Raw genomic sequence first — 57671 nt, 5'->3', positions numbered from 1 at the left:
CCAGCTCGCCGATCGCGCCATGCAGCTCTCGCATCTGTTGATCGCCCGCGGTCTGCGCGCTGACGACGTAGTCGCCATTGGCATTCCGCGTTCGGTGGATTCACTGGTGGCCATCTTTGGTGTGCTGGCGAGCGGCGCGGCCTATATGCCGCTCGATCTCGATTACCCGCGCGAACGTTTAACCCTAATGTGCGATGACGCACAGCCTAAACTGCTGCTGACACACACCAACACGCTGGCGCAGATGCCGGTACTGCCGCATCTGTGCATTGATGATGTAGCGCTAAACGATCAACTTAACGCCCAAGCCAATTGTCCGCCGGTCACCCAGCTGTGCGGCGACGATCTGGCTTACATGATCTACACCTCGGGATCGACAGGACGTCCCAAAGGCGTGATGAGCACCCATCAGGGCTTGCTCAATCTGTTCCTGTCGCACCGCGAACACCTGTTCGGCCCGGCGATTGCGCGCTTTAGCGCCAATAGCCCGCGCCGCATGCGCGCCGGTCACACCGCGTCATTCTCCTTCGACTCCTCGTGGGAACCGCTGTTCTGCATGCTGATGGGCTGCGAGCTGAATATCTTTGACGAAGATCTGCGCCGCGATGCCTGGGGATTGATTCAGCAGATGAATGCGGTGCCGGTCGATTTGCTGGATATCACGCCGTCGTTCTTCTCGCAGATGATCGACAGCGGCCTGCTGGAAGCCGACAACCATCGCCCATCGTTTGTGATGATTGGCGGGGAAGCGGCGACGCCGACACTGTGGAAGCTGATGCAGCAACAGCAGCAGATGGAGATCCACAACTATTATGGCCCGTCGGAATACACCATCGATACGCTCGGCGCCAATGTCATGGCCTCGCCGCAGCCGGTGATTGGTCGTCCGGTGGGAAACAGCGAAGTCTATCTGCTGGATAACCAATTGCGTCAGGTGCCCATCGGGTGTGCTGGCGAACTGTATATCGCCGGAACCGGCATCGCGCGCGGCTATCTGCGTCGTCCCGATCTCACCAGCGCACGCTTTGTTGCCAACCCGTTCCGCGCGGGCGACGTGATGTATCGCAGCGGCGACCTGATGCGCTGGCGTCAGGATGGCCAGCTGGCCTTTATTGGCCGTACCGATCACCAGATTAAAGTGCGCGGCTTCCGCGTCGAACTCGGTGAAGTGGAGAACGCGCTGGTGGCGCTGCCGGAAGTCAGTACCGCCGTGGTGATCGCCGAAGTGATCGGCGCGACGCATCGCCTGATTGGCTACTGCTCGGTGCAGGATGACGCGCTGCGTGCGGATAGCGCGCTCAACGCGCGTTTACTGGCGCAGCTCGCCACTCAGCTGCCGGATTACATGGTGCCGGCGGTGTTGATGGTGATGGCGGAGTTGCCGCTTAACGTGAATGGCAAGATTGACCGCCAGGCGTTGCCGAAGCCGCAACAGGCGCAGCAGAGCCAAGGCCGCGCCGCCAGCACGCCGCAGGAGCAGCTGATTTGCTCGGCGATCGCGGGCCTGCTCGGGTTGGAAAGCGTAGGTGCCGAAGATGACTTCTTTGCGCTCGGCGGTGACAGCATTTCGGCGATGGGACTTAGCACCGCCGCGCGCCGCGCCGGTTATCTGCTGCGTCCGCGCGAAATCTTCGCTGAACGTACCGCTGCACGCATGGCGCGTGATTTACAGCCGCTGGCGCAGCACACCAGCGGCGAGCGCGTGGTGCAGCAGGGCGCGCTGGGCGGATTGCCGATCCTGCACTGGTTCAATGCGCAAGCGGGCATCAACGCACGCTTCGCGCATGGCGTGCTGCTGTCGGTGCCGCCGCAGTTACAGCTCGCGCAGGTAGAACAGCTGATCGATCAACTGGCGCAGGCGCATCCGGCACTCAATGCCTTCACGCGCGGCGATCGGCTGGTGGTTGGTGAAACGCTGGCGTCACGCCCTGCCCGCGTACGCGCCTTGGCCGTGGAGGATCGCGATAGCGCGGCGGAGCAGGCGTTTAGCGAGGATGCTAATGCGCTGGATCCGGCGGCCGGTGCGCTACTCAAAGCCACGCTGCTGCAACAACATGGCGCCAGCTGCGCACTGGTGCTGACGCTGCATCATCTGATCGTTGATGGCGTTTCCTGGCGTGTGTTGCTGGATGAACTGCAACTGGCCGGTGAAGCGCTGCTGCATAACACGCCGCTGACCCTTCCCGCCGAGGAAACCTCGCTGCATGATTGGTCGGCAGCCTTGCTGGCGAACCTCGCAGCGCGCGCTAACGAAATGCCCTTCTGGCAACAGATGCTGGCTGAACCGCTGCCGCCCATTGGACAGCGCGCCATGCAGCTCAGCGATCGCCAACAGCATCAACGCACCCTGCTGGACGCAGCCACCACGCATGCGCTGCTCAACACGCTGCCGCACTATTATCGCGCCACCAGCGAAGAGTTACTGTTGACGCTGCTGACCCTTGCGCTGCGCCAGCATAACGGCAGCGCCTTGCAACGCGTCACGCTGGAGTCGCACGGTCGCGCTGAACTGCATGCCCAGCAGGATCTGGCGCGCACCGTCGGCTGGCTGACGGCGGAGTTCCCGCTTCTGCTGCCGTTGCCAGACAATCCACACGCGCCGCTCAATGACAGCGTGCGCGCGGTGAAAGCGGTGCTGCGCGCGGTGCCGGATCGCGGTATCGGTTACGGTCAGCTGCGCTGGCTCGATGCGCATCGTAGTGTGGCGCTGGCCCAGCTGGCGGCACAACATGCGCCGCAGGTGCTGTTTAACTACCTCGGCCGCTTCACGCAGCGCAGCGGTTACTGGTCGCCACAGCGCACTGCGCAGCAGTTCCGCGACACCTTTGCGGTGCTGCAGGATGAGGCGCTGCCGCTGCAGCACGCGCTGGAACTCAACGTCTTCGTCGAGGAGCAATCTCACGCGACGCAGCTGGCGCTTAACTGGAGCTGGGCCGCTGGCGCGCTGAACGCCGAAGCGATTGAAAGTCTGCATCAGGCCATGGCCAGCGGCGCACAGGCGTTAATGGCGCTGGCTCACCAGCAGCCGCAACAGGCCGCCAACACGCTGGTCGCCGCCGACGTCGCGCTTGCAGGCATCGACGATGCGGTGCTGCAACAGCTGCATGCGCGTCACGGCGCTTTTAGCCATGCGTTGCCGCTGCTGCCGTTACAAAAAGGCCTGCTGTTCCACGCACAAACCAGCGCGCAGCAAGGCAGCTATAACTCGTTAACGCGCCTGACGCTGAGCGGCGCTATCGATGTGACCTCGGTACAGCAGGCGCTGAACGCGGTGCTGCGCCGTCATCCACAGCTGGCGGCACGCTTCGACGCCGAACTCAGCCTGCAGCCGCTGCAGCTGTTACCAGCAGGGGAACTGCACTGGCCGCTGGCGGTGCATCAGTTGACTGATGAAGACGAAGATCAGGCGCTGCTGGCGCTGGAGCATCAGGCGCTGGCGCAGGATCTGTTCAACCAGCCGATGATGCTGCAGGCCACATTGATCGCCCATCGCGACGGCCTGCACTGGACGCTGCTGCTCAACGCGCATCATCTGGTGGTGGATGGCTGGTCAACGCCGGTGATCCTCCACGATCTGCTTTGTGCGCTGCGCCAGCAAACCTTGCCCGCGCACAGCAGCAGTTACGCCGATATTGTGCGTCAGCTCAGCCAGCGCGACAGCGATGAAGCGCGTCAGCAGTGGCAGGCGTGTCTGCACGAGGTGCGGCCGACGCTGCTCTATCCGCAGGCCGCCGACAGCGCGGTTCATGAGCAGCGCCTTACGCTGGATGCCACGCTGGAGCGCGACCTCTATGCGCTATGCCGCGCACGTGGATTAACCCTGAACAGCGTGATGCAGGGCTTATGGGGCCTGATGCTGTCCGTTGCGAGCGGTCAGCAAGATGTGGTGTTTGGTGCCCCAGTGTCCGGTCGTTTTGGTCATATCGATGGCATCGATGAGCACGTTGGCCTGTTCAGCAACACGCTGCCGGTACGCATGCGGTTCGATCATCAGCGGCCACTGCTGGAGCAGCTGGCCGATCACCAGGCGCAGCAAATTCAACTGATTGAGCAAGATTGTCTCGGTCTGGCCGAGATTCAGCAGCTGGTCGGCGCGGGTACGCTGTTTGATACCCTGCTGGTGGTGGAGAACTATCCGGACAACCAAACGCTGCTGGATGCCCATGCTGCCGTGCGCTGCGAAGCGATTCACAACCGTGGTTACACGCACTATCCGCTGACGCTGCTGGTGCTGCCGGGCGAACAGCTGACGCTGTTAATGGAGTACCGCGACTGCGTCACTGAGCCGCAACGCCTCGCCGAGCGGCTGTTACTGCTGCTGCAGCAGCTGGTCTCCACGCCGGATCTGCCGCTGACGCAGTGGCGACTGCAAACGCTGGCTGAGCAATCGCTGCTTGCCTGGGTCAACAACACTGGCGTGCAGCTGGAAACCGAAACCCTGCAGCAGGCGATTGCCCAGCAGGCGGCGCGTACCCCGGACGCGTTGGCGCTGCTGGACGTTGAACATCAGCTGAGCTACGGCGAAATGCAGCGTCAGGCAAGATTACTGGCGGATCGTCTGATTGAAGCGGGCGTGATGCCGGGCGATATCGTCGCCGTGGCGCTACCGCGCTCGGTTCGCCTTAGTATCGCGCTCACCGCCATTCTGCAAGCGGGCGCGGCGTATCTGCCGCTGGATATCGGTTATCCCGATGAGCGTCTGGCTTATATGGTGGACGATGCGCGGCCATGGGTGGTGATCACCGAATCCGCGCTGGAGAGCCGCTTTGCCAGCTTTGGTACGTTGATGCTGTTTGATGCCTTAGCCGCCAGCCAGGCGCAGGCCCGCCATAGCCTGCCGCCAGCGGATGCCCAGCGCCCGGCATACGTCCTTTATACCTCGGGTTCCACCGGCAAACCGAAAGGTGTGGTAGTGAATCAACACGCCATCGTCAACCGCCTGCGCTGGATGCAGGCCAGCTATCCACTGCGCGCCGACGATGTGGTGTTGCAGAAAACGCCGTGCAGCTTTGATGTGTCGGTATGGGAGTTCTTCTGGCCGCTGATGACCGGCGCGCAGTTGCTGATGGCGCCGCCGGAGGCCCATCGCGATCCGCAGGCGCTGTGGCAGCTGATCGACGACTATCACGTCACCACCCTGCACTTTGTGCCCTCGATGCTGGCCGCGTTTGTCGGCCATCTGGCGGCGCAAACTGACCAGGCTTGCCCGAGCCTGCGTCGCGTATTCTGCAGCGGTGAAGCGCTGGCGTGCGATTTGGCGCGCAGCTATCAGGCGCTGATTACCGCGCCGCTGCACAATCTGTATGGCCCGACAGAAGCCGCCGTCGATGTCACCTGGCAACCGGCCAGCGGCAGCGCGCTGGAGGGGCTGAACGGGCCGGGCGTGCCGATTGGTCGTCCGGTGTGGAACACGCAGCTGCATATTCTGGATAGCCTGCTGCGTCCAGTGCCGGTTGGCGTGCCAGGCGATCTCTATCTCAGCGGCGTGCAGCTGGCCGATGGCTATTTGCATCGTGCCGATCTTACCGCGCAGCGCTTTGTCGCCGCGCCGTTTGCCGAAGGGGAACGCATGTATCGCACCGGCGATATCGCCAGCTGGCGCGCCGACGGTGCTGTGGAGTATCTGGGGCGCAGCGACGATCAGCTGAAGATGCGCGGACAGCGCATTGAGCCGGGCGAAATCGAACAGGCGTTAGTCGCGCTGCCAGGCGTGGCGCAGGCCGTCGTTGCGGCGCGCAGCCTTACGCAGCAGTCGACTCCGGGCGTCGATAATCGTCAGCTGCTGGGCTGGCTGGTAGCAGATGCGGGCGCCACGCTGGACATCGAGCGCGTGAAGCAGCAACTGGCAGAACGTTTGCCTGCGCATATGCAACCGGTCAGCTATCTGCTGCTCGACGATCTGCCGCTGAGCGCTAACGGCAAGCTGGATCGCAAAGCGCTGCCGATGCCGCAGCTCAGCACGCGCAGCGGTAGAGTGCCGGACAGCGCCAACGAACATCTTCTGGCCGATCTGTTCCAACAGCTACTGGGCTGCGACAGCGTGTTCGCCGATGACGATTTCTTCGCGCTCGGCGGCCATTCGCTGCTGGCAATGCGCCTGGCGGCAGAACTGCGTCGTCGTGATGTGCCGCCGCTGAGTATTGGGCAGATCATCGCTGCACGCAGCGTGGAGAAGCTGGCGGCGCTGCTCGACGGCGGCGCCAGCAGCGAAACCGGCGGCAACGGTGAACTGCTGCCATTGCGCGCAGGCAGCGGCCCCACGCTGTTCTGTATCCATCCGGCATCCGGTTTCGCCTGGCAGTACAGCGCCCTGCTGCACTATCTGGACGGCGACTTCCCAATTGTCGGCCTGCAATCGCCGCGCCCTGGCGGGGTGATTGCGGCGTGTCACAGCGTGGAGGCGATGTGCGACCAGCATCTGGCGACGATTCGCCAGCAGCAGCCGCGCGGGCCTTACTTCCTGCTCGGCTATTCACTCGGCGGCACGCTGGCGCAAGGTATCGCCGCACGTTTGCAGGCGTTAGGTGAAGAGGTGGCCTTCCTCGGCCTGCTGGATACCTATCCGGCGGAAGGTCAGGACTGGCGCACGCCGGATGCCGATGAGGCGGAGCGCGAAGTGGCACGCGAGCAGGCCGAGTTTATGGCCGCGACCGAAGACGAACGCGATCCACAGCTGCGGGCGGAGAAAGCGGCGATGTTTAGCACCATCGTGGCCAACTACAAAGACGCCGTAGCGCGCCTGGCGGAAGCGCGCACCCCGCGTTATGCCGGCAGCGCCACGCTGTTTATGGCGCAAAAAACCGTGCCGCCGGATATGGATGTCCGCGCCAGCTGGGCGCCGTTTGTGGATGAGCTCACCCTGTTCCCACTGGATTGCGAACACGCCGATATTCTCTCAGCGGATTCGCTGAAAGTGTTGGGGCCGTTGATAAATCAGCTGTTAGCTGGGCGTTAAACAAGGCACACACCGTAGCGGCGCGATTTATCGCGCTCTTTTTAAAGACGCGCAATGAATTGCGCCGCTACGGGTGATGCAAATGGGATTTATTGTTGGAGATATATGGCTAAGCCCTCGATATTTTTAGATTTTAGTTTGTTGAAAAACAACGCATCGTTCCGCGCGATTTTCTGCGCTCGCATGCTATCGGTGTTTGCGCTCGGCATGCTGGCAGTGGGCGTACCGGTGCAGATTCAGGCGATGACCGGCTCCACGCTGCAGGTGGGCGTGGCGGTGATGCTCGATGGCATCGGCATGTTTATCGGCCTGCTGCTCGGCGGCGTGCTGGCCGATCGCTACGATCGCCGCAAGCTGATTCTGTTCGCACGCGGCACCTGCGGCATCGGCTTTGTGCTGCTCAGTCTGAATGCCTTCAGCCCGGCGCCTTCGCTGCTGGCGCTCTATTTCCTCGCCTTTTGGGATGGCTTCTTTGGCGCCCTGGGCATGACCGCGCTGATGGCGGTCATCCCGCTGATTGTCGGTCGCGAACATCTGGCGGAAGCCGGCGCGCTCAGCATGCTGACGGTGCGCCTCGGCGCGATTCTGTCACCCGCGCTCGGCGGCATGATCATCGTCGCAGCAGGCGTCGGCTGGGCCTTTGCCGTCGCCGCTATCGGCACGCTCGCCACGCTAATTCCGCTGGTGCGTTTACCGACGATGCAGCCTGAACAGCAGGAGCCAGAGCATCCGCTGCGCGCGCTGGCGAGCGGCATGCAGTTTGTCTGCCAGCATAAAGTGGTCGGCGCAGTGGTGCTGGTTGGATTGCTGCTGAGCATGGTCGGTGCGGTGCGTATCCTGTTCCCGGCGCTGGCGCTGGCGTTTCACGCCGATGCCTCGGCATTAGGTTTGATGTACTCGGCGGTGCCGCTGGGTGCGATGATTGGCGCGTTTACCAGCGGCTGGGTGCGACAGTTAACGCGTCCGGGGCTGGTGCTGATTGGCTGCGCGCTGCTGGCGTTTGCCTGCATCGCCTCGCTCGGTCTCTACAGCCATTTACTGCCCGCGCTGCTGGCGCTGGTGTGTTACGGCTACAGTAACGCCATCGCCTCGCTGCTGCAGTTTATGCTGACGCAGCATCATACGCCGGATGCGCTGCTGGGCCGCGTGAACAGTCTGGGAACGGCACAGGATGTCACCGGCGATTCGGTGGGTGCGCTGGGTTTAGGCGCGCTGGCACGGGTGCTGGCGCCGCTGAGCAGCGTGCTGTGGTTTGGCGGCCTGGCCGCGGGCCTGTTGGTCCTGCTGTCGCTGGCGGCGCGCGGCCTGCGCACCGCGCGTCTTAGCCACCAGCCGGAGACACCGCAGCCGGCCACCGCCGATGCTTAATGTGAGAACTGCCGCTCAATGCTGCTGAGCATATTGCTGGCGCTGTAGTAATCGAGGCGGAATGTGTCGTTACCCATGGCAAAAATGTCGTGCTGCTGCACCGCTGGCAAATGGGCGAGGAACGGATTCTTCGCCACCTGCGGCACGGTTTTTTCATCGGCGGCAAACAGCAATAGGGTGTTGCCGGTGATGCCATCGGCCATGTTTTCCCCGCTCATCTGGATAATGTCATTGCGCTTGCCCATGCTGGTGCTGCCCTGGAAACTGGCGGGCGGCGCGGCTAAGGTAAAACCCAAATCCTTTAACAACGCGCCCTGCGCCGACGCCGGTGTCCACAGGTTTAAACCCCGCCCATCTTCGTAATAGACCAGCGCAGAGGTCGGCTGCGGCGGCAGCGTAATCTGGTTGCGCACCGCGGCAACGCGCTGATCGAACGCCGTAATGACCTGTTGCGCATCCGCGTCGTGACCGGTGATCTCGCCCAGTTGCAAGGCAAGCGCCTGCCAACTCTTATCGCCGTAGTCGATCACTAAAACCGGTGCAATGGTGCGTAGCTGATCGTAAAGACGCAGCGCCGAATCCCCGCCGGTAGCGGCCATCACAATCAAATCCGGGGCTTCGGCAGCAATCGCTTCGGCATTCGGCTGCGACACATACAGCGGTTTTACCTGACGCGCTTTCGCCACTTCACTCCACTGAGTAAAGAAGCCCTGCGCATCCGCGACGCTGCTGTTGCGGCTGGTGGCACCAGAGCCGATCAGCGGCGCGTTAATTGCCAGCAAGGTGCCGCTCAGGGTGACGCTGGTCGAAACAATACGTTGCGGCGGCTGTTGCAACGTAAATGGACCTTGCGGTGTTTCGATGGTGCGCGGCCAGCTGGCGTTGGCCTGGACGTTAGTGCAGATGACAAATAGGCTGAGCAGCAGAGAAAGAGCGGGGAAACGCATCAGGTTGTCCATGACTTGATAGTTGAGAATAAATATCATTATCAAAAATACAGCGGTGTGCAAGGGAAATTGGAGAGCGGATGCCCTCACCCTAGCCCTCTCCCACAAGCGGGAGAGGGGATGTTTAGGTAGAGAATAATGTTTAGGTGGAGTGGAATGTTTAGGTGAAGTGGAATGTTTAGGTGGAGTGGCGATATTTATGGTGAGCACCATCGGCCCCCTCTCCCGCGCGCGGGAGAGGGCTGGGGTGAGGGACCCAGCGCACCTTACCGCGCCACTCCTTATCGCACTACAATGAATACCGATTCATCGGCGCCACATCCTTAATCACCCCATTCGCTCTCATATATTCGCCAAATGCCTGATAGCGCGCCCGATCAAACTCTGCGCTGTGCGCAGCGAAGTACGGCAGCGTCGCCTGCCACGCTTGATGATTCAGTTTGGTGTTCAGCTCCGGATATTGCTTGATAAACGCCTGCCACGCCTCTTGCGGATGCGCGCGCAGCCACGCCACGCCGGCATCCAGACCGCGCAGGAACGCCGGAATACGTTTATCCTGCGCCGCTGTTTTCTGGTTCGCCAAAATGATCAGCTCGTCGTACGCTGGCACACCATGATCTTCCGGCTTGAACACCGTCGGATGGGCGCCTTTGTCCTGCAGATCCAACAGCTCATAGTTGCGGAAAATAGTCATCGCACCATCAATCTTGTGCGTCAATAGCGCCGATTCACCGTCCATATTCAGGTTAATCAGCTTCACTTTATCGGCATCAACGCCCTGCGATTTCAGCATATTGCGGATCGCTACATCCTCGGTGCCCGGCACGGCGTAGCCCAGGGTTTTCCCGGCAAAGTCCTTGAGCGAGTGGATATCACTCGACAGCGTCGTCAGCGTGTTCAACGGCTGGTTGACCATAGTGCCAACGCGGATCACCGGCACCTGTTTCTCCACCAGCGTATACAGCTGCGGCTGGTAGCTGATAGCGAGATCGACTTTCCCCGCCGCCAGCAGCAGCGGCACGGATGCCGAATCGGCCGGTGCGATCATCTCCACCTCCAGCCCCTCTTTTTTAAAGGCGCCGCTGTGCTGGGCAGCAAAAATCGCCGCGTGGTTCGGGTTGATAAACCAGTCGATCAGCAGACGAACTTTCTCTGCAGCGTGCGCGCTGCTGGTCGTCAGCAGCAGCAAAGCGGTGATGGCGATACGTAGGGTGTTCAAGGTGCATCCTTATAGAGTTTGCCAGAGGGTTTTCTTACGAATAAGCGCTACGCTGCCGGAAAGCAGCAGCGCCAGAATCAGTAACAGCAGCAGCGCAGCAAAGCTGGTGGCGGTTTCAAGGCGAGCGTTCGATTGCATCATCAGATAGCCCAGCCCTTCACTCGCCCCAACCCACTCACCGATTACCACGCCGATCGGTGCCAGCACTGCCGCCATCTGTAAGCCGGAAAAAAACTGCGGTAAGGCGGCGGGCCAGCGCACGCGCCAGAAGATGCGGAAGCGCGATGGCGTGGTGGTTTGCGCCAGCTCCAGCCAGCCGCTCGGCGTGCGGCACAGCCCATCGAACAGTGACAAGCACAGCGGAAAAAACAGAATCAACGCCGCCACCACCACTTTCGACGCAATGCCAAAACCGAGCCACAGCACCAGCAGCGGCGCGAGGGCAAATACCGGGATCGCCTGGCTGGCAGTCACCAGCGGAAACAGCACGCGACGCAACAGCGGGCTGGCGGCCATCAGCACCGCCAGCGTCACGCCGGCACCCACGCCGAGCAGCAGCGCCAGCACAATTTCCGCCAGCGTATATAACGTGTGATGCCAGAGCAGTTGGCGATGCAGCCATAGCGCTTCAAGCACCACCTGCGGTGCAGGCAGTAAAAAGGTCGGCACGCCGCTGTGACGCGCCAGCAGCCAGCCGCACAGCAGCACCACGCACAAATAGATCGCACTAAACAGTGTTTTCATGGGTATTCAATCGGGAGAAAAGTTGCGCCTGCGCCTGCAACACGCCGGGATCATCGAACGGTCGCGGTGTTACACCGTCAGGCACCGGCCAGTTTTCGATGTCCAGCGGTTGGCCATCGAGCAGTAAAATGTCATCGGCCATGCGGCAGGCTTCCAGGGGATCGTGGGTCACCAGCAACACGGTTTTACCTTGCAGCAAGCGTGCGGTCAGCGTCTGCAGGCTAAGTTTGGTCATCACATCAAGCGTGGCGAACGGCTCATCCATCAGCACCACCTCACGCTGCGCATAGAGCGTGCGCGCCAGCGCCACGCGTTGCCGCATGCCGCCAGAGAGTTGATGCGGCGGTACGTGTGCCACCTCGCTGAGCTTCACCTGCTCCAGCAGCGCCAGCGCGCGCGGACGATCTGCTTTTTCACCGCCCAGTCGTGCCGATAACATCACGTTTTCCAGCACCGTCAGCCACGGATAGAGCAGATCCTGCTGCCCCATCCACGCCACATTGCCGCTCAATCCCTGCACCGCGCCCTGTTGCGGCTGAAGTAATCCCGCGATCAAGCGCAGCAGCGTGCTTTTGCCGATGCCGCTGCGTCCCAGCATCACCGTGGTTTTGCCGCCGCGCAGCTGCAGATTCAGCTGCTGGCACAGCGGTTTATCGCCCCAGCTAAAGCTCACGTCGTTGAAAAGAATGTCGTGGCTCATGGGCGATTTGCCGCCAGAATCGCCAGCTGGTTAAAGCCACGCTGCGCCAACACTGCGGCGGCCTGCGCGGCACGAATGCCGCTGGCGCACACCAGTACAATGCGTTGCTGCGTCGGTGGCTGCCATGTGGCGATCGCCTGCGGCAGAAGGCGTTCAACGCTCTCTGCGACGCTGACTGGCGCTTCTTCATGGCTACGCAGTTCGACAATGCAGTCATCCGCCGCCAGCAGTTGCCGATCGATAAACGGCACCGCCTGTTGCGGTTCTTCGGCCTGATCAAAGCGGAACGGGCGGAAGTGCCAGTTAACAAAATCGCAGTTCACCAGACAGCCAAGCGGCGATGGCTGCAGATCAAGCAGCACGCTGAGCGCCATCTGCGCCTGCATCGCGCCCAATGCAGCGACCGCCGGACCCATCACGCCTGCGGTGTTGCAGTTCGCCGCCGAGGAGGGCAAGCGGGGAAACACCGCGCGATAGCTCGGCGCTCCGCCACAAAAACCGCCCACGTAACCTTGTCTGCGTAGAACCGAGGCGCTGATAAGCGGGATGCCCGTTAGCATGCACGCATCGGAGAGTTGATAGGTGACGGCAAAATTATCCGCCGCGTCGATCACCAGATCGCACTGCGCCAAGGCCTGCTGCACATTGCTGGCGCTCAGTGACTGCTGCAGCGCGTCGATCTGCACCTCGGGATTACGCTGCTGTAATGCCTGCTGTGCGCTGAGCACCTTGGGCTGGCCGATATCCTGCAGAGTAAACAGCGTTTGCCGATGCAGGTTATGCAGCGCCACTTCGTCGTCGTCATAGAGCCGAATATGGCCGACGCCCGCGCCCACCAGCTGCGGTAGCAGCGTCGCGCTTAACCCGCCGGCACCCACCACCACTACGCGCGCGTTGCGCAGTTTGCGCTGCCCGTCTTCACCCACTTCCGGCAGCATCATCTGGCGTTGATAGCGTTCCATATCGCCGCCCATCAGTTGAGATTTGCCAGGCCAAAGATGGGCGTGGACGCACTCGCCATATCGCGCTTCTCCATCAATCCGGCGCTACATGCCGCTCGCCCGGCTTCAATCGCCTGACGGAAAGCGTTGGCCATCACGATGGGATCGCCCGCTTTGGCGACCGCGGTATTCAGCAAAATGCCATCGAAACCCATCTCCATCGCCTGCGCCGCCTGCGACGGCGCACCAATCCCGGCATCAATGATCAGCGGAACATCGCTAAACCAGGCGCGCATCGCGCGCAGGCCGTCGATGTTGCGCAATCCCTGGCCGGAACCGATCGGCGCGCCCCACGGCATCAACAGTTCACAGCCTGCCGCCAGCAGTTTTTCGCCAACGATCAGATCTTCAGTGGTGTAGGGAAATACCTGGAAGCCGTCTGCACAGAGAATGCGCGCCGCTTCCACCAGCGCGAACGGATCGGGCTGCAGCGTGTCGGCGTGGCCGATCACTTCCAGCTTGATCCACGCGGTATTGAACAGTTCCCGTGCCATATGCGCGGTGGTGACCGCCTCTTTCACCGTATGACAGCCGGCGGTGTTCGGTAACACGCGGATGTTGAGTCCGGTCAGCAGATCGCGAAATGCTGCACCGGCAGCGCCTTCGCGTCGCAGGCTAACGGTGATGATTTCGCTGCCAGACGCGGCAATCGCCTGCTGTAAAATCGCCGGCGAAGGATAGCCCGCGGTGCCGAGTAGGAAGCGTGATTGGGGATCATGATCGTAAAACATCGCTTAGCCTCCCTGCATCGGTGACAGCACTTCCAGCTGGCAACCTTCATCCAGCAGCTGCGTGTCGTACTGGCTTTTCGGCACGAAGGCGCCGTTAAAGGCGGTGGCCACGCAGGCCACATCAATTTGCTGCTCGATCAACAATTCGCTCAGGCTGGTGGCCTGGGTGCTGATGGCGCGGCCATTAAGCTGAATGTTCATAGGATTGCTCTCCAGATAGGCGCTGCATCAGCTGCTCTGCCAGCATCGGTGCCAGCAGAAAACCGTGGCGATACATGCCGTTGAGATAAAAGGTGTCATTTTGGTAGTGAATTTCCGGCAGATTGGCCGGATAGGCCGGACGCAGCCCGCTGCCGACCTCGATGACGCGCGCTTCCGCTAATGCCGGATGAATAGCGTAAGCGGCGCTGAGTAACTCCATCATGGCGCGGGCACTGATTGCGCTGGCATCGTCGCTCTCAACCATGGTGGCGCCGAGCATGAAATGGCCGCCGCGACGCGGCACCAGATAGCAGGGAAAACGCGGATGCAACAGGCGGATCGGACGGGAAAACTGCACCTCATCGCTGTGCAGAATCAGCATCTCACCGCGCACTGCGCGCAGGCGCGGCAGCTCAGGCGCCGCATGGATACCACGACAATCGATAGTCTGACCGCTTGGCGTATGCGAGCTGAAGGCTACGCCGCGGGCGATCAGCTTTTCACGCATCTCCTGTAGCGCCAGGCGCGGATCGAGATGCGCTTCCTGAGCGAAGAACAGACCGCGCGCAAAGCGCCCTTCCAGCGCCGGTTCGATGTGGCTGGGATCGACCCATTGATGTTGCTCGGTCATGCGGGCGAAACGGTTGAGTTCCTGGCTATCGCGCGGCGGCGCCACCACCAGCGTACCCTGATGCTCGACGCTGCTGACGCGCTGTTGCCACCACGCGGCAGAGTGCTGTCCAAGGGAGATCACCTCGCGCGGTGCGCTTTCGGATTCGCACCAGGGCGCCAGCATGCCACCCGCAAACCAGGAAGCCGGACGCCGCGATGCATCGCCGATCACCTCAACGTCTTCACCGCGTTCCGCCAGCAACGTTGCCACGCACAAGCCGGCCACGCCGCAGCCGAGCACGCTCCAGCGGCTCACAGCGCCTGTTCCAGGATGTTTAAAAAGGGGAAGTTCACATCGGCCTCTCAGTGTTGACTGAGACCCGCAGATACAGGAGAAGGGAAAGGGCGCCAACCATCGAACTTGCCTTAGCGCCAGACAGCCAATCTAACAAGCTGTCAGTCTTCCTACGCCAGTATCAACTGGGTCAGGTTCAAAGGGTCGCTAAGCCGCGCAGTGCGCTATTAGCCTCTCAGTCTCTATGGCGAGACTCCCCCGACGCGTCTATTTGTATTGCAGGCGATGGTCGCCGTCAAGCGCGGAATAACCAGATAGTTTACGAGGCATTACATATCACGGCATTTATCGCTACTTAGGCTTGGTGGATCATAAACGTAACATATGGTATACAAACACATTATTGCTGAGAGTATGGATTTCTCTCTTAATTTAATAGCGCGAACAAATTACAGGTGATGTCGGAATAATCATGAACAATATTAAAATTGCATTTATTAAAGCCGGATGGCACAAAGAAATTGTCCATAACGCTCTGGTGGGTTTCGAAAAAGAATTAGCCGACCAATCCGTTGAAGCGCAATTAAAAGTGCTGGAAGTACCTGGCGCATTTGAAATGCCGCTGTTGGCTAAGCGTCTGGCAGAAACCGGCAAATACGATGCGATTGTCTGCGCGGCGCTGGTGGTGGACGGCGGTATCTATCGCCATGATTTCGTCGCGGCAGCCGTGGTGGATGGCCTGATGAACGTACAGCTGACGACCAACGTGCCGGTGTTTTCCGTGTCATTAACCCCGCATAATTTCCAGCCGGTTGATGTCATCGAAAACTTCTATACCGAGCATTTCATCAAGAAAGGCAAAGAAGCCGCGCGTGCTGTGCTGGCTATTCATAATCTTTCGATTGATTGAAACGTATAAAAGGGAGCAACGAATTAGCTGCTCCCTTTTTAATTATTCCGCCTACCCAAGGTTAAATTTCAGAATAGTACCAGCTGCATATACGGCAATTATCCGTCCCCCTTCCTGACTTGCCTCGACTTAATGTTTCACACTCATCAAATGATTTTCCTTCAAATGTCGGCGCGGCTCGGAAGGATTGATATCGCACGCTTTTGGCAGTAATAGCGTAAAGATGCCCGCAATCACCAGCGATCCCGCCAGCCAGCAAATCGCCACGTTTTGGCTGTACAGCAGCGTCATGATGCCCACCAGATACGGCCCACAGAATCCGCCCAGGTTGCCTAATCCATTAATGACACCGCGTGCGCTACCTGCTACTTCCGGCGCGGCGATACGTCCGGGAATCGACCAGAATGGGCTGGTCGCCGCTTTCAGGAAGAAGCCGCACACCACCAGCGCGATGTAGGCGGCGACGACGTTGTCATGCAGCACCACCGAAGCCAGCAACGCAGCGGCGAAACAGAACAGCGAAACCATCACCCACAAACGCCGCTTGCCGGTGCGATCGCTCAACCAGGAGATGGCGTAAATGCCCAGAACTGTGGCGACAAACGGAATCGCCGCCAGCAGGCCAACGCCCGCCATATTGCTGCCGGTAAGATTTTTCAGGATACTCGGCAGCCACAGCGTGTAACCGTAATCCCCGGTTTGGTAGAAGAAGTTCAGCGCCACCAACTTCATCAGACCCGAGTTCCGGAACACCGCTTTTAACGGCGCTTTGCTGACCGGTTCCTTTTTAAGATGCTGGGCCTTTTCACGTGCCAGCTCGCGCAGCAGATACTCTTTTTCTCGGGCGGGTAACCAACGCGCATCCTCAGGACGATCGGCGATCACCAGCCACCACACCAGCAGCACAGCGGCAGAAAGCAGACCTTCAATAATGAACAGCCAGCGCCAGTCCAGCACGTTAATGATGTAGCCCGATATCGGTGCGGTGAACATGCCGCCCAGCGGCGCGAACATCATGACAAAGGCGTTAGCGCGTCCCAGCTCCTTTTCCGGAAACCAGTTGCTGACCATGGTTAACACCACCGGTAGCATGCCGCCTTCGGAAATCCCCAGCACGAAACGCAGCGCCAGCAGCTGATAGTGATTGGTGACAAACCCGGTGGCGATGGAGACCACCATCCACGCGGCCAGCGACCAGGCAATAAAACGTTTCCCGCTGCCATTCACCGCGATACGACCGCCAGGCACTTGTAAAAACAGATAACCGATAAAGAAGATGCCGCTGACCACACCGGCCATTTGGCTGGTGATCGCCAGATCCTGATCCATACCGCCAGGCAGCGCGAAGCTGATATTGACGCGATCCATGAATGAAACAATGCAGGTGATAAGAATTGGGGCAATGACGCGATACCAACGCGTTCCGGGGATTTTTTCGTGCATGCTGCCCTCTCCATGTTTAGCCATGATGCTTAGGTTCAATGGCTATCTATTAAAGAGAGTATGGAAATAATTATTGCGATCTTAATCACTGCAATTAATGTTAAGAAAAAGTGTTACATACGCTGTGATCGCGCATAAAAAAAAGCAGCGCGATGGCTCGCACTGCTCTTTGCACTCTTTTTAATCATTAACGCTGCGGATGATTCACTTCCAGCGGACGCAAATCAAATACCAGCACTTCCGCATCATCACCGTTAGCGAACTGCAGCGCAGTTTCGTTACGAACCCGTGCACCGTCGCCCTCTTTAAACGTCACGCCATTCACTTCGATGCTGCCGCGTGCCACGTGAATATAGGCGTAGCGATCGGCATCCAGTTCGAAAGTCTGCTGCTCTGCTCCGTCAAACAGTCCGGCATAAATACGAATATCCTGATGCACGCTGAGCGAACCGTTATCGCCGTTTGGCGAAATGATCAAACGCAGCTGGCCGCGCTTGTCACTCTCTGCCACGGAAACCTGCTGATAACCCGGCTGCGTGTTACGTTCAGCAGGCACAATCCAAATCTGCAGGAAGTGCACCTTATCCGTTTTCGAGTGGTTAAACTCGCTGTGCGTGACGCCGCTACCGGCGCTCATCAGCTGCACATCGCCCGGCACAATCACCGAACCGGTGCCCATGGAATCTTTATGCTCCAGCGCGCCTTCCAGCACATAGGAGATGATTTCCATATTGTTGTGCGGGTGCGCACCAAATCCACGGCCCGCGGCAACGCGGTCATCATTGATCACCAGCAGATCGGAGAAGCCGGTCTGTTGCGGATCCCAATAGTTAGCGAAGGAAAAAGTGTGATGTGAGTTCAACCAACCGTGGTCACCCACTCCGCGTTGTTCTGACAGGCGTTGTTCAATCATGATCTGCTCCTCAAATGTGCTGTTGGAGGGCGATTACCCTTCCCGTTGCAGATAAGTATACGTAAACTGTTTTGCCTAACAATGCGTTCAAATGACAATGAGTGTCACCGATGAGTGGACAATATGCAGATTGAAGATCTCCGCATTTATGTAGCCGTAATCAAAGCCGGTAACTTCACCGCCGCCGCCGAACAGCTCATGCTGTCGAAACAATATGTCAGCCGCCGTATTGCCGCTCTGGAAGAGTCGCTCGGCACGCGTCTGCTCAATCGTAATACGCGTAAGTTATCGGTGACGGATAACGGACAGCTGTTTGCGCAGCACGCGCAGCGCATTCTCGATGATGTGCAGGAAGCCGAGCTGGCGGTATCGGGACGCCGTCAGGCGCTGCAAGGCAGTTTCCGTCTCAGCGTGCCGATGTCGTTTGGCATCAGCCATCTGTCGCCGTTTATTGCCGAGTTTCTCAGCTTGCATCCGGGATTGCAGTTCCAGGTTGAACTGGCCGATCGCTATGTCGATATGGTGGGCGAAGGTTTCGATATGGCGATCCGCATTGGCACGCTGCCCGATTCCAGTTTGATCGCCAAACGACTCGGCGAGTTCCGGCGAGTCATTTGCGCCAGTCCGGCCTACCTGCAGGGCGCCGGCGCACCGCGCACGCCGGAAGCGCTCACCGAACATTTGTGCCTGCGCTACGGGCGCGAAAGCCAAACGGGCTGGGAACTGTTTAGAGGCGATGAGCGCAAAGTGATTAGCGTGCAAGGGCCGATGGTCAGCAATAACGGAGAGATGCTGCGTGATGCGGCCGTTGCCGGGCTGGGGCTGATTCTGCTGCCCGAGTTCATCGTGGCGCCGGCGTTAGCCAGTGGCGAGCTGATTACCGTGCTGGAAGAGTGGCAACCGGCAACGCTGAATCTGAATGCGCTTTATCCACAGCATCGCCAGCGCAGTGAAATTAATCGGGTGTTTATGGCTTTTTTGCAGGAGAAGCTGGCGTAATCAATGAGTTGCACCAAACGTAGCGGCGCGATTCATCGCGTTTACCAATGGAGGCACTATGCCCATCCTGGCAATGCGCAATAAATTGCGCCGCTACGGTGTGTGCTTATTAATAAGTATCAGTGACTTTCGTGAGCAAAAGTGATGGATTTACGGCGCGCATCGCGCATCGCCACCGCATGAATTAACAGACCTAACACCGCCAGAATCGCGCCCACCCAACCGGTTGACTGCCAGCCCAGGCCAGCTGAAATGGTGACGCCGCCCAGCCACGCGCCGAGCGCATTCGCCAGGTTAAACGCCGAGTGGTTCATCGCTGCCGCCATGGTTTGCGCATCACCGGCCACGTCCATCAAGCGGATTTGCAGCACCGCCGCCAGCGCCACCATGGTGCCCACCAGCATCACATTGATGGCACCCGCCAGCGCATAGTGCGCGGCAAACACAAAGGCGCTGAGCACCAGAAATGACCAGATCAGCAAAATGCGGATGGTCTTTTCAATGCCGCGATCGGCCAGACGGCCACCGGCAATGTTGCCGATAATCATGCCCAGCCCGAACAGCGCCAGCACGGCGGGAATCCAGCTCACCGGCATCTGCGCCAGTTCGGTCATGGTCGGTTTAACGTAGCTAAACACCGAGAACAAACCGCCGCTGCCCACCGCGCCGATCGCTAGCGTTAAAAGCACCTGTTTGCGCGTCAAAGCGGAGAGTTCACGCAGCGGGCTGGCCTGTTTGTCGCCAGCCACGTTCGGCACCCACAGCCAAATCAGCAGCAAGGTCACCAGCGCCAGACCGCCGACAATGGCAAACGCATCACGCCAGCCGAACCATTGACCTATGGCAGTGACGGCGGGCACGCCGAGTAAGTTGGCGATAGTCAGGCCAAACAGCACCATCGACACCGCCTGCGCGCGCTTTTTGCGTTCGACCAGGCCAGCAGCTACCAGCGCCGCCACGCCAAAGAAGGTGCCGTGCGGGAAACCGGCGAGGAAACGCGCCAGCAGCATCGAGTAATAGCCGGGCGCAATCGCACTCAGCAGGTTACCGGCGGCAAACAGGCCCATCAGCGTCATCAGGAAGTTACGACGTGAGGCGCGCGCGCCTAACACCGCCAGCAGTGGCGCACCAATCACCACGCCGAGGGCATAAATACTGATGAGATGCCCAGCGGAGGGAATCGAGACGTTGAGGCCTTTGGCTGCATCGGGCAGCAGGCCCATGATGACGAATTCGCCGGTACCAATGGCAAAGCCGCCGGTGCCGAGCGCGAACAGGGCCTTCAGCACGCTCTGACGCGGCAGCGATGCCTCATTCGGCAGCTGAGTAAGTTGGGGTTGTACTGATGACATGAGTTTTCCGAACCACAGGTGAAGAACTCAGTCAGGATCGTGGACGCATTAAACAGCAACCATCGTCGTAACTGAGTTAAGTAAGCGGCATATGATAGCGTAAAAACCCGCACATGCCGTAGCGGCGCAATTTATTGCGCAAAATAGGAATTGGCACACTGCAGCCAATGATTCGCGCGATAAATCGCGCCGCTACAAAACGTGCCTGAATTCAGTATTGGCGACTTTGCCGGGCCAATAGCGCGGCGCCCATCATGCCGCCGTGATGCGCGAACTCGCCGGGGACCACTAAACGCTGTGAGGTGCGGCGTAATACATAGCCCTGCACTACTTCGTCCAATGCTGCGATCAGCGATGTTACGGACGCCAATCCGCCCCCCACCGCCACGCGTGAGGCACCAGTGATATTGATGCTGTAGGCCAGCGGCTGACCGACCAGCTGTAGCCACGCCTTGATGGTTTGCTGTGCCAGCGCATCCTGCTGCTGCCAGCGTGTAATTATCTCAACGCTGCTGGCGGTGCAGTTATGTAATGTCTGATGCAGGTTCTCCAGACCGCGCGCGCCTCCGTAACTGTCGAGGCAGCCCTTTTGTCCGCACGGGCAGCTCAGGCGCGGCAGGCGCACGGTGGTGCCATCAATTTCCACTTCGGTGAGTGTAATCGGCCCGTGTCCCCATTCACCGGTCAAACCATTTTGTCCGGTAATAATGCGGCCATCCGCCACTAATCCGCCGCCCACGCCTGAACCGAGAATGGCGCCAAACACCACTTTATGCCCTTTGCCGGCACCGGCTAACGCTTCGGCCACGGTAAAGCAGTCAGCATCGTTATGCACAATGACCTGGCGGTGCAGCAGCGCGCCTAGTTCATTAGCCAGACTGCGCTGATGAAACGCGGGAATGTTACTGGCAAACATCTCGCCTGACTCTGGCGCCACAATGCCGGCGGTGGAGATCGCCAGCGGGCTATTAGCGGTAAAATGCGCCTGATGTTGGGCAATCATCTGGCTAACCAGCGCGGTGAAATCTTCCCAGCTGGCGGCCGGGATGGGTTGCTGATCGAGCAGGGTTAATTGATCCTGCGCATCCATCGCGCCTAACTTGATAAATGAGCCGCCCAGATCGAGGCAAATTACCGCAGGTTGTTCACTCATAAACGTTTATCCATCACATCACGTAATCCATCACCGAGCACGTTGAAGCCCAGTACGGTAATCAAAATCGCCAATCCGGGAAAGAGTGACACATAGATATTCAGGCCAAGGAAGTTGCGCCCGTCGCTCATCATAGTACCCCACTCTGGCATTGGCGGCTGCACGCCTAAGCCGAGGAAAGAGAGGCTGGCGGCAGAAAGCACCACTGCGCCCGCCGTTAACGTCGACTGAACAATCAGCGGGCCAATTGAGTTGCGCAAAATATAGTGCGTGATGATGCGCGGATAGCGCACGCCAAGCATATGCGCCGCTTCGATGTACTCCATATTCTTCAGGCCGAGTGTCAGGTTGCGGCTCAGGCGCGCATACACCGGAATCGAGAACAGCGAGATGGCGATCAGCATATTGGTGAGTCCTTCGCCCAATACGCTAACAATCAAAATCGCCAGCACAATGCCGGGAAAGGCAAAGATGATATCCATCACCCACATGATGAGGGCATCAATCTTGCGCCCGGCCAATCCGGAGATGATGCCGAGCGGAATGCCGATCACCATGGATATTGCCACGCTGAGGCTCACTTCAAACAGCGTGATGCGCGCACCGTAAATCACGCGTGAAAAAATGTCGCGACCATAATCGTCGGTACCAAACCAGTGTGCGGCCGAAGGCGCTTGTAAGGTATTGAGTAAATCCTGCTCGACCGGATCCCAATGGGTAATCAGCGGAGCCAGCGCGGCGGCGAGGACTACCAGCAGCACCAGCGCGCCGCCAATGGCAATTGACGGATTGGCGATCAGGATTCTGAGCAGGTTTCGGCTGCGCGAACGCGGCGGCAGCGCGGCGCTTTCAATACTGTTCATCAGTCGAACCTTATTTTCGGGTTGAGCAAGCCAATCAAAATTTCGCCCACCAGGTTCATCAACACCACGCCGGTTACGGCAACCAGGGTGACGCCCTGAATCACCGGATAATCGCGGTAACGCACTGAATCCACCAGCAAGCGGCCAATCCCCGGCCAGTTGAACACCGATTCGGTGACCACCGCGCCGCCAATCAGGCTGCCGAAGTTGAGGGCGACAATGGTGACGATGGGGATCAGCGCATTACGCAGCGCGTGCTTCCAGTGAATGCTGCCAGAGGACAATCCCTTGGCTTTGGCGGTGCGAATGTAATCCTGACTCAACACATCCAGCATGCTGGAACGCGTCATGCGGGCAATCATCGCCATCGGCAAGATCGCCAGCGTGACGGTGGGCATGATGTAGTTTTTCCATGAATCAGCGCCCAGCAGCGGCAGCCAGCCCAGCTCTACGGCAAAGTAGTTCATCGCCAGTAGCGCCAGCCAGAAGTTAGCAATCGACGCACCGGCGATGGTCAGCACCATAACGATTTGGTCGGGAATGCGCTGGCGATAAATTGCGCCAGTCATCCCCGCCGGTACGCCAATCGCAATCGCCAGCAGATAAGCCAGCGCCGCCAGCGATAAGGTGAAGGGCAACCGCTCACTGATTTCCGTCATCACCGGACGCTGCGACTGCAGCGACAATCCGAGGTTGCCATGCAGCGCTTCCCCGGCAAACTTGACGTATTGCAGCGGCAAGGGCTGATCCAGCCCCAGCCGCACGCGCATACTGTCCACCGCTTCCTGCGGCGCTTCCGGGCCGGCCATCAGCCGCGCCGGATCGCCCGGCAGCGCACGGATGGCGATAAACACGATGATCGACACGCCGAAGATAATGAGCGGCAGCGAAAGCACCTTTTTTGCGACGTACGCTTTCATTTCACATCAGCCATTGGTTTATTGCTTCACCGCATCGCGCACGACAATTTGTCCGCCCGGCTGCATGATCACACCGCTGATATTTTTACGTGCGGCATAGAGATCGTCCTGATAGAACAGCAGCACCTGCGGCGCTAATCCGCTGATCTGCTTTTGTGCCTGGAAATAGAGATCTTTGCGTTTGGCATCGTCGAGCGTGGAGGCTGCGGTATCGATGAGTTCATCCGTCTGTTTGTCGCTAAAGAAGCCGAGGTTGGCGCCGCCCGGCGCGAAACTGCTGGTGTGATACAGCGGACGCAACTGCAGGTCTGAGCCGTATAAGCCGGAAGACCAGGATGCCAGCACCGCATCGGTCCCCTGCGCGGCTTTCTCTTTGCCATCGGCAAAGGCGGCTTTGGTCCATACGCCGCTCTCCATCTGGCGCACGGTAAGTTTTACGCCAATTTTGCTCCACATGCCCTGTAACACCTGCGCGGTGCGCGCATCCGGCGCCTGTACCGCAATTGAAAGCGCGAAGCCATCGGCGTAGCCCGCCGCTTTCAGCAGATCTTTGGCTTTCTGCACATCGTACGGATAGTCGCGCAGATTCTTGTCGTAGTTTGGATCAACCGGTGCCAGCGCAGAGTTAGCCGGTTGCGCATAGCCAAACATGATGGCTTTAACCAGCGCCTGTTGGTCCGTGGCGAAATTCAACGCCTGGCGCACGCGGACATCGCTGAGCGCTTTGCTCTGGGTATTGAGATCGACCCAGAACACCGCCGCACCCGGCGACTGTTTCAGATTGACGTTGGCATTGTTTTTCAACATGCCAGCAAACTGCGGCGGCACAGGGTTAATAATATCGACCTGCCCCGATTGCAGCGCCATATTCATTACTGAAGGTTCGCTGCTCCACGTCCATTTAATTTCATCCGGACCGGAGGATTTTCCCCAATAGTCGGTATTCTTTTGTTCAAGCACATATTCGCCGGATTTATATTGCACCAATTTATACGGGCCCGTGCCGTCAGCTTTATTGTTAATTGTGCCGTCTTTATCCGCTTTTGGGCTCACCATTAAACCCGGACCAGAGGCTAATACGGTTAAAAATGCCGGGTTAATTTTTTTCAGCTGAAACGTGACAGTCAGATCGTCTTTTTTCTTCACATCCTGAATAAAGGTGCGAATTTTGCCGCTGCCCGCTAAACCGCGCTGCGTATTTAAATGGCGCTGAAAGTTTTCTACTACCGCATCGGCATTAAATGGCGTGCCGTCATGGAATTTAACATTGGGCCGCAGGGTAAATGTCCAGTTGAGTCCGCTCTCATCGGATGTCCACGACAGCGCTAATGCCGGAATGATTTTGCCGTCATCACCGAGACGCGTCAGGCCTTCATACATCGGGTCCAGCACCGTACCGGTAAAGGTCGCGGTTTGGTTGCCTGGATCCATGCTGCGCGGCGGTTCATTTTGCATGATCACCAGCTGACTGGCGAAAACGGAGGCGCTCGCCAGTGACGCCAATAGACAACCGGCCAGCGTCAGTACCTTGAAATGCTTATGTTTGCTTTCCATGAAGGCCCTCAATGAATCATTGAAACGATCGGTGAATGAATGCACGTCATTACCACCACGCACCACCTGTAGCGGCGCAATTTATTGCGCAATAAATTGCGCCGCTACGAAATGTTCGGGCAGCGATACGATATCTACTGCTTTGTTGATAAACATTGCGCTATATAAGCCACAATCCCTAAACAAAAGCCAAGACGTAGGTTCATATAATTTACTTATAATTAGATCTGTATTCAGAAAATTAACTAAATATCGTTGTATTTGTTTTCTGGCCTTATTATTGTCAGCGCATAAGTGTTAACACTGTGAGAACCCGCATGCTCAATCCCCATCAGCAACAAATTTTACGTTTGCTTATTGCCTCGCATGGGATGAGCCGCACCGCGCTGGCGGAAAAGATGAAGTTGAGCAAAGCCGCAATTAGTCCGCTGGTAAAAGAGATGCTGAGCGCCGGACTGCTGGAAGAGAGTGCTGCTGAATCTACTGGGCAGGGTCGTCCATCAATTTTATTAAAAATGCGCGCCGACAGCGCCTATTTTCTCGGTGCTTCGCTGCTCGGTGAGCGCGTGGTTTTAGTGTTGATTGATATGCATGGCCGCACGCTGGCTTCCACCGACATGGCGCTGAATCTTGATCCTCAGCAGCTGGCGGTGACCATTGCAGCTGCGATTCCGGCGCTGATTGCGCAAAAAGCGATTTCGCCGGATCAGCTGATCGGTCTTGGCGTTACCCTCTCCGGCTTTGTCGATGAAAATCAGGCTGTTTGCGTGCAGTCGGCGCTGCTGGGCTGGAAGAACGTGCCGCTCGCCGAGCTGTTGAAACAGCAAACCGGGCTGGATGTTTCGCTGGAGAACGATGCCAAAGCGCTGGCGGTGAGCGAGAAGATATTCGGGGTGGCGAAAAAGGCGCGCAATTTCAGCCTGATTTCCCATGGTGATGGCATTGGCGCGGCGCACTTTTTTCAGGGGCAACTGCATCGCGGGGCGCACGGCGGCGCCGGTGAAATTGCCCACTGCACCATCGAATCAGGCGGGCGTCCCTGCCGCTGCGGCAAACGCGGCTGCCTTGATACGCTGGCGTCGTTAACCGCCATTCGTGAAAGCATGCGCGATAAAGCGCTGGAGAGCGGTTCGATTACCGAGCTGGAGGCGCTGGCGGTGAAAGGCAACAGCGCAGCGATCGCAATTTTACATCAGGCCGGCCATGCGCTGGGCCTGGCGATCGCCAACATAATCCAGATGAATGACCCCGAAATGATTGTGATTGCTCATCAGCCCGATGCGTTTGACGGGCTGCTAAAAACCGTGGTGCTGCAGGCGATTGATAGCCACGTGTTGCCATCGATTATCGGCAAAACGCCGATATCCAGCATGGTCATTGATGAAGAGAGCTGGGCCAGAGCCGCGGCCAGTGTGGCGGCGTATCGTTTTATCATTCACTTACCCGACTAGCGGAGGCTGCTATGCGCATTGCTTTTGGTGGAATTCATACTGAGTGCAGTACTTACAATCCGGTGCTGAATTATGCCGACGACTTCCGCATCGTGCGCGGTGATGACCTGATTACCAACCCCTACTTTGCCTTTCTGCAGGATTATGATGCCGAGTTTCTGCCCACCTTCCACGCGCGCGCCATCGCCGGCGGCCCGGTGGCACGCATCACCTACGAAGATTTTAAGCACGATTTCCTGACGCGCCTGGCCGCACATTTACCGGTGGATGGCGTTTATCTCGCCATGCACGGTGCGGTGTATGTTGAAGGCATGGAAGATGCTGAAGGCGACTGGATCAGCGCCACCCGCGAGTTAGTTGGCGCAGATTGCCCGATTACGGTGAGCTACGATCTGCATGGCAATGTTACCCAGCGTATCATCGACGCCATCGATATGTTCTCCACCTATCGCACTGCGCCGCACATTGATGTGGAAGAGACCATGCGCCGCTCGGTATCGATGCTGGTTAAAAGCCTGCAAAGCGGGGTTAAACCGGGCGTGGTATGGGCGCCGATTCCAGTAGTGTTGCCCGGTGAACGTACCAGCACGGAAGATGAGCCAGCCAAAAGTTTGTATGCACGTTTACCTGCAATTAATGCGCTGGAACACATCTGGGATGCGTCGCTGATGGTTGGCTACGTTTGGGCCGATGAACCACGTGCCACCGCCGCTGCAATCATGACCGGTACCGACGCCGATGTGTTATCTGAGCAGGCGGCCAAACTGGCATTAGCTTACTGGCAGGCGCGCGACGAATTCAGTTTTGGCTGCGTTACCGGCAGCATTGATGAGTGCGTAACCATGGCCATCGCCAGTGAAACCGCACCGGTCATTCTGGCGGATTCTGGTGATAATCCTACCGGCGGCGGCGTGGGCGATCGTGCTGATGTGTTGGCCGAACTGATTCGCCAGCGAGCGCAGGACGTTATCGTGGCAGGAATTACCGATAAACCCGCCACCGATGCGGCGTTTGCCGCTGGCGTGGGCGCCACGCTGCAGCTCAGCGTGGGTGCCTCGCTCGATCCGGCAGGCGGAAAAGTGCAAGGCGAATTCGTGGTGAAGCATCTTAGCGACGATGCCCGTTCGCTGGCAAAACAGGCGCTGCTGCAAATCGACGGCATTACGCTGGTGGTGGCCGATCGTCGCCGTCCCTATCACAACCTGGCGGATTTCGCCCTGCTCGGCCTCGATCCAGCAAGCGCCAAAATCGTGGTGGTGAAATCGGGCTATTTGTCGCCGGAGCTGGCGCCGCTGGCTAATCCTAATTTAATGGCGCTGTCGGAAGGCGTAGTCGATCAGTATGTGGAACGCTTAACGCGTAAGCGCAAATTGCAGCCTGCTTACCCGTTTGATACCGACTTCAGCTTCCTGCCGGTAAGCCACCTGTCAGCGCGTTTTGTGGCAGCGAAATGAACAGCGCCTCAGCAGCAGTCGAACCGGTTCTGCGCATTGAAAATCTGACGGTCGCCTTCCGCGTTGACCATCAATGGCGCGAGGTGGTGAGAAATGTGTCGTTAACCGTCGCGGCGGGCGAAACGCTGGCGATCGTCGGTGAATCGGGATCGGGCAAAAGCGTTACCTCAATGGCGATTATGCGCTTACTCAACATGCGCCACGCGCGCGTAAGCGGCAAGGTTATGCTCAATGGCGTTGATCTGCTGACGCTGAGCGAGTCCGCCATGCGCGATATGCGGGGTAACGCGGTAGCGATGATTTTTCAGGAGCCGATGACCAGCCTGAATCCCTCCTTCACTATCGGCAATCAGATTGCGGAAGCGCTGATCAATCATCGCAAAATCAGTAAACGTGCCGCGCGTGAACAGACGATTCGTCTGCTGGAGAAGGTACGCATCCCGAATGCCGCCAAACGTTTTAATGATTATCCGCACCATTTCTCCGGCGGGATGCGTCAGCGCGTGATGATTGCCATGGCGCTGGCGCTGCGGCCAAAGCTGTTGATTGCGGATGAGCCCACTACCGCGCTCGACGTGACGATTCAGGGGCAGATTCTCGACCTGATTAAAACGTTGCAGGAAGAGGAAGGCACCGCCGTGCTGTTTATCACGCATGATATGGGCGTGGTTGCCGAAGTGTCCGATCGTACATTAGTGATGTATCAAGGCGATGTAGTAGAAACCGGCACCACCGCCGCCATCTTCTCGGCACCCGCCGCCGATTATACCCGCACGCTGATTGCCACCGTGCCGCAGTTAGGTGCGATGCGCGGCATTGATGGCCCGCGTAAGTTCTCCCTTGATGATAAGGCAACGGCATTCGCCGCAGCTGCCGCGACACCGCGCCAGCCGCTGCTATCAGTGAAAAATCTCAGCACCCGCTTCAGCATCCATGAAGGGGTGTTTAGCCGCAAAACCGGCGCGGTGCATGCAGTGGAGAACATCTCATTTGATTTAATGCCGGGTGAAACCTTGTCGCTGGTGGGCGAATCGGGCTGCGGAAAATCGACCACCGGACGATCGTTAACCCGACTTGTCACGCCGGCGGCGGGCGAAGTGGCCTTTGATGGTTACGACGTGCTGAATCTCTCCGCCAATGAACTGCGCACCCTGCGCCGCGCCATGCAGATGATTTTCCAGGATCCGTTCGCCAGCCTTAATCCGCGTATGTCGGTGCTGGAGGCGCTTACCGAACCCTTTCTGCAGCATCGCTTAGGCAACAAAGCCGAGGCGCGCGCAAAAGCGGCGTCACTGATGGAGCGCGTTGGCCTGGCCGCCAGCATGATGAAACGTTATCCGCATGAATTTTCCGGTGGCCAGCGCCAGCGCATCTGCATCGCGCGCGCTTTAATGCTCGATCCTAAAATGATCATCGCCGATGAATCCGTGTCGGCGCTGGATGTCACGGTGAAAGCGCAAATCATCAATCTACTGCTCGACCTGCAACAGAGTCTTGGCTTGTCGTATCTGTTTATTTCACATGATATGGCGGTGGTAGAGCGCATTAGCCATCGCGTCGCGGTGATGCTGCTGGGAGAAATCGTCGAGATTGGCCCGCGTGCGGCTATCTTTGAAAACCCGCAGCATGACTACACGCGCAAACTGTTGTCCTCGGTGCCGGTGCCCGATCCGGCTCGTCGTCATGTGAAACGCCAGATTGACATCAGCGAACTAAAAAGTCCGGTGCGCGCGCTGGGTTTTGTCCCGGAAACGCGCCGCTACCGCGAGGTGAGTGCTGGGCATTGGGTGATGGAGTAAACTCACATTCACTAATCGCATAGTCAGGAGATGATGTGACGCGACTCAATCAATATGGTCAGCCCGTTGGTGTGCCCTTACCCGACTGGCAACCCGCCACTTTTCCTCCCACGGCAGTGCTTACGGGCCGCTTTTGTCAGCTAGCCCCGCTGCAGCGGGTGCACAGCGAGGCGCTGTTTACTGCCTTCTCGCTGGCACCGGACGATCGCGACTGGACCTGGCTGGGCGCTGCCAAACCGCAATCATTAATCGAGATGGAACAGTGGATTTCCAACAAAATGAGCGACAGCGCATTAGTGTGTTATGCGGTGATCGACAATGCACGCCAACAGGCTGTCGGTGCGGTGTGCTTTGCCAATATCGATGTGCAAAACGGGGCAATCGAGATTGGCCATGTCACCTGGTCGCCGCTGATGCAGCGCAACGTATTGGGCAGCGAGGCGTTAACTCTATTACTCAAGCAGGCCTTCGCGCTGGGTTATCGCCGCGTCGCCTGGCGCTGTGACTCGCTGAATCAGGGATCGCGTCGCGCGGCAGAGCGCATGGGATTTACCTTCGAAGGCCGTTTCCGTCAGGCGATGACGCGTAAACAGCGCAATCGTGATACCGATTGGTTATCGATTATTGATGGTGAATGGCCGGTGATTGATCAGGCATTAAGCCGCTGGCTGGCGGCGGAGAATATCGATGAGAGCGGGCGCGAGCGGCAGAAACTGCGCTGTTTTTTTCCAGACCCAACCCGTGTTCCATAAGCCGTCAGTGGCGCTAACCACAATCGCATCCTACACTTGCCAGCTTTCAAACCCACCAGAGAGGCCTATATGTTCAAGGTATTTATCATTGGCGGTGCGGGAAACATTGGTCGCCGCCTTGCTGCCCTGTTGGCTAAAAAGGGCCATGTTGCCCATCCACTGTTCCGTAAAGCCGAACAGGAACAGCCGTTACGTGAGCTGGGCGCCGAGCCGATTAACGGCGATTTAACCGCGCTGGAGGTGACTTCTCTCGCAGCATTGATGGCGGGAAGTGACGTGGTGGTGTTTACCGCCGGGGCCGGCGGCAAAGGCGGCGAAGAGATGACCAACGCTATTGACGGTGAAGGATTAAACACCGCCGTGGCTGCCGCGCAGCAGGCCGGCATTGCGCGCTTTTTGCTGGTCTCGGCGTTTCCGGAAGCCGGCAGAGCGAAGAACCTCTCCGCCACCTTTGAAAACTATATGCGCGTGAAGAAGATGGCAGACGTCGCGCTGGCGGAAAGTAACCTTGATTGGGTGATCCTGCGCCCCGGCACGCTGACGGATGAGAAAGGCAGCGGCCTGGTGCGCACCGGGCTGGCGATCCCTTATGGCGCTATCTCGCGCGATGACGTCGCGGCTACGCTGGCAGAACTGGTCGAGCAGCCGGGCGTTAGCCGCATCATCATCGAGCTGACAGGTGGAGAGGTCCCGGTGCAGGAAGCGATCAAACAAATGGTAAACCGCTAAACCCTATTGCACCTCATTATTCGGCTGGCGGGATCGGCCGAATAGCTTTTCGTTTTACCATCAACTTTACCGACGATGTGCCGATAACAGCTGCGGTTATTTTATAAGGGAAGGAATACCGCATGCTGTTATCAATTCAATCATTGTCACGCCTGGTGGCCTTTATTCCGGCTAGCCTACTTACAGGCTGCTCCGCGCTGTTACCGCTCGACTACAAAGATTATTCAGGTGCTGATGCTGCAACCTTGGTGGTGCAGGAATATAAAGGCCATGTCGGCACACTTTATGTCGCTTTCTATGAAAAGAAAGGCGATTGTTATGACCGCGTTGAACGTTACGAATTAGACTCCAGCGTGCTGGGCGCCGATGGCAGCGTCATCACCCGTAAAGTCCCGCCAAACAGATTGGTTGCTTTTCAGCAGCTGACCGGCGGCGGACCCAATGCCGTGGTCGCCGGACAGTACCTCTATAACCCATCTGGCTATGTGATAACCCAGTGGGTTTCGTTGATTCCAAAACCGGGTAAGCGCTATTTCCTCGCCCCACGCTACGGTGCGCGCGAAATTCCAGAGTCGTACACCATTACGGCTAAGACCAATCCCGCGAATGTGTTTACCGAATTCCAAACGGTGCCGGAACCGAGCTGGGATGTGAATAAACGTTGTACTCACCTTGTTGGCGGCAGTTAATTGTTTTCGCAGGGCGCAGCGTAAAGGCGCCCTTTTACATCAGACTTCACTGTTATTCATCCAGCGATCGCAAATGATCTCTCTTATTTAGCGTCATCAGTGCTGGAATACTGATCGCGGCGGTCACCATAATGTACCAGGCCGGAATATCCAGATTACCCGTTTGTTTAATCAGCGAGGTGATGATCAGTCCCGCACAGCCGGAGAAAATCGCATTGGATAATGAATAGGCCAGTCCAAGTCCGGTGTAGCGCACGCGCGTTGGGAACATTTCCGCCAACATCGCCGGGCCCGGTCCGGCCAGCAATCCGACAATTCCACCCGCGACAAACACCACCATCGCTTTAATCAGCAGCGTCGAAGATTCGGCCTGTAATACTTTCAATAACGGAAGCGCCAGCACCAGTAATAAGCATGCGGCGATCACCATTACGCTGCGCCGACCGATTTTGTCGCTGAGGATCCCCGCCGGAATAATGGTCGCCGCAAAGCCAAGATTCGAGATCACCGCAATCAGTAGCGCCTGATTAAAACCGGTGTGCAGCGATGATTGCAAATAGGTAGGCATAATCACCAGATAGGTATAGCCCGCCGCCGACCACACCATCACGCGGCTAATTGCCAGCAAGATAGTTTTTAACGTTGCTCCCACGCTGGCGCTAACCGGTTGAGGTTGACGCTGTTGTTTGGCCTGTTGCTGACGCACAAAGCTCGGCGTCTCTTCCATGCTATAGCGCAACCACAGCGCTACTGCACCCATCGGCAAGGCGAGGAAGAACGGAATACGCCAGCCCCAGCTGTGCATCTCATCCGCCGTCAATAGCGCAGAGAGCAGTGCCACAATGCCTGCCCCCGCCAGCAGGCCTAATGCCACGGTGAAAGATTGCCAGGCGCCGTAGCGTCCGCGCTCTCCTTTAGGCGCGAATTCCGTCATCAGGGAAACCGCGCCGCCGTATTCTCCACCGGCGAACAGGCCCTGCAGAATACGCAGCCCGGTAATGATCAGCGGTGCCGCCACGCCAATGCTGGCATAGACAGGAATGAGACCAATGGCTGTCGTCACCAATGTCATCATGATCAAGACGAAAATCAGCGTAGGCTTGCGCCCAAGGCGGTCGCCCATGCGGCCAAAAAATATCGCCCCCAACGGCCTGAAAAAGAAGGCCACCGCAAAGGAAGCATAGGTCAGGATAAGACCGGTCAGCTCCGCTTCGCCCTGCAGACGAAAGAAGTTTTGCGCGATCACCGTGGCGAGAAAGCCGTAAACGGCAAACTCATACCACTCAATGAAATTACCCACAGAACCGGCGATCAACGCGCGCTTCTGGGCATCAGATGTAGTGTGGGGCTTCGGCATGCGGCAGTCTCTTGTGAGAAAGTGAGGGATTAAAATAGATAATCGTTACAGCACCAATAGATTCAAAGCATTTCTGTTTAGACAGGATCAAACTCCATTACCTGTGATAAATGCGTAGGGCAGAGATAATTCAACTGCAAAATCTTAGGGTGTAAAAAAGTCAGCCGCTAAAATGCAGGCATCCTGTTTTAACAAACAAACGGGAAGATTTTTATTCTGGAATGAAGGGTATAGCACATTAGTGAGATTTATTTTAATACCCGCAATAAAATGGAGGTTTTATGATAATCGTCAGAACAGGGAAAGTTTTAGGAGCACGGAATGGCATCTTCAAGGGGAAAATGGAACCGATGGTACGGCGATGCCCCTTATGGAGATGACCCTATCGATCAACGAGCTATCCGTGAAGGCATTGAATATGCGCGTCAACTCGGTTACTAAATGGCTGCATTGCGCCATTACAGTTGGCCTATTGATAGGTGTCATCAGCTTGCTATGGCTAAATACACAAAGTGATAATCGCGCCAACGATACATTACAAAATAGCCATCGAATCAGTGACCACTTATGGCTCTATACGACGATGAACGACAGCGGCAGCGCGACAGTGTCCACCCTTTATCGCTACTACCTTTCGGATCATTTACTCGGCACCAATCAGCATTTGCTAATGGAATTAAAAAAACAGATTCCATTTATGGAAGGTTACGGCAGTATTTCGTCTATTACACAAGACGCGAAAGATAGCGTACGCGTAGTTTATAGTGGCAATATTTTATCTCTGGATAATGAAACAAGCTACAGCGTAGACGGTCATCCGTTAACCATCAAACTCTCCTATCAGATAAACTGATATAAGTGACATTTTTAACGAACCCTGGGAAATAATATACATAATTCAGGGTTCACTTGATGAAGTGGATAAAATTTCTTTAGGGTATTAGCTGGCTGCCCAATATACCCTCATGTTACAACACGTTAATAACAAATAAGGCTTGTATATCCTCCTTCCCGCATCTGAACCTGCTTGAGCAAGGGCGATCCCAGCCGTGGCTGCTGAAGAACGCGCAGTAACAGCCTACCGATTTACGCGGTGTGGTTGAAAACCGCCGCGATGCCCCAGCGGCTTCGCTGTGCGATTGATGCGCTTAAAGAGGCCTTTGCGCAGCAACCGCTTTAGGGGCAGTTGTGTTATCCACCGTTTGTGGCATGTTTCGGCTGAGTAAGCTTGACCTCACTCTTTCATACACAACAGACAAAGCGCGGCCCGGTGCTCACCGTGATGGGTATAAAAATACTGCCAGGCGTGTTCAGACGAATAAAAGGATCCCATAAACACACGATTGTTGTAGGCAGGGCTCAAACGGCAGCCATCACGATGAAGATAGCAGCAGCCATCAGCATCTTCCCGACTAAACACGTAGAAATCTGTTACGGTTAATTTCATCTGCTACTCCACATGAGGCATAAGATAAATAGGATTAACACCACTCTTAAAAATCGCCCTTTGCGGAAGCTGTCTTGCACGCTTTTTTAGCAACCAAATCAGAATGAGCCATAAATTAATTATAGCCCTATGAAGTCCGCCACCTCTAATTAAATAGCAACCTAAATAAGCCGAACGGAATAAACGCCAGGTTAATTAATTTAATATCATATGAATGAATATCGCTGCGCTTAATAGTACCAGTCATTACTAAAAATAATAACCTGCACCCTTCGCTTATAGCTCAATGCTCGTTAGGATTTATCTTAAACTGGAAATAAAATTTTCGGACGAATTAAAATTAAGTAAACTTAAATTTTATTTAGCCGGAGATGACATTATGCTCAGTTACACTATTCGCATCGAACTGAAAGATCCCACTGCAGGCACGCAAATTGAACTGCTGTATGCCATGCTGGAACATGGATTTTCGCGTAGCCTGGTCTGTGAGAAAGGTTATGCTTACGTTTTACCCACCAATGAATATGTTTATGTAGGTAGTGAAAATATAAGGAGTTTAACCGATAGGATCGTTACGTTAGTGAGTGAGTTTAGCGAGGAGCCCTTGGTGATGGTTACCCAGTCGGCGGCGCGCTGCTGGTCAGGCCTGCGTGGGGTAAATCTGGCATGAACGACAGGATAAACGTCCTCTCGCAGCGGCGATGACGTTTTATCAATGCACTTAGCTTTTCTTACATTAATCAAATAAATGCACTGGGTTTAATTCCAAAAAAACAATTAAAGCGAAGCGTAATATTACGACGCTAGACTGAGTGTGTTTTTACGATGAAGCAGGTTATTTGAGGAAATTTAAAACCGGAAATGGTATCACTCCCGGTTTTGCACAGCAGCGTTAACAACAAAGTAAATTAGCCAGGATAAATACCGCGATCTTTACGTGCCAGTAGAATACGTTCGCAGGCAACAATATAAGCGGCGGTGCGCAGTGAACAGCGTTTTTCTGCCGCCTTATCCCAAACGTGAATCATCGCTTCGGTCATGATGCGATCCATACGCTTATTAATTTCGTCTTCGCTCCAGAAGAAACTCGCCATATCCTGCACCCACTCGAAGTAACTGACCGTTACCCCGCCGGCATTACAGATCACGTCCGGAACCACCTGCACGCCACGGTTGGCCAGCACATCATCGGCATCCGGGTAAGTTGGGCCGTTCGCGCCTTCAAGTACCAGTTTTGCACTGATAATTTCCGCACGCTCACGCGTAATCTGCCCTTCAAGCGCCGCCGGGATCAGAATATCCATCGCCGTGGTCCAGAATTGCTCTTTCTCGATTTCACGCGCACCGGGGAAACCGGCGATCTGCTTGTGCTCAATCTGCCACGCACTCAGCGCATTCAAATCGATCCCGTCCTCGTTGAACAAGGTAGCGGTGTGATCCTGAATCACCACCACGCGCGCCCCGGCTTCGGCAAACAGACGGGCTGCTTCGCTACCTACGTTACCAAAGCCCTGCAGCGCCACGCGCGCACCTTCAATGGTGATGTTAGAGCGTTGCGCCACTTCACGTCCGGTGATAAATACGCCGCGGCCAGTGGCTTTTTCGCGGCCTAACGAGCCACCAAGATGGATCGGTTTGCCGGTCACCACGCCCGTAATGGTGGTGCCATGGTTCATCGAGTACGTGTCCATCATCCAGGCCATGACTTTGCCGTTGGTACCGACATCTGGCGCTGGAATATCTTTCTGTGGCCCAATAATCAGACCGATTTCACTGGTGTAGCGGCGAGTTAATCGCTCCAGCTCACCTTCTGATAACGCATGAGGATCAACGCGGATGCCCCCTTTTGCCCCGCCATATGGCAGGTTGACCGCCGCACATTTGATGGTCATCCAGGCAGAGAGCGCCATCACTTCGTTCAGGTCTACCGCTGGATGGTAACGCACGCCGCCTTTGCCTGGCCCGCGCGATAAGTTGTGCTGCACGCGATAGCCTTCAAAGTGGCGGATGGAGCCGTCATCCATCTGTACCGGGATGTCGACAATCAGTGCTCTTTTGGGATGACGCAGCGTTTCAATCCAGCGAGACAATTCACCGAGGTAAGGCGCAACGCGGTCAATTTGGCTCAGGTAGGTAGTCCAGGGAGATGTACTGCTTTCAGACGCGTAAGATAACTTTTCCATGAGAAGCCTGTTTATTCAGAGTTATTTATATTGAAAAGACGTGGAAAGGTAATGCATTGCACTAGGCAGGCTTTAATTTAGCACTTTTAAAAAAACAGAATCACGACGAAAAAAGAAATCATTAATTTTTTCCATGCCAAACCGTGTTGGTGAATGAATAAATAAGCATTGAAACGCCCCCTTAATGCGTGCATTTTTATGCATAAAATATTCACTAAACTGCATAATATTGGATTTTTTTCCTATTTTTCAGTTCTTTGATGGTCATCAAAAAGTGAATAAAGTGTTATTTTATCGCATTGACTTTGTTAACTCAGGCAACCACGATGAGTGAAACTCAGCGGGAAATATCGATCATGATTTAGGCTTTTATTAGTTTTGTTTTTCTTTCAACTATTTAAACGTGCCTGTTTCACTGCGCTTAACAGATTCGTTTAGCTATGCCTTTGCGGAAAGAATAAAACCCTAACTTGCCACTGATGCTTGCGGGCAGGCATCGCTATGCGCCTCTTTGCCAGACTGAAGGAATTATTGTGTCTAACAAACCGATACGAGAGCAGATTCAGCCTGCTCGGGCTAACGACGCCCCGCAAAAACTGCAGCGCGGGCTCAGCGAACGTCATATTCAGATGATCGCGCTGGGAGGCTCCATTGGCACCGGGCTGTTTATGGGAGCAGGACGCAATATTGCCGTTGCCGGAACCTCTATTTTGATCATCTACATTCTGGTCGGTTTTTTCAGCTATATGGTGATGCGCGCGATGGGTGAGTTGCTGCTGACCCGGCTGGACTATCGTTCATTTGCCGATTTCGTCGGTGATTATCTCGGGCCGAAAGCCAGCTTCTATTTGGGTTGGTCGTATTGGCTGAGCTGGGTCGTCACCTGCATCGCCGACGTGGTGGTATGCGGCGCCTATATGCAGTATTGGTTCCCGGAAATGTCGGCGTGGATACCGGCACTCTTTACCTTAGGCATTCTCTGTCTGTTTAACATGCTGTCGGTGAAAGCCTTTGGTGAAGCGGAGTTCTGGTTTGCACTGATCAAAGTGATTACCATCATTGCGCTGATTTTAACCGGTGGATGGATGGTGTTTACCGGCTGGACCTCGCCTGATGGCGTCACCGCATCGCTACATAATCTGACCGATCCCGCCGTGTTTATGCCGCATGGCATCACCGGCTTTCTCGCAGGTTTCCAAATCGCTATTTTCTCTTATACCGGAATTGAGCTGCTAGGCACCATGACCGCGGAAACGCGCGATCCCGAGAAAATACTGCCGCGCGCCATCAACGCTCTGCCGCTGCGTATTGTGGTTTTTTACCTGCTCTCGATGATGGTGATTATTGCGGTCACCTCCTGGCAGGGCGTTTCGCCAGACACCAGCCCGTTTGTCACGCTGTTTGCTAAGGCAGGCCTGCCTGCGGCGGCGGCGATCATCAATTTCGTGGCGCTCACATCGGCGATGTCTTCCGCCAATAGTGGCGTCTACTCCAGTACCCGCATGTTGTATGGCTTGTCGGTTGAAAAGCATGCACACTGGCAATTCCGCATTCTGTCGCGCACCACGCGCATCCCGCTGCGCAGCCTGCTGTTCTCCTGCTTCTGTATGCTGAGCGGAACCCTGCTGCTGTTCCTTGTGCCGAATGTCTCTACGCTGTTCACCATCGTTTCCACCCTGGCCGCGATTCTGGTGATCTACTGCTGGGGAATGATTCTGGTGTCCTATCTGGTGTATCGCCGGCAACGTGCGGATCTGCATCAAAAATCGAAATTTAAAATGCCCGGTGGCGTCGTCATGGCCTGGGCCACGCTGATGTTCTTCCTGTTCTCGGTAGTAATCATGGTGTTCGATCCCGACACGCTCGCCGCTTTAACGGTTTCGCCGACGTGGTTTATTGCGCTGTGGTTAGTCTGGAGGGTGAAGGAGAAGCGGAAAACCGCTGTAAATGTCACGGCCTGATCACTTCATCAACACCTGAAACTGCGGATTAAACTCGTCGAAAATCGGCAGCGCCGCGGCGCCCAGCGCGGCGGTATCGCTTCCGGTCATACCAATTTTTAAACGGGTGCCGGTGAGATAACGGCCACGCACCGATTGATACAGCGGCGGCAGGCGACGGATGATTTTGTCCAGCAGCGCGGCCGGCATCATGCCGCCGATGATCACGCTTTCGGCATCAAAGATGCACTCCAGCAGATTAATCGCCTGGCGCAGCGGCGTGAGCATGGTATCAATCCAGCGGTCGAACAGCGCCGGATCGACCTCGAGCAGATCTTCCGGCAGCGCCGTCATTGGGTCGAGGCCACAGAACTCATACGCCGCTTGCAGCGACACATAGCGCTCAAGACAGCCGTTATTGCCGCAATAGCATTCGCGTCCGCCGGGTTCAACCACCACATGCCCCACTTCACCGGCGTTATGCGCGTGGCCGCTGTATACGTGACCATCCATGATGATGCCCGCGCCCAAACCGGTGCCGATGTAGAGGTAGATAAACGAGTTCAGCTGGCGCGCCACACCATGAAAACGCTCGCCAATCGCCGCTACCGTGGCATCGTTCTCCAGCGTTACCGGCACGCCACTCATCGCCGCCAGTTTGGCTTCAATATCCACCTGCTCCCAGCCGTGCAGCGTGGTGGGCCCCACCGAAGAGATGCCCTCAACGCCAAACGGTCCCGGCATCACCACGCCAATGCCGAGCACCTTTTGCCAGCGATCACCCAGTTGCGTTTTGATCTCGCTCAGCACCGCCTCAATACGCGCTAATGTGGCATCCGGCTCGGGCTTTTGCACCAGAATCAGGCGGCGGAAGTGAATTTCGCCGGTGAGATCCACCAGCACAATCAGCAGCGTTTGATGATCAAGATGGATACCAATGGAAAAAGCGCTGGCCGGATTGAGCGTCACCGGAATCGCCGGCTGTCCGCGCCCTTGCTTGCGCGGTTCGCGGCTGGTCAGCAGTTCCGCCTGCTCCAGTTCAGCGACGATGTTTGACACGGTCTGCGGGGTTAGCGCGGTCAGACGAGCCAGTTCGGCGCGGGTCAATTCGCCATGCAGGCGAATGGCTTCAATGATCACGCGACGATTGTGCGCGCGTGCATGTTCCAGATTGGTTCCCGACGTTTTCACCTTGCTCCCTTCCCTCTTCAACCGCGCTGTGAATAGCCGCATCAATATCCCTGATCGACCACAGTGATTACAACCCCTTCGGGGTGTTGAATGGGTGTTGGCTGAGTGCAACAGCAAATTGGTCATGCCAGTGCGGACGCTAAATTAACGTCATAGCTAACAAACACAGCTCCGTTCTCTTCGCGTTACTCATGAAGAATGACGTATCTCTTGATGGTTATTTATCGGGAAGTAGGTCGGTCAGTTTCACGTTGATAGCAGACCTTTCATTAATAGCTTTTCGCAATATGCCAGGAGCGGTCCCTACCCTGAAGAAGTAAGTCAGGAGATTCGTTGCTGGACACCCGGTACGCACTTTACTAGCCAGATGATGGAGATGCTCTACTTTCCAGCGATGCAAGAGGTGGCGGAGACGCTGAAGAATAGCGTGATGTTCCCTGAGACCGACTTCCCTTCGGGCGTCTTCCATTTATTTGCGGCCATGTTTAATCACGAGCCTTACTTTTGCCTTTAGGACACAGCGGCCATTATTGTCAATGTGAATTGAGAAAATTGATCTGGGAAGGGATTTCTATTCAACTTATTACTTTTAATCGTTTTTTGCGTTTTTGGCGTGCCAAAACGTTTGTACGTAGAGAACACTCCGTGTTTGTGAATTTCCTGATGGAAAAACCGTAAAAAACGCCATGAAAAATCCTAAAACAACCCTATTAAGTCTAGGTTTAACAGGGCTGAATTATCTTTATAACTCATTGATTATAAGACGGTGTTTATTTCATTTAGATCTTTTTGCTATTTTCATGCGAATTTTAGCTAAATATACTTTAGTAAATTTTTTGTTTTGCAATGCGATTTATCGAAACAAATATGCAACATTTGTGTTTTTAAACTTTAAAAAAGTTACCACGCAGATTTTTGTATCGCATTGAATGTTGATGGTAGTGATTTACTTTAATAAATTAGTCCCATTGTCACATTTTCTCCATTTTAATAACATTTATTACGCCAGATGATCACTAAAGCTTATCGCATGGAGAAAGCGCTGACATGGAAATGGGAACGGTAAACTTCTAAGGAGTCTTTGTGCCTTTAGTCTCTGACGAGCTGTTGTATGGATACACGATTTTCCAGCATCTTGAGTATCGGCTTTCAACCAGAACGCTTATTAACACCAAGAATGGACGTATTAAAAGATTCGGTACGACGAAAGCGAGACTGTTCGAGTATCTCCTGGCGGGGATGGATAATGAAATTGTCTACGATAATGACATCATCATACATGTTTTTGAAGATTATGGACTCCGGTGTTCAAAATCCTATTTGTTGTCAATGATGAAGAAAATCCAGAACGCATTTAATACCGTGGGCTTTGAACGATACCCTTTTGCAAGAATGTATAGGAAAGCGTACAAAATCGACTACGGATCTTTAGAACGCATATATGTTTTCAAACCTTCTTCACAATGACGATGATTAATTTCGTAAGGAATAAATTTTGACAACGCTACTAGTTTTCTCACGAAACTTTGCCATGAGGCAGGCAGTCACTTCATTAACCTCAGCCAATGGGAAAATATTTTATTTTGACAATCGGTTGGAATTTTTAGTAAGCGCGACCGTCCTAAATAAGTCTTACATTCTTATCGATACAATAGGAGAGAATAGCGAGGATATTCGGTGGCTCTATTACCGACTTGCGGCGAGGGAATTATTACGTCTAACCTATTTTATAGCGCCAGAGAATAATAAGGAAAACGTTTATTTAAAATTTTTCCGGCTTGTCACCACGCTTAAAGATCTTAAGCAGCTGTGCGATCGCGTCTCTAAACATCGGGTTGCAGAAAGCCCATGCGTATTAAAAGACGTATTGTATCAAAAGCTATCGACACGACTGTCGGGCGATCATTTAAACTTTCTCCTAAGGGTTTATGATAAATCGACGAGCCAGTATCAAATTAGAAATAAATGCGAAATTAACAAGAATTACTATGTGCGAAATCGTCTGGCATTAGGCAGCGGTCTGGAGATGAAACAGCTTATTTTACTTTTATCATCGCAGAGCCTGGGTGTTCATAGATAAATAATACACAAGTATTTCCTTGATAGAAAATTCTGATTTAGCGGCCCTGTTCCGCTCTTCCTGCGCAAAAGTTAATTTTTGTGCAGACAACTTTAATCCTGAGGATATATAGCAATGCAAATAAAGTTAAGCAGTGTCTTTCGAAATATGGTCGCGGCTGCAGCCGTTTCTGGAATAACGTTTGCCGCCAGCGCAGCAGATGGAAAGATCAACTTTACCGGCACCATTCTGGATTCTGCCTGTACGATTGATACCAATACGGCGAATCAGACCGTTAACCTCGGCAAAATCCCGAAAAGCTCGTTTAACGCGGCCGGATCCGTTGCTGCCGCAACCCGCTTCAGCATTGTGTTGAACAACTGCCCTGCGGCCGTTACCTCTGCCGCTATTAAGTTTGATGGTAACGCGGACAGCTCCGACACCAATATTCTTGCACTGAACAGCGGTCAAACAGCGAAAGGCGTTGGCGTTGCCTTTTATGAAGAGGATGGCATCACCGCGATTCCGCTGGCTACCCAGTCTAAGAGCATCACGCTTGATACCAGCGCAGGCGAAGAACCCGCTAACAGCAATAAGATGACCTTCGTAGCGAAATATAAGGCGACGCAGGCTGCCGTGGTTGCGGGAACTGCAAACGCAACGTCAGATTTTACCATTACCTATCAGTAACACGCTGGGCGTACCTAAGGTACGCCCTATTGTCTCTTGCTGAAATGTTGGGGAAGTATGATGAGTCAACTTATTCGAACGATTATATTATTTGGCGCCTGCTTGCTCTCCCTGCCGGGGCAGGCCAGCATAACCGTCGGCGGAACGCGCTTAATTTATAATGAAAATGAAAACGAAGCCTCACTCCCTGTGAGTAACAGTCAGGATGGTGTTCCCTATTTAATTCAGTCGTGGGTAGAGTTAAGTGAAAACGCTAAGGAGCAGGTTCCTTTTATCGTCACACCGCCGCTTTTCCGCCTCGATGGTGGCCATGAAAATACGCTGCGGGTCATCTATACCGGCGAGAATAAGCTACCTGAAAATCGCGAATCTATTTTTTGGCTAAACGTTAAATCTATTCCCTCGATGACTCGATCAGATGAAAATCGGCTACTCATTGCCGTTAAGACGCGCATGAAACTTTTCTATCGGCCTGCAAATTTGTCGTCAGAAAAAGCAGATGAGGCATGGACGAAATTAAAATTTGAGCAACGTGGTGAACGCTTAGTAATTATTAACCCGACACCGTTCTATGTTTCTCTTTATTCATTAAAGGTTGGCAATAAAACCATTGCGCAGCCGCCAATGATTTCACCCTTTAGTTCCGAGACGATGGAAGGAAGTGGAAATCAGGTGGCCTGGAAAGCGATAAATGATTTTGGTGGAGTAACCACAGAAAAGCGCCAGATGCTGAAATAAAAAACATTAACAATACGCTATGTCACTCGCGCAGGTAAGCAAGGTGAATACTGTTTCTTTTTCTCGATATGCATTTTTCTCTGACTCGTGGCCTCACCGCGTAAGTCAACTCTCGACGATAGCACTTTTTATTTCGGGTGTTTTCCCCGCAGCTGCGGGCGATCTTTATTTCATGGCCGATGCGCTTGAAAAAACACACTCGACTTCCGGTGGCATCGATCTGGGCCGCTTCGAGCGTGGAGAGCAGTTACCCGGCACCTACAGGGTGGAAATATGGCTTAATGAAAATTATATCCGAACGGAAAATATCTCTTTTGTACCTGTAAAAGGTTTTGGGCTGGCGCCGGAGCTTAACCGTGGAGTGCTGGAATCACTCGGCGTCAGGGTTAAGGCATTTCCTGAATTGGCCCTGCTGCCGGCCGAGGTCATTATCACCGATCCCGGCGCATTTATACCGGATGCCACCACCCGCCTGGATTTTGACAAGCAGAGACTGGATATCTCGATCCCTCAATCGGCGCTTGACGCGCGCGCGCGCGGCACCGTTGACCCGTCGCTCTGGAACCAGGGCATTTCTGCATTGCTGGTAAATTACAGCATCAACGGGTCGCGCAACTGGAGCAGGGACGGTGAGACGCAGGAGCAGTTGTATACCAACCTGCAAAGCGGTATTAACGCGGGGCCGTGGCGCCTGCGTAACTACAGCATCGCGACGAAAAACAACGGAAAACAGTCATTTTCGTCGCTAAATACCACCCTGAGCCGTGACGTCCAGTTTTTGCGAGGGCAGTTTCAGCTGGGGGAAACCAGCACACCCGGCGAGGTGTTTGATAGCGTGATGTTTCGCGGCGCGCAGATTTTTTCCGATGACACCATGCTGCCGGAGAGCATGCGCGGCTTTGCCCCCATCATTCGGGGGATCGCCCGCACCAACGCCACGGTTACCGTGAAGCAAAACGGCTACACGGTTTATCAAACCTACGTGGCGCCCGGCAGCTTTGAAATTCGCGATCTCTATCCTACGTCGGCGAGCGGCGATTTGGACATTGTCGTTACAGAAGCCGACGGCAGCGTCCAGCATTTCGTGCAGCCCTTCTCTGCGGTTCCCGTCATGCTGCGGGAAGGACGCGTGAAGTATGCGCTGAGCGCAGGTGAGTACCGAACCACGAAGAATGGCGCGCAAAGCCCCTCATTCGGCCTGGGCACGCTGGCCTATGGCCTCTCCAATAATCTCACGCTATACGGCGGCGTCCTGGGGGCAAGCAACTATGTGTCCGGAGTACTCGGTACCGGCCTCAGCTTTGGCGATATAGGCTCGCTGTCGGCGGACATTACCGCTGCCGATAGCCAACTCGTTGATGAGAAAAACCGCCGCAGCCGGGGGCAGTCCTATCGCGTGCAGTATTCGAAAACGGTGGCCACAACCGACACCACCGTGACGCTCGCCAGCTATCGCTACTCCACGGAAGGGTTTTATACCTTTCAGGAAGTGAATGAATTCAGCAGCCAGCGTTACAACAAGCGAAGTCGACTGCAACTCAACCTCAGCCAGTCGCTGCAAAGCTGGGGAAATTTTTATATCTCGGCATACCAGCAGGATTACTGGAGCAAGCGGGGCTATGAACGCAACGTCAGCACCGGCTTTAACACCAGTATTAGCGATATCAATTACTCGCTCGGCTACACCTACAGCGAAACGCCAGGCAAAGATCGTAAGGACCAGATTGTCGCCTTTAGCCTGCAGGTACCGCTGAGCAAATGGCTACCGCAAAGCTGGGGCAACTACAGCGTGAATATGCAAAAGAACGGTCCTGAAACGCACCAGGTGGGGCTGAGCGGCACCGCGCTCGCCGATAATCACCTGAGCTATCTGGTCCAACAGGGCTATACCTCTTCGGGTGGGGAATCCAGAAGCTCCCTAAGTGGAACCTATAAGGGTGGCTACGGCACCGTGAGCGCAGGCTACAACTACAGCCGACAGAACAGCCAGCTGAATTTCGGCCTGCAGGGTGGGATCGTCGCCCATGAGCATGGCGTGACGTTCTCTCAGCCGCTGGGAGATACCGTTGTGCTGCTTGAAGCACAGGGCGCATCCGGCGTGAGGGTGCGCAATAACCCCGGCGTTAAAACGGACTGGCGCGGCTACGCGGTGGTGCCCTATGCCAGTGCCTATCAGGAAAACCGGATTGCGCTAGACACGGGTTCGCTGGGGGCGGACGTGGATGTTGCCGAGTCTGTGGTCAACGTCGTGCCTACGCGCGGCGCCGTGGTGCGCGCTACGTTCAATGCGCGAACAGGGGGTCGGGCCTTAATAACGCTGATGTATCAGAACTCGCCGGTGCCCTTTGGCGCGATGGCAAAGCTCAACGAAAGCGATGCGATGAGCATTGTGGGAAGCGACGGCGAGGTCTATATGAGCGGCCTGAATGACGGTGACGGCCTGACGGTACAGTGGGGAGCGAAAACCTGCCGCGCCAAAATAACCTTGAACACGTTACCGGGTAAAATTCAGCGCACCACCGCAGCTTGTCGTTAAATTTCTCATTGCGTTGATTCGCATTATTACTTTTGCGAGAGAAGGCCTACGCCTCGCCTATAATGAAGGAACATAAGATGTCCAATATATTCAAAATTTCGACGGCTGCTATGGGTAGCGCTATCTCTCTAAATGCCTTTGCGCTGTGTTCTGCAAACGACGTATCGATCAACTTTGATAACAATATTGTCGTTCAACGGGATGCGCCCGTTGGGACAGTATTAGCAACCATAACCACCAGTAATCCCATGCAATGTGATCCTGAGGGACAGGTAATTGGCTACGATGGCTCATGGTTTATCCAGCTCTCTGGATCGAATGCGGATTATGGCACCTCGCCGCTGGCCAACGTGCGGGCGACAGAGGTTCAGGGCATTGGCATCCGCTGGAAGAACTTTTCCAGCACCACGGGAACCAGCGAGTTTGTCTCACGAATGAACCTTAATAACGCGAGCTGGAGGCGAGGGATCCTCCAGAATGGCGTATCTACGTTCACGGATACCTTTGAGCTGATCAAAACTAGCACCACCCCGGCGACGGGCTCAATACCCGCGCTGACGCTAAATATGGAATACAGCACGCCGGTCAGTAATAACATTACACGCCTGCCGCTTTATAAATATATATTTTCGCCGATGAATATCAGCACCGCATCCTGTCAGATAGAAGATAAAAATTTGAATATCAATATGGGGATTGCGCTATTGCCGAAGTTTAACGGCGTGGGCAGCACCCAAAATGCGGTGACGTTTTCCATACCGCTTATCTGTAGTGAACAGACCGCAGTCAATGTGACGCTGGATAACGTCAGCCCGCTTGCCGATCCTGCCAACGGAGTATTGGGGTTAAACAGCAATTCAACAGCAAAAGGTCTGGGCATTCAGCTGAAATATAACGATATGCCCGTTCAATTCGGCAGGCTCATTAAGTACGGCACGACAACCTCGCCAGGGGAGGTCGTTCATATTCCCTTTAAAGCCGCATATTACATGACCTCAGCGAATGCCCAGTCAGGCTCGGTGAGCGCCACGGCGTCATTTACCATGACCTATCGTTAACCCTTTATACGAAATGACCTGGTGCGGTGATAAGCGAAAGGGGGCCATCTGGCCTTATGACGTCAATTTGCCATCATGACATGCGCGTTAATGTCGCAATGCACAATGCATCTGCACCTAAACCATGCATCCTGAAAAGAGTTATTGCGATCTCTTAGGCTAGCCCTCATTTATACCCGCCTGAATATCTATGATCGGCCACACAATTTACAACCTGTTTACCTGACAGCCACAAAAATCTGTGCCAAAAAGTGTCCAGCGGCATTCGAGATTTATGCCCTGGCACGTCAATTGCTTTAGCTACCCGATGTCAGCTGCAGCAATCTGACAACCTGTGCGCATTATTAAATCCATCAAATTGATTTAATAAATTGCTTTCCATTAGCTTCAAGGCGGAAACACCATGAAAATCCGATTCAATCCAGTCATAAAAGGTTGTTTTGCAGCGGTTCTGTTAGCCAGCGTTGGCAGCGCGGCGGCGGCAACCACGTTAAATGCGCTGTTTATGACGCAGGCGGCGTACAGCGAAAATGATATTCGCGCGATGACGCAGGAGTTTCAGAAAGCGCACCCGGACGTGCAGGTTAATCTTGAGTTTGTGCCGTACGAAGCCCTGCACGACAAAATTGTCGCAGCGCGTGGTGCAGGCGGTAACGGCTACGATGTGGTGCTGTTTGACGCCATCTGGCCGGCGGAATTCACCAAGTTTGATCTGCTGCAGGATGTTAGCAGCCGTATCAGTGCCGACGAAAAAGGGCAGATTTTCCCTGGCGCGATGAACACCGTGCAGTTCAAAGGCAAAACCCTCGGTATGCCGTGGATCCTTGATACCAAATATCTCTATTACAACAAAGCGATGCTGGAAAAAGCCGGTATCACCACGCCGCCACAAACCTGGCAGCAGGTGATGGACGATGCGCGCATCATCAAGCAGAAAAATATCGTCAAATATCCGCTGGTGTGGAGCTGGTCGCAGGCAGAAGCGCTGGTGTGCGATTACACCACGTTGGTATCCGGCTTCGGCGGCAAATTCTATAACAACGACAAACTCGATTTCTCCTCACCTGCCTCGCTGCAAGCGGTCAAGCTAATGAAAAGCTCGCTGGATGAAGGCTTGAGCAATCCGGCCTCGCGCGAGTATCTGGAAGAGGACGTGCGTAAAGCCTTCTCCAACGGTGATGCGGCCTTCGCGCTCAACTGGACCTACATGTACAACATGGCCAACGATCCGAAACAGAGTAAGGTCGCCGGCCAGGTGGGTATCGTTCCAGCGCCGGGCGACGCGCCAGGCAAATTTGGTGCGGTAAACGGTTCGATGGGCCTCGGCATCACCAAAGGCAGCACGCATGCAGATCAGGCATGGCAATACATTAGCTACATGACCTCACAGCCGGTGCAGAACAAATACGCCACGCTGAGTCTGCCCATCTGGAAAAGCTCGTATCAGGATCCGGCGGTGCTGAAAAATCAGGAAAGCCTCATCGCCGCCGCGGATAAGTCGCTCAACGTGATGCTGTCGCGGCCGGAAACCGCCGACTATTCACGCCTCTCCAATACCCTGCAGCAGCAGTTGCAGCAGGTGCTGGTCGGCAGCGCGACGCCAGATGCCGCGCTGCAGGCGGTAGATAAGAGTGCGGCGCGTCTGCGCTAAGGGGCAACAATGCTGAGTTTGCGTCAACGCGAACAACGGCAGGCATGGGTGCTGCTGGCACCCATGCTGTTGGTGATGCTGTTACTCACCGCATGGCCGCTGTTACGCACCATCTGGCTGAGCTTCACCGATGCCGCCTTAATTGGCAGCGGTGATGCGCCGGGCTGGATTGGTCTGGAAAACTACCTGTTCGCCATCACCGATGAAGATTTTCGCAGTTCACTGTGGCGCACGCTCTATTTCACCGTGGTGTCGGTGGCGATTGAGGGGGTGATTGGCGTGCTGGTGGCACTGTTGCTGAATCAGAAATTCGCCGGACGCAACGTGCTGCGCGTGCTGGTGATTCTGCCGTGGGCGCTGCCAACCATCGTTAACGCCATGATGTGGCGCCTGAATTTCAACCCGGATTACGGCAGTATCAACGCCCTGCTGACGCAACTCGGCGTCATTGACGGCTATCGCAGCTGGCTGGGTTCGCCCGATTCGGCGCTCAATGCGGTGATGTTTGCCGATATCTGGAAAAACTATCCGCTGGTGACCTTGCTGGTGCTGGCAGCGCTGCAATCCATACCGGACGATCTGTTCGAAGCCGCGCGGCTGGATGGCGCATCGGCATGGCGCCGTTTTCGTGCCATCACCTTCCCGGCGATTGTCGGTCCGCTCAGCGTGGCATTGGTGCTACGTACCATCGACGCCTTCAAAATCTTCGACATCATTTATGTGATGACGCGCGGCGGCCCGGTCGATAGCACCAAAACCCTCAGTTTCTACGTTTATCAGGAGTCATTCAGCTATCTGCGTGCCGGTAGCGGCGCGGCTTACGCGATGTTGATGACCTTGTTGTGCGCGGTGCTGATCACGCTTTACATGCTGTTACTGTGGCGGCAGCGCCGCAAAGGAAGCGCGCATGAAGCTTAAATTACGTCATGTCGGCAAATATGCTGCCGCACTGTTGGTGGCGTTTTCAGTGCTGGCGCCAATGGGTTGGCTGTTCTTGATGAGCGTCAGCGCCGCCAGCGATCTTACCCGCGTGCCGCTGGAGTGGCTGCCGCGCCAGTGGGATTTTACCCGCTACGGCAAACTGCTGTCGCTGGAACCCGGCCAGCCCGGCGTGCTGTTCCTGCATGCGCTGGGGAACAGTTTGCTGGTGGCCACCGGCGCGACCCTGATCTGCTTGTTGCTGGCCATTCCGGCAGCGTTCAGCTTCTCACGCTATCGCGGTCGCGACGGCTGGCTGTTCGCCTCGCTGGCTATTTACATGGTGCCACCGGTGGCGTTTGTGTTGCCGCTCTACTTCCTGTTACAGCAGTTTGATCTGTTGAACACGCGGCCTGGGCTGATCATCGTTTACTGCTCGCTGATTCTGCCGTTCCTGACCTGGATGCTGAAAAACCAGTTCGATACGCTGCCGCAGGATATTGAGCAGGCGGCACGGCTGGATGGTTTGCGCGTCTGGCAGGTTCTGCTGCGCATCACGCTACCGCTGGCCAAGCCGGTGCTGGGCGCCGCGGCGCTGTTTGGCTGGCTGCTGGCGTGGGATGAATTTTTCTACGCGCTGCTGTTCACCAGCAACATCGCAGCACAAACCTTGCCGGTCACCATTGCCGGATTCACTGCCGGTCGCGCCACCGATGATGGCTTGATCGCCGCCGTCGGCATTCTGGCCTCTGTGCCACCGCTGTTTATTGCCATCTGGCTGCAAAAGACGCTGGTCAGCGGCCTTGCCAGTGGCGGGAGTAAAGGATGATGGAACATAAACTCACCGCCACGCTCTACGTGGTGGGTAACATTAATGTCGATTTGATCATGGGCACGCTGGATAGCTGGCCGCAGCGCGGCACCGAAGTGATGCTCAATCACAGCGAGCTGCGCCCTGGCGGATCGGCCGGCAACTGCGCGCTGGCGCTGGAAGCGATGCAGGTGCGCCATCGCGCGGTGGCCAATCAGGGCAACGATGGCCTAAGCGCCTGGCTGGCGAGCCATTTTCCCCACAGCGCCGCGCACTGGACGCGCTACAGCTGTGAAACCTCGCTCACGGTTGGCGTCACGCATTCGGATCACGAACGCTCTTTCCTCAGCAATCTCGGGCATATCGTGAAACTCAGCGCGCAGGATGTGCTGGATCAGCTGCCCACCACGGCGGCTGACGGCGATATCGTGCTGCTGTGCGGTACCTTCTTATGTCTGCACTTGTATGACGAATATCCCGCGCTGCTTGGCGAACTGCAACAACGCGGCTTTATCACTGCCGTAGATACCGGTTGGCCACCGCAGGGCTGGAGCGACGAGGTGCGCCAGCAGGTGATGCAGTGGCTGCCGCTGTGCGACTGGCTGCTGCTCAATGAAGTGGAAACACGCGGATTGGCGGCGGCAGAGAATCTGACGCAAAGTGCGCAATGGCTGGCGCAGCAGCTGAGCGGACGCGGCGGCTGCGTGGTGAAATGCGGCCCGCAGGGCGCCAGCTGCTGGCAAACTGAACATACCGTAAGTCAGCCTGCGCGTGCGGTGACGGTGGTAGATACCATCGGTGCAGGCGACAGCTTTAATGCCGGATTTCTCACCGCCCTGCTGCATCAGCAAGATCTTAATACGGCTTTGCAATGGGGCATTGCGGTGGCGTCGCTGGCCATCAGCACACTGCCGCGTCGCTATCCCGACTGGCATCAACTGCAACTTTCTCAGGAGTGTTAATTTATGGCCAGTGTTGAACTCGTAAAAGTGGCCAAACGCTACGCAAAACAGTCGGTGCTGCATCCGCTCGATCTTACTATTCCTGACGGCAGTTTTACCGTTTTGGTCGGCCCATCCGGCTGCGGCAAATCCACGCTGTTACGTCTGTTGGCCGGGCTGGAAAGCCTGTCGGACGGCGCGATTTTGATGGATAAGGTGCAGATCAACGATCGCGACCCGGCCGATCGCGATATCGCCATGGTCTTTCAGAGCTATGCGCTCTATCCGCACTTAACGGTAGCGGAAAACCTCGCGTTTCATATGCAGGTGAAGAAAGTGAAGCGTGAGGAGCAGCAGAGCAAAATTGCGCGCATCGCCGGGATTCTCGGCATCGACAAGCTGCTGCAGCGCTATCCTCGCGCCTTATCAGGCGGGCAGCGCCAGCGTGTCGCGATGGGCCGCGCGATGGTGCGCAATCCCAAAGTGTTTCTGTTCGATGAACCGCTCTCGAACCTTGATGCCCAGCTGCGCATGGAGCTGCGCGCGGAGATCAAATCACTGCATCAGCGTTTCAAAACCACCATGGTTTATGTGACGCACGACCAGGTGGAGGCGATGACGCTCGCCGACCAAATCGTGGTGATGAAGGATGGCCGCATTGTGCAGCAAGGCGCGCCGCTGGCGATTTACGATCGTCCGGCCAATACCTTTGTTGCGCGCTTTATCGGCTCACCGCCAATGAACCTATTACCGGCGCAACTGATCACGCGTGATGGCGTGCCCGGCGTGCAGTGCCAGGATCTGTGGCAACCGCTGCCCACGCGCTGGCAAGCGGCGGCGCGCGAGCGTGCAGGCGCAGCAGTGACGCTCGGCGTGCGTCCACACGATTTGCTGGAAACCCGCAGCAACGCAGCGGCGCAGGTGAAAGTGGTGGAGATCACCGGTGAATCAACCTTGTTGCATCTTGAATGGCACGGTCAGGCGTTGCATATGCAGATCGCCGGTCGCCATGCAGCGGTGAGCGGCGACAGCATTATGCTGGGCTTTAACGCCGAGAAGATTCATTTGTTTGATGCGGAGACCGGACTGAGATTAGGTGAGTCTTAATTTTATCGTTTCCAGGTGCGCATAAATGCGCACCCTACAACATACGGGTGCTGACTTGGTAGGATCGCCATTTATGGCGACCAGAACTTAGGTGAGTGCAAAATACCTTTACCCTTCCGCCGCTACCGGCTGAAAAGTTCGTCGATTGAGGCTGGTGAAAATCACCAGCAGCGCCATCATCCCCAGCTCAACGCCGAGCGTGCCGGTAATCGCCGTTAGATGATTACCGTGTGCGTAGATCTGCGTGAAGACCCCGCCGAGCAGCATCGGGCCTAAACCCAGCGCCGATTGCTGGACGGTAGAAAGCACCGCACTACCGGCACCCGCCTGGTGATGCGGCACACCGCTCATGCCGATGCGGTAGAAGGTACTGACGATAAACGACTGGCCAAAACCAATCAGCACCGTGGCGGGAATCAGCGTGAAAATGCCGACCTGCGGCCAGGCGAGTTGTAGCGTAGCGATCAGCACCAGCAGGCCAACCATCTGAATGCCGCAGCCCATCAACAAGGTTGCACGCTTGCCTAAACGCTCGACGACACGCGTCGATTGCATCGCGCCAATAAAATACGCTACGCCAAGCGCAATAAAAGCGTTACCCGACTGGAACGCCGTCAGCCCTAACCCGGCCTGCAATGTCAACGCCACTGAAAACATAAAGCCGCTCCAACAGGAAAAGAACAGCACCGCCAGGGTTAAACCAAAACGCACGCTTGGCAGACGCAGCAAAGAAGGTGGCAGCAGCGGCGCGCCTTGTGCCGCTTCCAGCCGCAGCGAACTCTGGCGCAGACGATGCAGAAACAGCGGGAACAGTACCAGCAGCAAAATGCACGGCCACGACCAGTGCAGCAGCGGACCGAGCGCCAGGGCTAGCATCAGACAACCAATCGCGCCCGCCAGCAGCAATGTGCCGCTAACATCTACCGGCACTCGCTGGGTGTTCTGGGTTTCCGGCACAAAGCGGCGCGCGGTGATCAACACAAACAGGCAGATCGGCAGATTAATCAGGAACACGCTGCGCCAGCCGTAACCGCCAATGTCGGCTTTGATAAGAAAACCGCCCAGCACCTGACCGATGATAAATGCCAGTCCGCCAATCCCACCGTACAACCCGATTGCGCGCGCGTGCGCTCTGCCCTTTAGCGTGATGTGCAGCGTAGCGAGGATTTGCGGCACGATAAAGGCTGCGCCCACGCCCTGTAGCGCACGGGCAAACATCAACAGACTGACGCTGTTAGCGATGCCGCATAATAAAGATGCAATACCAAAGATCCATACTCCCGCGAGGAATACGCGACGGCGTCCGTAGTTATCACCCAGACGTCCGCCCATCGCCAGACAGATGGCAAAGGCAATGCCGTACACCGCAACGATTAACGCCAGCTCAATCGCAGTGGCCTGTAGCGTGTGGGCCATCGCGTCCAACGCCACGTTAACTATTGAAAAATCGATCATGGGCAGCAGTTGCCCGGCAAGCAGGACCATCAATCCTGTGCGTTGTAGTTGCGATGTTTGCATCGGTTTTGCCCTTGTTTTTGGTTGCTATACCACATAGCATCACCTAACCGTTAAACGGGTACCAGTTCTTGTTTATCATGGTATAAATACTACCCGCTTCGTCTAAGGATCTGTTTATGAGCCTGGCATCCGCGCCTGTTAGCGCCGAACATAACAACCGCAAATTACTGGGGACTTTTCTGCGCACGCGGCGTGAAAACCTTGACCCTAATCGTCTGGGTTTGCCGCGCATGCGCCATCGCCGCACGCCGGGTTTGCGACGTGAAGAGGTCGCGCAGTTAGCAGATGTTGGCGTCACCTGGTATACGTGGCTGGAACAGGGGCGGGATATTAAGGCCTCGCCGAAAACCCTGACGGCGATTGCAGCCGCGTTGCAGTGCAATGATGTGGAAACCCAGCACCTGTTTTCGCTCGCCGGGCATTCGTTGCCGTCGGTGCGCGTTGCGGCGGCCTGCTGCAAAATCGCCGCACATAATCAGCAAATGCTCGACGCCATCCAGTTGCCCGCCATTATTGAGACGCCGCGCTTCGATATCCTTGGCTACAACGCTGCATGGTGTGCGCTGATGGGCGTCGACCTGGCCGAAATCGCGCCGGAAGATCGCAACTGCATCTGGCTGGCGTTCAACCATCCGGTATGGCGTAACGTCATTAGTGACTGGGATGAAGTGATGCCGCAAATGGTGGCGATGTTTCGTGGGCAGATGGGCGAGCACCTTGGCGATCCACACTGGGAAAGCTATCTTGCCCGCTTATTGAACAGCTCAGATGAGTTTGCCCACACCTGGCAGCGCTATGAATTGGGCCAGGTGGAGAACCGGGTGAAACGTTTCTACCGCGCGGAAGTGGGTGAACTCACGCTGCGGCAAAATAACTGGTGGTCGGCGTCGCGCAACGGCGATCGACTGTTGGTGTATGTGCCGGACGATGAAAACAGCGCCACGGCACTGCAACAGCTGATCAAGCCCTAATCGGTTACGCCTTGCCCGTCAGCGCCGCAATCGGTGTTTGCGGGCGAGCGCCCTGCTGGCGGGTCAACAAGATCTGTCCCAGCAAGCTATCTTTGTTCACCACGCCATATTTCAGGTTAGTGTCGAGATATTTACGATCAAACCCCGTCAATTTGGTCAGCGGCGGCAGCACCGCAGGCAAACGATCCACCATCAACATGCGGCTCAATTTAACCGGACGCCACTCCACCAGGCTCTGATAAAGCAACGCGCTGGCTTCGCATTTCCGCAGATAGAAGTTGTATTGATTGTTTTCGCGTAACGCCTGCTGCTGTGCGATATACACCACCAGATAATCGGGCGGCGTAATGCCCTGCACAATGGTTTCGTAATCAGGCAGCGCGAGGAGACGACGGAAAAACTCATCGGCACCGACTTCAACAATCGGGCGGAAGAAGTGCAGCCAGCGCGCTATAAAGGCGTTATTTTTCGGCGCGGCAAGAAACCAGGATTCAATCACCGGATAGGCTTTATCCAGCGTGGAGCTTTCGCGATAAAACGCGATCAGGTCATAACGATCCGCGCTGTTCACCGCCAGCAACTCATCCATGGTGCGATTGAGAATAATGGTGGCATCCATCCAGATCCCGCCATAGCGATGCAGCAGTTCCAGCCTGATGACATCACTTTTGTGTGAAGGTCGCATATCCTGATGCACGAAGTGCAATCCCGGCAGGTAGTCCTGAATATTCAGGTTATTAACCACCGTAACCTGATAGCCGGGATTTTCGCGCACGATTTTATCGACAAAAATCTGCACTTCCGCCGGCAACGTTTCACTTTCCCAATACATCCAAATCTGACGAGGTATAGCTGCAGGTGCCGTCTGGCGCGGCAGCAAATTGATATCCTGCTCCGCCGCCGGATTGTAGTCAGGTAGCGTTCTGCGTTTGGTAAGCTTTTTCTCTGCCAGTAAACCTAATGAGACCAGATGGGTTTTGAATTTGTTCTTTTTCATGGTTTCTCCAGCAGCACGGCCGCTAGTGACTAAATCATTGCTGTTAAAAAAAGGCGTGCATTAGCCCTACGGCAAAGGGTCGTAGATAGCTGATAAAAGCCCGGAAAATTGAGACAAAATTAACAAACAGCACCCGGAACGACAATTTAATAAACGGGTTAAGCGTCACTTTAAGAGAATACGTAGAACTGTGGGGTCGCCGCGCCCTTGGTTTGTGAAACGTTACGCAAAGCCGAACATCTTACAAGAACGGTTAAAATTAATACTGGATATATAAACAGCAATGCGTATACTAATTCAACAGCCAAAGGGCTAAGTGAGTCCGCAAGAGGTGATAATGATGATGATCTCAACCGAAAGTCTGTCTGCTTTGAATACATCCTTGTTGATGGGCAGTCGTGAAATTGCCAGGGTCACAGGCATCACACACGGTGAAGTGAAACGCCTGATTAAAAGCCTGGAAACCGCCCAGCGTCTTTCCCAGCCGCTGACGGTAAATCATTATGAGCATCTGGGTGAAATGCGGCAGGAGTTGCAGCTCAATAAGCGGGACTCATTGTTAGCCGTGGCGCGACTCTCGCCCGGCTTTACTGCGGAAATACTCGATCTTTGGCAGCAGCGTGAACAATTTACTCATCTGCCCGATTTCACCAATCCGGCCGAAGCGGCCCGCGCCTGGGCGGAACAGTTTGAACAGCGTCGCGCTGCCGAACAGCAACTTGCGTTATCTACGCCTAAGGCTGAATTCTTTGACCGCTTTGTCGAAGTTGAAGACTCGCTCGGCTTTCGTCAGTTGTGCAAAATGCTGAAAGTGAAGGAAACGGAGTTTCGTGAATTTCTCTTAGCGCGCAACATTATGTACCGTGAAAAAGGCACGCTGGCACCACAGCAGCATCATATGCAGGCGGGTTATTTTACGCTGCGATCCGGCCGCGGCGAAAATCAGCATGCGTTTTCGCAGGCACGTTTCACCGCTAAAGGCGTGAAATGGGTGGCGAGTTTATGGGCGGGACATATGTCGGACCAACCGAAAGGTGTCGCGGCCTAGATGCGCATTTTGCGCATCAGGCCTGGCACGTATGACGCACCTGACGGTTTCGTCGGGTGCGCACTGGAATAATTACAGCGTCATCAGCATCTCGTGCCACGCCATCCCGCCATGATCGGACTCGGACGGTTTGATGTATTGATATCCCCACTTTTTATACAGCTCAACGTGCTGGGTTTTACACATGAGGTGAATGGTTTGCTTGTTCATCAGCCTCATGCGCTCAATAAACTGGCGCATTAGCAGCGACGCATAGCCTTTGCCCTGGAAAGCAGGATCGAGCACTACTGACATAATCACCGCATTGGGTGCCGCAGGATCGTGGCCGATAAGCTCTTTGAAATCCTCATCCGACATCACCACGTCCCACGCACAACCCGCATTGATAAAACCGATGACTTCACCGTCTGCTTCCAGGCACAAAAAGCCCTGTGGATATTGCGCGATGCGGGTAGCGATTTTCTCGTGCGTTGCCGCCTCATCACCTTCATAGGCTTCAATTTCAATCGCGTAACAACGATCCACATCTGCCCGCTTCGCTTCTCTAAACACTAACGTCGACACAACTAAACCTCATCGTTTTACTTCTGAACGACGGTCATTCTAACAGGCGAGGAGAATAGGCGTGCTGATTGATCTGCCTGCTGCATATAAAGTTACCTGGTCGCCATGAATGGCGACCCTACAGGCGTTAAAGCGATGATGCTTCAGGAATAGGCATTGATGCTGCAGCGCGGGTGTTGAGGCGACATCCCA

The 57671-nt window shown here is 55.6% G+C and carries 47 protein-coding genes and 1 riboswitch (1 of these 48 running past the window's edge); of the genes, 25 read left to right on the top strand and 22 right to left on the bottom strand.

What is annotated here, in order from left to right:
* Both PMI17_RS18135 and entS read left to right on the top strand, forming a co-directional pair.
* On the top strand, positions 1–6955 hold the 3' portion of the coding sequence (locus tag PMI17_RS18135; protein ID WP_007891274.1) for a non-ribosomal peptide synthetase. Its footprint begins 1472 nt before the window's first position; the window shows 6955 of its 8427 coding nt (coding positions 1473–8427); its start codon lies off the left edge, out of view; its stop codon occupies positions 6953–6955.
* 105 nt (positions 6956–7060) lie between these two features.
* A complete protein-coding gene (gene entS, locus PMI17_RS18130) occupies positions 7061–8323 on the top strand; it encodes an enterobactin transporter EntS (RefSeq protein ID WP_007891271.1) in 1263 nt (420 codons plus the stop codon).
* On the opposite strand, the gene fepB is transcribed toward entS, so the two are convergent.
* The 8 genes from fepB to PMI17_RS18090 form a co-directional block, all read right to left on the bottom strand.
* Positions 8320–9270, bottom strand: coding sequence for a Fe2+-enterobactin ABC transporter substrate-binding protein (gene fepB / locus PMI17_RS18125; protein ID WP_235440727.1), 951 nt, complete (start codon positions 9268–9270; stop codon positions 8320–8322). The two genes, entS and fepB, sit on opposite strands and share 4 nt — an antisense overlap.
* Positions 9271–9559: 289 nt before the next feature.
* Positions 9560–10489, bottom strand: a complete 930-nt coding sequence (locus PMI17_RS18120) for an ABC transporter substrate-binding protein (RefSeq protein WP_007891267.1) — start codon at positions 10487–10489, stop codon at positions 9560–9562.
* Between the two features lie 9 nt (positions 10490–10498).
* Positions 10499–11233 carry an ABC transporter permease gene (locus PMI17_RS18115; RefSeq protein WP_007891266.1) on the bottom strand — a complete coding sequence of 245 codons (735 nt, stop codon included), beginning with the start codon at positions 11231–11233 and terminating at the stop codon, positions 10499–10501.
* The gene (locus tag PMI17_RS18110; RefSeq protein ID WP_007891263.1) at positions 11217–11933 is read right to left on the bottom strand and encodes an ABC transporter ATP-binding protein; all 717 of its coding nucleotides are present in this window, start codon (positions 11931–11933) and stop codon (positions 11217–11219) included. Before PMI17_RS18110 ends, PMI17_RS18115 begins: the two co-directional genes overlap by 17 nt.
* Positions 11930–12895: a HesA/MoeB/ThiF family protein gene (locus tag PMI17_RS18105; RefSeq protein WP_036621770.1), complete on the bottom strand. Its 966-nt coding sequence runs from the start codon at positions 12893–12895 to the stop codon at positions 11930–11932. The genes PMI17_RS18110 and PMI17_RS18105 overlap by 4 nt, the downstream gene beginning before the upstream one ends.
* Before the next feature lie 11 nt (positions 12896–12906).
* On the bottom strand, positions 12907–13665 hold the full coding sequence (locus PMI17_RS18100) for a thiazole synthase (RefSeq protein ID WP_007891255.1): 759 nt from the start codon (positions 13663–13665) through the stop codon (positions 12907–12909).
* Between the two features lie 3 nt (positions 13666–13668).
* Positions 13669–13866 carry a sulfur carrier protein ThiS gene (gene thiS / locus PMI17_RS18095; RefSeq protein WP_007891245.1) on the bottom strand — a complete coding sequence of 66 codons (198 nt, stop codon included), beginning with the start codon at positions 13864–13866 and terminating at the stop codon, positions 13669–13671.
* On the bottom strand, positions 13850–14794 hold the full coding sequence (locus PMI17_RS18090; protein WP_007891243.1) for an FAD-dependent oxidoreductase: 945 nt from the start codon (positions 14792–14794) through the stop codon (positions 13850–13852). Before PMI17_RS18090 ends, thiS begins: the two co-directional genes overlap by 17 nt.
* Positions 14795–14923: 129 nt before the next feature.
* Positions 14924–15043: riboswitch (TPP riboswitch) on the bottom strand.
* Between the two features lie 202 nt (positions 15044–15245).
* On the opposite strand from PMI17_RS18090, the gene PMI17_RS18085 reads away from it, so the two are divergent.
* Positions 15246–15683, top strand: coding sequence for a 6,7-dimethyl-8-ribityllumazine synthase (locus tag PMI17_RS18085; protein ID WP_007891239.1), 438 nt, complete (start codon positions 15246–15248; stop codon positions 15681–15683).
* Between the two features lie 129 nt (positions 15684–15812).
* Here the strand turns inward: PMI17_RS18085 and PMI17_RS18080 are convergent, their stop codons facing one another.
* Both PMI17_RS18080 and PMI17_RS18075 read right to left on the bottom strand, forming a co-directional pair.
* Positions 15813–17126: an MFS transporter gene (locus PMI17_RS18080; RefSeq protein WP_007891237.1), complete on the bottom strand. Its 1314-nt coding sequence runs from the start codon at positions 17124–17126 to the stop codon at positions 15813–15815.
* A gap of 187 nt (positions 17127–17313) precedes the next feature.
* A complete protein-coding gene (locus tag PMI17_RS18075; protein ID WP_007891235.1) occupies positions 17314–18039 on the bottom strand; it encodes a pirin family protein in 726 nt (241 codons plus the stop codon).
* A 123-nt stretch (positions 18040–18162) separates the two neighbouring features.
* Between PMI17_RS18075 and PMI17_RS18070 the strand changes: the two genes are divergently transcribed.
* Positions 18163–19038: a LysR family transcriptional regulator gene (locus PMI17_RS18070; RefSeq protein ID WP_007891233.1), complete on the top strand. Its 876-nt coding sequence runs from the start codon at positions 18163–18165 to the stop codon at positions 19036–19038.
* A gap of 119 nt (positions 19039–19157) precedes the next feature.
* Here the strand turns inward: PMI17_RS18070 and PMI17_RS18065 are convergent, their stop codons facing one another.
* The 5 genes from PMI17_RS18065 to PMI17_RS18045 form a co-directional block, all read right to left on the bottom strand.
* Positions 19158–20390: an MFS transporter gene (locus tag PMI17_RS18065; RefSeq protein ID WP_007891232.1), complete on the bottom strand. Its 1233-nt coding sequence runs from the start codon at positions 20388–20390 to the stop codon at positions 19158–19160.
* A gap of 211 nt (positions 20391–20601) precedes the next feature.
* Entirely contained in the window at positions 20602–21543 is a 942-nt protein-coding gene (locus PMI17_RS18060) for an ROK family protein (RefSeq protein ID WP_007891231.1), read from the bottom strand.
* Entirely contained in the window at positions 21540–22406 is an 867-nt protein-coding gene (locus PMI17_RS18055) for an ABC transporter permease (RefSeq protein ID WP_007891230.1), read from the bottom strand. Before PMI17_RS18055 ends, PMI17_RS18060 begins: the two co-directional genes overlap by 4 nt.
* Positions 22406–23326, bottom strand: a complete 921-nt coding sequence (locus tag PMI17_RS18050) for an ABC transporter permease (RefSeq protein WP_007891229.1) — start codon at positions 23324–23326, stop codon at positions 22406–22408. The genes PMI17_RS18055 and PMI17_RS18050 overlap by 1 nt, the downstream gene beginning before the upstream one ends.
* Before the next feature lie 18 nt (positions 23327–23344).
* Positions 23345–24880, bottom strand: a complete 1536-nt coding sequence (locus PMI17_RS18045) for an ABC transporter substrate-binding protein (protein WP_007891227.1) — start codon at positions 24878–24880, stop codon at positions 23345–23347.
* 317 nt (positions 24881–25197) lie between these two features.
* Between PMI17_RS18045 and PMI17_RS18040 the strand changes: the two genes are divergently transcribed.
* The 6 genes from PMI17_RS18040 to PMI17_RS18015 all read left to right on the top strand — a co-directional run bounded on the left by PMI17_RS18040 (position 25198) and on the right by PMI17_RS18015 (position 31754).
* Positions 25198–26331 (top strand): ROK family transcriptional regulator, encoded by a 1134-nt coding sequence (locus tag PMI17_RS18040; protein WP_007891226.1) that lies wholly within the window; start codon positions 25198–25200, stop codon positions 26329–26331.
* Positions 26332–26342: 11 nt separating this feature from the next.
* Positions 26343–27785, top strand: a complete 1443-nt coding sequence (locus PMI17_RS18035; protein WP_007891225.1) for a M81 family metallopeptidase — start codon at positions 26343–26345, stop codon at positions 27783–27785.
* Positions 27782–29584, top strand: a complete 1803-nt coding sequence (locus PMI17_RS18030) for an ABC transporter ATP-binding protein (protein ID WP_007891224.1) — start codon at positions 27782–27784, stop codon at positions 29582–29584. Before PMI17_RS18035 ends, PMI17_RS18030 begins: the two co-directional genes overlap by 4 nt.
* A 35-nt stretch (positions 29585–29619) precedes the next feature.
* On the top strand, positions 29620–30336 hold the full coding sequence (locus tag PMI17_RS18025) for a GNAT family N-acetyltransferase (RefSeq protein ID WP_007891223.1): 717 nt from the start codon (positions 29620–29622) through the stop codon (positions 30334–30336).
* Positions 30337–30405: 69 nt separating this feature from the next.
* On the top strand, positions 30406–31065 hold the full coding sequence (locus tag PMI17_RS18020) for an NAD(P)H-binding protein (protein ID WP_007891222.1): 660 nt from the start codon (positions 30406–30408) through the stop codon (positions 31063–31065).
* 122 nt (positions 31066–31187) lie between these two features.
* Positions 31188–31754, top strand: a complete 567-nt coding sequence (locus PMI17_RS18015; RefSeq protein WP_007891221.1) for a hypothetical protein — start codon at positions 31188–31190, stop codon at positions 31752–31754.
* A gap of 52 nt (positions 31755–31806) precedes the next feature.
* Here PMI17_RS18015 and PMI17_RS18010 read toward each other — a convergent pair whose 3' ends face one another.
* The gene (locus tag PMI17_RS18010) at positions 31807–33111 is read right to left on the bottom strand and encodes an MFS transporter (RefSeq protein ID WP_007891220.1); all 1305 of its coding nucleotides are present in this window, start codon (positions 33109–33111) and stop codon (positions 31807–31809) included.
* A 172-nt stretch (positions 33112–33283) separates the two neighbouring features.
* Here PMI17_RS18010 and PMI17_RS24535 point away from each other — a divergent pair, with 172 nt between their 5' ends.
* Positions 33284–33964, top strand: coding sequence for a hypothetical protein (locus PMI17_RS24535; protein WP_007891218.1), 681 nt, complete (start codon positions 33284–33286; stop codon positions 33962–33964).
* Between the two features lie 381 nt (positions 33965–34345).
* Here PMI17_RS24535 and PMI17_RS18000 read toward each other — a convergent pair whose 3' ends face one another.
* Positions 34346–34558, bottom strand: a complete 213-nt coding sequence (locus PMI17_RS18000; RefSeq protein ID WP_007891215.1) for a hypothetical protein — start codon at positions 34556–34558, stop codon at positions 34346–34348.
* Positions 34559–34937: 379 nt separating this feature from the next.
* Here PMI17_RS18000 and PMI17_RS17995 point away from each other — a divergent pair, with 379 nt between their 5' ends.
* A complete protein-coding gene (locus tag PMI17_RS17995) occupies positions 34938–35228 on the top strand; it encodes a hypothetical protein (protein ID WP_007891207.1) in 291 nt (96 codons plus the stop codon).
* Between the two features lie 238 nt (positions 35229–35466).
* Here the strand turns inward: PMI17_RS17995 and PMI17_RS17990 are convergent, their stop codons facing one another.
* A complete protein-coding gene (locus PMI17_RS17990) occupies positions 35467–36741 on the bottom strand; it encodes a Glu/Leu/Phe/Val dehydrogenase (RefSeq protein WP_007891204.1) in 1275 nt (424 codons plus the stop codon).
* Positions 36742–37289: 548 nt separating this feature from the next.
* Between PMI17_RS17990 and PMI17_RS17985 the strand changes: the two genes are divergently transcribed.
* Entirely contained in the window at positions 37290–38702 is a 1413-nt protein-coding gene (locus PMI17_RS17985) for an amino acid permease (RefSeq protein ID WP_162129970.1), read from the top strand.
* On the opposite strand, the gene PMI17_RS17980 is transcribed toward PMI17_RS17985, so the two are convergent.
* On the bottom strand, positions 38703–39872 hold the full coding sequence (locus PMI17_RS17980) for an ROK family transcriptional regulator (protein WP_036621751.1): 1170 nt from the start codon (positions 39870–39872) through the stop codon (positions 38703–38705). It abuts the gene before it with no gap.
* A 1495-nt stretch (positions 39873–41367) separates the two neighbouring features.
* Between PMI17_RS17980 and PMI17_RS17970 the strand changes: the two genes are divergently transcribed.
* The 10 genes from PMI17_RS17970 (at position 41368) to PMI17_RS17925 (ending at position 52381) form a co-directional block, all read left to right on the top strand.
* The gene (locus tag PMI17_RS17970) at positions 41368–41952 is read left to right on the top strand and encodes a hypothetical protein (RefSeq protein WP_007891192.1); all 585 of its coding nucleotides are present in this window, start codon (positions 41368–41370) and stop codon (positions 41950–41952) included.
* A 114-nt stretch (positions 41953–42066) separates the two neighbouring features.
* Positions 42067–42621: a fimbrial protein gene (locus tag PMI17_RS17965; protein WP_007891190.1), complete on the top strand. Its 555-nt coding sequence runs from the start codon at positions 42067–42069 to the stop codon at positions 42619–42621.
* Between the two features lie 60 nt (positions 42622–42681).
* Complete coding sequence (locus PMI17_RS17960; protein ID WP_007891189.1) at positions 42682–43359, top strand: molecular chaperone; 678 nt, start codon at positions 42682–42684, stop codon at positions 43357–43359.
* Between the two features lie 172 nt (positions 43360–43531).
* Positions 43532–45895 (top strand): fimbria/pilus outer membrane usher protein, encoded by a 2364-nt coding sequence (locus PMI17_RS17955; protein ID WP_007891188.1) that lies wholly within the window; start codon positions 43532–43534, stop codon positions 45893–45895.
* A 77-nt stretch (positions 45896–45972) separates the two neighbouring features.
* Positions 45973–46953 (top strand): fimbrial protein, encoded by a 981-nt coding sequence (locus tag PMI17_RS17950; RefSeq protein ID WP_007891186.1) that lies wholly within the window; start codon positions 45973–45975, stop codon positions 46951–46953.
* A 403-nt stretch (positions 46954–47356) separates the two neighbouring features.
* Positions 47357–48604: an extracellular solute-binding protein gene (locus PMI17_RS17945; RefSeq protein ID WP_007891184.1), complete on the top strand. Its 1248-nt coding sequence runs from the start codon at positions 47357–47359 to the stop codon at positions 48602–48604.
* Between the two features lie 9 nt (positions 48605–48613).
* Positions 48614–49522, top strand: coding sequence for a carbohydrate ABC transporter permease (locus tag PMI17_RS17940; RefSeq protein ID WP_007891182.1), 909 nt, complete (start codon positions 48614–48616; stop codon positions 49520–49522).
* A complete protein-coding gene (locus PMI17_RS17935; protein WP_007891180.1) occupies positions 49512–50351 on the top strand; it encodes a carbohydrate ABC transporter permease in 840 nt (279 codons plus the stop codon). The genes PMI17_RS17940 and PMI17_RS17935 overlap by 11 nt, the downstream gene beginning before the upstream one ends.
* Positions 50351–51295 (top strand): carbohydrate kinase family protein, encoded by a 945-nt coding sequence (locus PMI17_RS17930; RefSeq protein ID WP_036621758.1) that lies wholly within the window; start codon positions 50351–50353, stop codon positions 51293–51295. Before PMI17_RS17935 ends, PMI17_RS17930 begins: the two co-directional genes overlap by 1 nt.
* A gap of 3 nt (positions 51296–51298) precedes the next feature.
* Positions 51299–52381 (top strand): ABC transporter ATP-binding protein, encoded by a 1083-nt coding sequence (locus tag PMI17_RS17925; protein WP_007891176.1) that lies wholly within the window; start codon positions 51299–51301, stop codon positions 52379–52381.
* 108 nt (positions 52382–52489) lie between these two features.
* Here the strand turns inward: PMI17_RS17925 and PMI17_RS17920 are convergent, their stop codons facing one another.
* Positions 52490–53899: an MFS transporter gene (locus PMI17_RS17920; protein WP_007891174.1), complete on the bottom strand. Its 1410-nt coding sequence runs from the start codon at positions 53897–53899 to the stop codon at positions 52490–52492.
* Positions 53900–54015: 116 nt separating this feature from the next.
* Here PMI17_RS17920 and PMI17_RS17915 point away from each other — a divergent pair, with 116 nt between their 5' ends.
* Positions 54016–54870 (top strand): helix-turn-helix transcriptional regulator, encoded by an 855-nt coding sequence (locus PMI17_RS17915; protein ID WP_007891173.1) that lies wholly within the window; start codon positions 54016–54018, stop codon positions 54868–54870.
* Between the two features lie 4 nt (positions 54871–54874).
* Here PMI17_RS17915 and PMI17_RS17910 read toward each other — a convergent pair whose 3' ends face one another.
* Positions 54875–55867 (bottom strand): glycosyltransferase family 32 protein, encoded by a 993-nt coding sequence (locus PMI17_RS17910; RefSeq protein ID WP_007891170.1) that lies wholly within the window; start codon positions 55865–55867, stop codon positions 54875–54877.
* 340 nt (positions 55868–56207) lie between these two features.
* On the opposite strand from PMI17_RS17910, the gene PMI17_RS17905 reads away from it, so the two are divergent.
* Positions 56208–56915: a phage antirepressor KilAC domain-containing protein gene (locus PMI17_RS17905; RefSeq protein WP_193372784.1), complete on the top strand. Its 708-nt coding sequence runs from the start codon at positions 56208–56210 to the stop codon at positions 56913–56915.
* A gap of 72 nt (positions 56916–56987) precedes the next feature.
* Here the strand turns inward: PMI17_RS17905 and PMI17_RS17900 are convergent, their stop codons facing one another.
* Complete coding sequence (locus PMI17_RS17900; RefSeq protein ID WP_007891167.1) at positions 56988–57479, bottom strand: GNAT family N-acetyltransferase; 492 nt, start codon at positions 57477–57479, stop codon at positions 56988–56990.
* Between the last annotated feature and the right edge of the window lie 192 nt (positions 57480–57671).

This window comes from Pantoea sp. GM01, assembly GCF_000282675.1.
In the GTDB taxonomy this organism is placed as follows: Bacteria; Pseudomonadota; Gammaproteobacteria; order Enterobacterales; family Enterobacteriaceae; genus Pantoea; species Pantoea nemavictus.
This window is presented reverse-complemented; position numbering and strand designations above follow the sequence as displayed.

Excerpts from the sequence above, each read along its gene's own strand:
- PMI17_RS18075 (WP_007891235.1), bottom strand. The coding sequence starts at position 18,039 with ATGATTGAACAACGCCTGTCAGAACAACGCGGAGTGGGTGACCACGGT.
- PMI17_RS17940 (WP_007891182.1), top strand. The coding sequence starts at position 48,614 with ATGCTGAGTTTGCGTCAACGCGAACAACGGCAGGCATGGGTGCTGCTG.
- PMI17_RS17965 (WP_007891190.1), top strand. The coding sequence starts at position 42,067 with ATGCAAATAAAGTTAAGCAGTGTCTTTCGAAATATGGTCGCGGCTGCA.
- PMI17_RS17955 (WP_007891188.1), top strand. The coding sequence starts at position 43,532 with ATGGCCGATGCGCTTGAAAAAACACACTCGACTTCCGGTGGCATCGAT.
- PMI17_RS18115 (WP_007891266.1), bottom strand. The coding sequence starts at position 11,233 with ATGAAAACACTGTTTAGTGCGATCTATTTGTGCGTGGTGCTGCTGTGC.
- PMI17_RS18050 (WP_007891229.1), bottom strand. The coding sequence starts at position 23,326 with ATGAAAGCGTACGTCGCAAAAAAGGTGCTTTCGCTGCCGCTCATTATC.
- PMI17_RS18045 (WP_007891227.1), bottom strand. The coding sequence starts at position 24,880 with ATGGAAAGCAAACATAAGCATTTCAAGGTACTGACGCTGGCCGGTTGT.
- PMI17_RS18100 (WP_007891255.1), bottom strand. The coding sequence starts at position 13,665 with ATGTTTTACGATCATGATCCCCAATCACGCTTCCTACTCGGCACCGCG.
- PMI17_RS18080 (WP_007891237.1), bottom strand. The coding sequence starts at position 17,126 with ATGCACGAAAAAATCCCCGGAACGCGTTGGTATCGCGTCATTGCCCCA.
- PMI17_RS17960 (WP_007891189.1), top strand. The coding sequence starts at position 42,682 with ATGAGTCAACTTATTCGAACGATTATATTATTTGGCGCCTGCTTGCTC.
- PMI17_RS18060 (WP_007891231.1), bottom strand. The coding sequence starts at position 21,543 with ATGAGTGAACAACCTGCGGTAATTTGCCTCGATCTGGGCGGCTCATTT.
- PMI17_RS18020 (WP_007891222.1), top strand. The coding sequence starts at position 30,406 with ATGTTCAAGGTATTTATCATTGGCGGTGCGGGAAACATTGGTCGCCGC.
- thiS (WP_007891245.1), bottom strand. The coding sequence starts at position 13,866 with ATGAACATTCAGCTTAATGGCCGCGCCATCAGCACCCAGGCCACCAGC.
- PMI17_RS18085 (WP_007891239.1), top strand. The coding sequence starts at position 15,246 with ATGAACAATATTAAAATTGCATTTATTAAAGCCGGATGGCACAAAGAA.
- PMI17_RS17920 (WP_007891174.1), bottom strand. The coding sequence starts at position 53,899 with ATGCAAACATCGCAACTACAACGCACAGGATTGATGGTCCTGCTTGCC.
- fepB (WP_235440727.1), bottom strand. The coding sequence starts at position 9,270 with ATGCGTTTCCCCGCTCTTTCTCTGCTGCTCAGCCTATTTGTCATCTGC.
- PMI17_RS17990 (WP_007891204.1), bottom strand. The coding sequence starts at position 36,741 with ATGGAAAAGTTATCTTACGCGTCTGAAAGCAGTACATCTCCCTGGACT.
- entS (WP_007891271.1), top strand. The coding sequence starts at position 7,061 with ATGGCTAAGCCCTCGATATTTTTAGATTTTAGTTTGTTGAAAAACAAC.
- PMI17_RS17995 (WP_007891207.1), top strand. The coding sequence starts at position 34,938 with ATGCTCAGTTACACTATTCGCATCGAACTGAAAGATCCCACTGCAGGC.
- PMI17_RS17905 (WP_193372784.1), top strand. The coding sequence starts at position 56,208 with ATGATGATCTCAACCGAAAGTCTGTCTGCTTTGAATACATCCTTGTTG.
- PMI17_RS18030 (WP_007891224.1), top strand. The coding sequence starts at position 27,782 with ATGAACAGCGCCTCAGCAGCAGTCGAACCGGTTCTGCGCATTGAAAAT.
- PMI17_RS18035 (WP_007891225.1), top strand. The coding sequence starts at position 26,343 with ATGCGCATTGCTTTTGGTGGAATTCATACTGAGTGCAGTACTTACAAT.
- PMI17_RS18070 (WP_007891233.1), top strand. The coding sequence starts at position 18,163 with ATGCAGATTGAAGATCTCCGCATTTATGTAGCCGTAATCAAAGCCGGT.
- PMI17_RS17915 (WP_007891173.1), top strand. The coding sequence starts at position 54,016 with ATGAGCCTGGCATCCGCGCCTGTTAGCGCCGAACATAACAACCGCAAA.
- PMI17_RS17930 (WP_036621758.1), top strand. The coding sequence starts at position 50,351 with ATGGAACATAAACTCACCGCCACGCTCTACGTGGTGGGTAACATTAAT.
- PMI17_RS17910 (WP_007891170.1), bottom strand. The coding sequence starts at position 55,867 with ATGAAAAAGAACAAATTCAAAACCCATCTGGTCTCATTAGGTTTACTG.
- PMI17_RS17925 (WP_007891176.1), top strand. The coding sequence starts at position 51,299 with ATGGCCAGTGTTGAACTCGTAAAAGTGGCCAAACGCTACGCAAAACAG.
- PMI17_RS18000 (WP_007891215.1), bottom strand. The coding sequence starts at position 34,558 with ATGAAATTAACCGTAACAGATTTCTACGTGTTTAGTCGGGAAGATGCT.
- PMI17_RS18055 (WP_007891230.1), bottom strand. The coding sequence starts at position 22,406 with ATGAACAGTATTGAAAGCGCCGCGCTGCCGCCGCGTTCGCGCAGCCGA.
- PMI17_RS18065 (WP_007891232.1), bottom strand. The coding sequence starts at position 20,390 with ATGTCATCAGTACAACCCCAACTTACTCAGCTGCCGAATGAGGCATCG.
- PMI17_RS18015 (WP_007891221.1), top strand. The coding sequence starts at position 31,188 with ATGCTGTTATCAATTCAATCATTGTCACGCCTGGTGGCCTTTATTCCG.
- PMI17_RS17935 (WP_007891180.1), top strand. The coding sequence starts at position 49,512 with ATGAAGCTTAAATTACGTCATGTCGGCAAATATGCTGCCGCACTGTTG.
- PMI17_RS17945 (WP_007891184.1), top strand. The coding sequence starts at position 47,357 with ATGAAAATCCGATTCAATCCAGTCATAAAAGGTTGTTTTGCAGCGGTT.
- PMI17_RS18010 (WP_007891220.1), bottom strand. The coding sequence starts at position 33,111 with ATGCCGAAGCCCCACACTACATCTGATGCCCAGAAGCGCGCGTTGATC.
- PMI17_RS17950 (WP_007891186.1), top strand. The coding sequence starts at position 45,973 with ATGTCCAATATATTCAAAATTTCGACGGCTGCTATGGGTAGCGCTATC.
- PMI17_RS18040 (WP_007891226.1), top strand. The coding sequence starts at position 25,198 with ATGCTCAATCCCCATCAGCAACAAATTTTACGTTTGCTTATTGCCTCG.
- PMI17_RS24535 (WP_007891218.1), top strand. The coding sequence starts at position 33,284 with ATGCAGGCATCCTGTTTTAACAAACAAACGGGAAGATTTTTATTCTGG.
- PMI17_RS18110 (WP_007891263.1), bottom strand. The coding sequence starts at position 11,933 with ATGAGCCACGACATTCTTTTCAACGACGTGAGCTTTAGCTGGGGCGAT.
- PMI17_RS18105 (WP_036621770.1), bottom strand. The coding sequence starts at position 12,895 with ATGGAACGCTATCAACGCCAGATGATGCTGCCGGAAGTGGGTGAAGAC.